Annotated in this window: 57 protein-coding genes and 3 pseudogenes (2 of these 60 only partly in view); 31 read left to right on the top strand and 29 right to left on the bottom strand. The window is 38.2% G+C overall.

Annotated elements, in window-relative coordinates; translation table 11 throughout:
• The 3 genes in view from ACN0TV_RS04260 to ACN0TV_RS04250 are tightly spaced (each overlapping or abutting the next) and all read right to left on the bottom strand, a layout consistent with a single transcriptional unit that may run on beyond the window.
• A protein-coding gene (locus ACN0TV_RS04260; RefSeq protein ID WP_417360453.1) for a hypothetical protein crosses the window boundary here: on the bottom strand, positions 1–152 show its 5' end (the start). It extends 922 nt beyond the left edge of the window; the window shows 152 of its 1,074 coding nt (coding positions 1–152); its start codon is at positions 150–152; its stop codon lies off the left edge, out of view.
• On the bottom strand, positions 133–717 hold the full coding sequence (locus ACN0TV_RS04255) for a hypothetical protein (RefSeq protein WP_417360451.1): 585 nt from the start codon (positions 715–717) through the stop codon (positions 133–135). Before ACN0TV_RS04255 ends, ACN0TV_RS04260 begins: the two co-directional genes overlap by 20 nt.
• Complete coding sequence (locus ACN0TV_RS04250; RefSeq protein WP_417360449.1) at positions 701–1,270, bottom strand: RNA polymerase sigma factor; 570 nt, start codon at positions 1,268–1,270, stop codon at positions 701–703. The genes ACN0TV_RS04255 and ACN0TV_RS04250 overlap by 17 nt, the downstream gene beginning before the upstream one ends.
• A 247-nt stretch (positions 1,271–1,517) precedes the next feature.
• Here ACN0TV_RS04250 and ACN0TV_RS04245 point away from each other — a divergent pair, with 247 nt between their 5' ends.
• The gene (locus ACN0TV_RS04245) at positions 1,518–1,736 is read left to right on the top strand and encodes a hypothetical protein (protein WP_417360447.1); all 219 of its coding nucleotides are present in this window, start codon (positions 1,518–1,520) and stop codon (positions 1,734–1,736) included.
• 39 nt (positions 1,737–1,775) lie between these two features.
• Here ACN0TV_RS04245 and ACN0TV_RS04240 read toward each other — a convergent pair whose 3' ends face one another.
• The 3 genes from ACN0TV_RS04240 to ACN0TV_RS04230 are packed head-to-tail and all read right to left on the bottom strand — an operon-like array spanning position 1,776 to position 4,622.
• Positions 1,776–3,365: an FAD/NAD(P)-binding protein gene (locus ACN0TV_RS04240; protein WP_417360445.1), complete on the bottom strand. Its 1,590-nt coding sequence runs from the start codon at positions 3,363–3,365 to the stop codon at positions 1,776–1,778.
• Positions 3,346–4,017, bottom strand: coding sequence for a NeuD/PglB/VioB family sugar acetyltransferase (locus tag ACN0TV_RS04235; RefSeq protein ID WP_417360442.1), 672 nt, complete (start codon positions 4,015–4,017; stop codon positions 3,346–3,348). Before ACN0TV_RS04235 ends, ACN0TV_RS04240 begins: the two co-directional genes overlap by 20 nt.
• Positions 4,014–4,622: a sugar transferase gene (locus tag ACN0TV_RS04230; RefSeq protein WP_417360440.1), complete on the bottom strand. Its 609-nt coding sequence runs from the start codon at positions 4,620–4,622 to the stop codon at positions 4,014–4,016. The genes ACN0TV_RS04235 and ACN0TV_RS04230 overlap by 4 nt, the downstream gene beginning before the upstream one ends.
• A gap of 368 nt (positions 4,623–4,990) precedes the next feature.
• Here ACN0TV_RS04230 and ACN0TV_RS04225 point away from each other — a divergent pair, with 368 nt between their 5' ends.
• The 3 genes from ACN0TV_RS04225 to ACN0TV_RS04215 are packed head-to-tail and all read left to right on the top strand — an operon-like array spanning position 4,991 to position 8,819.
• Entirely contained in the window at positions 4,991–7,090 is a 2,100-nt protein-coding gene (locus ACN0TV_RS04225; RefSeq protein ID WP_417360439.1) for a fibronectin type III domain-containing protein, read from the top strand.
• A 6-nt stretch (positions 7,091–7,096) separates the two neighbouring features.
• Positions 7,097–8,482: a tyrosinase family protein gene (locus ACN0TV_RS04220; protein ID WP_417360437.1), complete on the top strand. Its 1,386-nt coding sequence runs from the start codon at positions 7,097–7,099 to the stop codon at positions 8,480–8,482.
• A 7-nt stretch (positions 8,483–8,489) separates the two neighbouring features.
• A complete protein-coding gene (locus ACN0TV_RS04215) occupies positions 8,490–8,819 on the top strand; it encodes a hypothetical protein (RefSeq protein ID WP_417360435.1) in 330 nt (109 codons plus the stop codon).
• Between the two features lie 102 nt (positions 8,820–8,921).
• Here ACN0TV_RS04215 and ACN0TV_RS04210 read toward each other — a convergent pair whose 3' ends face one another.
• The 7 genes from ACN0TV_RS04210 to ACN0TV_RS04180 form a co-directional block, all read right to left on the bottom strand.
• Entirely contained in the window at positions 8,922–9,503 is a 582-nt protein-coding gene (locus ACN0TV_RS04210) for a YdeI/OmpD-associated family protein (protein WP_417360433.1), read from the bottom strand.
• Between the two features lie 199 nt (positions 9,504–9,702).
• Complete coding sequence (locus ACN0TV_RS04205; protein WP_417360431.1) at positions 9,703–10,773, bottom strand: outer membrane beta-barrel protein; 1,071 nt, start codon at positions 10,771–10,773, stop codon at positions 9,703–9,705.
• A gap of 128 nt (positions 10,774–10,901) precedes the next feature.
• Positions 10,902–12,131, bottom strand: coding sequence for an ammonium transporter (locus ACN0TV_RS04200; RefSeq protein WP_417360429.1), 1,230 nt, complete (start codon positions 12,129–12,131; stop codon positions 10,902–10,904).
• 26 nt (positions 12,132–12,157) lie between these two features.
• On the bottom strand, positions 12,158–12,496 hold the full coding sequence (locus tag ACN0TV_RS04195) for a P-II family nitrogen regulator (protein ID WP_417360427.1): 339 nt from the start codon (positions 12,494–12,496) through the stop codon (positions 12,158–12,160).
• Between the two features lie 168 nt (positions 12,497–12,664).
• Positions 12,665–12,949 (bottom strand): zinc ribbon domain-containing protein, encoded by a 285-nt coding sequence (locus ACN0TV_RS04190; RefSeq protein ID WP_417360425.1) that lies wholly within the window; start codon positions 12,947–12,949, stop codon positions 12,665–12,667.
• Between the two features lie 339 nt (positions 12,950–13,288).
• A complete protein-coding gene (gene crcB, locus ACN0TV_RS04185) occupies positions 13,289–13,660 on the bottom strand; it encodes a fluoride efflux transporter CrcB (protein ID WP_417360423.1) in 372 nt (123 codons plus the stop codon).
• Between the two features lies 1 nt (position 13,661).
• Positions 13,662–14,726 (bottom strand): GyrI-like domain-containing protein, encoded by a 1,065-nt coding sequence (locus ACN0TV_RS04180; RefSeq protein ID WP_417360421.1) that lies wholly within the window; start codon positions 14,724–14,726, stop codon positions 13,662–13,664.
• A 674-nt stretch (positions 14,727–15,400) separates the two neighbouring features.
• On the opposite strand from ACN0TV_RS04180, the gene ACN0TV_RS04175 reads away from it, so the two are divergent.
• Complete coding sequence (locus ACN0TV_RS04175) at positions 15,401–15,784, top strand: hypothetical protein (protein WP_417360419.1); 384 nt, start codon at positions 15,401–15,403, stop codon at positions 15,782–15,784.
• 126 nt (positions 15,785–15,910) lie between these two features.
• Here ACN0TV_RS04175 and ACN0TV_RS04170 read toward each other — a convergent pair whose 3' ends face one another.
• Positions 15,911–16,981, bottom strand: a complete 1,071-nt coding sequence (locus ACN0TV_RS04170; RefSeq protein ID WP_417360417.1) for a branched-chain amino acid aminotransferase — start codon at positions 16,979–16,981, stop codon at positions 15,911–15,913.
• Positions 16,982–17,096: 115 nt separating this feature from the next.
• Here ACN0TV_RS04170 and ACN0TV_RS04165 point away from each other — a divergent pair, with 115 nt between their 5' ends.
• The 3 genes from ACN0TV_RS04165 to ACN0TV_RS04155 all read left to right on the top strand — a co-directional run bounded on the left by ACN0TV_RS04165 (position 17,097) and on the right by ACN0TV_RS04155 (position 19,338).
• Complete coding sequence (locus ACN0TV_RS04165; protein WP_417360415.1) at positions 17,097–17,588, top strand: DUF4920 domain-containing protein; 492 nt, start codon at positions 17,097–17,099, stop codon at positions 17,586–17,588.
• 14 nt (positions 17,589–17,602) lie between these two features.
• A complete protein-coding gene (mnmD, locus tag ACN0TV_RS04160; protein ID WP_417360413.1) occupies positions 17,603–18,277 on the top strand; it encodes a tRNA (5-methylaminomethyl-2-thiouridine)(34)-methyltransferase MnmD in 675 nt (224 codons plus the stop codon).
• Positions 18,278–18,399: 122 nt separating this feature from the next.
• Positions 18,400–19,338, top strand: coding sequence for a TIGR01777 family oxidoreductase (locus ACN0TV_RS04155; protein WP_417360411.1), 939 nt, complete (start codon positions 18,400–18,402; stop codon positions 19,336–19,338).
• 29 nt (positions 19,339–19,367) lie between these two features.
• On the opposite strand, the gene ACN0TV_RS04150 is transcribed toward ACN0TV_RS04155, so the two are convergent.
• Positions 19,368–20,039 (bottom strand): YceI family protein, encoded by a 672-nt coding sequence (locus ACN0TV_RS04150; RefSeq protein ID WP_417360409.1) that lies wholly within the window; start codon positions 20,037–20,039, stop codon positions 19,368–19,370.
• A 161-nt stretch (positions 20,040–20,200) separates the two neighbouring features.
• On the opposite strand from ACN0TV_RS04150, the gene ACN0TV_RS04145 reads away from it, so the two are divergent.
• The 5 genes from ACN0TV_RS04145 to ACN0TV_RS04125 all read left to right on the top strand — a co-directional run bounded on the left by ACN0TV_RS04145 (position 20,201) and on the right by ACN0TV_RS04125 (position 25,639).
• Entirely contained in the window at positions 20,201–20,758 is a 558-nt protein-coding gene (locus ACN0TV_RS04145; protein WP_417360407.1) for a nucleotide exchange factor GrpE, read from the top strand.
• Between the two features lie 68 nt (positions 20,759–20,826).
• Positions 20,827–21,957, top strand: coding sequence for a molecular chaperone DnaJ (dnaJ, locus tag ACN0TV_RS04140; RefSeq protein ID WP_417360405.1), 1,131 nt, complete (start codon positions 20,827–20,829; stop codon positions 21,955–21,957).
• Between the two features lie 162 nt (positions 21,958–22,119).
• On the top strand, positions 22,120–23,055 hold the full coding sequence (locus ACN0TV_RS04135; protein ID WP_417360403.1) for an ABC transporter ATP-binding protein: 936 nt from the start codon (positions 22,120–22,122) through the stop codon (positions 23,053–23,055).
• A complete protein-coding gene (locus ACN0TV_RS04130) occupies positions 23,048–24,382 on the top strand; it encodes an ABC transporter permease (protein ID WP_417360401.1) in 1,335 nt (444 codons plus the stop codon). The genes ACN0TV_RS04135 and ACN0TV_RS04130 overlap by 8 nt, the downstream gene beginning before the upstream one ends.
• Before the next feature lie 93 nt (positions 24,383–24,475).
• Positions 24,476–25,639, top strand: coding sequence for a sigma-54-dependent transcriptional regulator (locus ACN0TV_RS04125; RefSeq protein ID WP_417360400.1), 1,164 nt, complete (start codon positions 24,476–24,478; stop codon positions 25,637–25,639).
• A gap of 211 nt (positions 25,640–25,850) precedes the next feature.
• On the opposite strand, the gene ACN0TV_RS04120 is transcribed toward ACN0TV_RS04125, so the two are convergent.
• Complete coding sequence (locus ACN0TV_RS04120; RefSeq protein WP_417360398.1) at positions 25,851–26,669, bottom strand: hypothetical protein; 819 nt, start codon at positions 26,667–26,669, stop codon at positions 25,851–25,853.
• A 181-nt stretch (positions 26,670–26,850) separates the two neighbouring features.
• Between ACN0TV_RS04120 and ACN0TV_RS04115 the strand changes: the two genes are divergently transcribed.
• Positions 26,851–27,729: a PPK2 family polyphosphate kinase gene (locus ACN0TV_RS04115; protein ID WP_417360396.1), complete on the top strand. Its 879-nt coding sequence runs from the start codon at positions 26,851–26,853 to the stop codon at positions 27,727–27,729.
• Between the two features lie 165 nt (positions 27,730–27,894).
• Here ACN0TV_RS04115 and tnpA read toward each other — a convergent pair.
• Positions 27,895–28,230: pseudogene (gene tnpA, locus ACN0TV_RS04110) on the bottom strand (IS200/IS605 family transposase).
• Between the two features lie 19 nt (positions 28,231–28,249).
• Between tnpA and ACN0TV_RS04105 the strand changes: the two are divergent.
• From ACN0TV_RS04105 to ACN0TV_RS04045, 13 genes and pseudogenes are all read left to right on the top strand, one after another.
• On the top strand, positions 28,250–28,447 hold the full coding sequence (locus ACN0TV_RS04105) for a helix-turn-helix domain-containing protein (RefSeq protein WP_417360394.1): 198 nt from the start codon (positions 28,250–28,252) through the stop codon (positions 28,445–28,447).
• Between the two features lie 9 nt (positions 28,448–28,456).
• Positions 28,457–29,449, top strand: a pseudogene (locus ACN0TV_RS04100) (RNA-guided endonuclease TnpB family protein).
• 6 nt (positions 29,450–29,455) lie between these two features.
• Positions 29,456–29,866, top strand: a pseudogene (locus ACN0TV_RS04095) (M28 family peptidase); the annotation flags it as partial.
• A gap of 172 nt (positions 29,867–30,038) precedes the next feature.
• Entirely contained in the window at positions 30,039–31,688 is a 1,650-nt protein-coding gene (locus ACN0TV_RS04090) for a solute:sodium symporter family transporter (protein WP_417360392.1), read from the top strand.
• A gap of 141 nt (positions 31,689–31,829) precedes the next feature.
• Positions 31,830–32,558 carry a 5-oxoprolinase subunit PxpA gene (pxpA, locus tag ACN0TV_RS04085; protein ID WP_417360390.1) on the top strand — a complete coding sequence of 243 codons (729 nt, stop codon included), beginning with the start codon at positions 31,830–31,832 and terminating at the stop codon, positions 32,556–32,558.
• Positions 32,551–33,285, top strand: coding sequence for a 5-oxoprolinase subunit PxpB (pxpB, locus tag ACN0TV_RS04080; protein ID WP_417360388.1), 735 nt, complete (start codon positions 32,551–32,553; stop codon positions 33,283–33,285). Before pxpA ends, pxpB begins: the two co-directional genes overlap by 8 nt.
• Positions 33,269–34,111: a biotin-dependent carboxyltransferase family protein gene (locus ACN0TV_RS04075; RefSeq protein ID WP_417360386.1), complete on the top strand. Its 843-nt coding sequence runs from the start codon at positions 33,269–33,271 to the stop codon at positions 34,109–34,111. The genes pxpB and ACN0TV_RS04075 overlap by 17 nt, the downstream gene beginning before the upstream one ends.
• A gap of 224 nt (positions 34,112–34,335) precedes the next feature.
• On the top strand, positions 34,336–35,154 hold the full coding sequence (locus tag ACN0TV_RS04070) for an enoyl-ACP reductase FabI (protein WP_417360384.1): 819 nt from the start codon (positions 34,336–34,338) through the stop codon (positions 35,152–35,154).
• 89 nt (positions 35,155–35,243) lie between these two features.
• Positions 35,244–36,245 carry a glycosyltransferase gene (locus ACN0TV_RS04065; protein ID WP_417360382.1) on the top strand — a complete coding sequence of 334 codons (1,002 nt, stop codon included), beginning with the start codon at positions 35,244–35,246 and terminating at the stop codon, positions 36,243–36,245.
• Positions 36,245–37,213 (top strand): CdaR family protein, encoded by a 969-nt coding sequence (locus ACN0TV_RS04060; RefSeq protein ID WP_417360380.1) that lies wholly within the window; start codon positions 36,245–36,247, stop codon positions 37,211–37,213. The genes ACN0TV_RS04065 and ACN0TV_RS04060 overlap by 1 nt, the downstream gene beginning before the upstream one ends.
• Positions 37,210–37,794 (top strand): dephospho-CoA kinase, encoded by a 585-nt coding sequence (gene coaE, locus ACN0TV_RS04055; RefSeq protein WP_417360378.1) that lies wholly within the window; start codon positions 37,210–37,212, stop codon positions 37,792–37,794. Before ACN0TV_RS04060 ends, coaE begins: the two co-directional genes overlap by 4 nt.
• Before the next feature lie 78 nt (positions 37,795–37,872).
• Complete coding sequence (locus ACN0TV_RS04050; RefSeq protein WP_417360376.1) at positions 37,873–39,444, top strand: sensor histidine kinase; 1,572 nt, start codon at positions 37,873–37,875, stop codon at positions 39,442–39,444.
• Positions 39,445–39,448: 4 nt separating this feature from the next.
• Entirely contained in the window at positions 39,449–40,165 is a 717-nt protein-coding gene (locus tag ACN0TV_RS04045; protein WP_417360375.1) for a response regulator transcription factor, read from the top strand.
• A 99-nt stretch (positions 40,166–40,264) separates the two neighbouring features.
• Here ACN0TV_RS04045 and ACN0TV_RS04040 read toward each other — a convergent pair whose 3' ends face one another.
• The 6 genes from ACN0TV_RS04040 to ACN0TV_RS04015 form a co-directional block, all read right to left on the bottom strand.
• Positions 40,265–41,299, bottom strand: a complete 1,035-nt coding sequence (locus tag ACN0TV_RS04040; protein ID WP_417360373.1) for an aminotransferase class I/II-fold pyridoxal phosphate-dependent enzyme — start codon at positions 41,297–41,299, stop codon at positions 40,265–40,267.
• A 5-nt stretch (positions 41,300–41,304) separates the two neighbouring features.
• Positions 41,305–42,318, bottom strand: a complete 1,014-nt coding sequence (locus tag ACN0TV_RS04035; RefSeq protein ID WP_417360371.1) for a dipeptide epimerase — start codon at positions 42,316–42,318, stop codon at positions 41,305–41,307.
• Between the two features lie 91 nt (positions 42,319–42,409).
• Positions 42,410–43,096, bottom strand: coding sequence for a head GIN domain-containing protein (locus ACN0TV_RS04030; RefSeq protein ID WP_417360369.1), 687 nt, complete (start codon positions 43,094–43,096; stop codon positions 42,410–42,412).
• 33 nt (positions 43,097–43,129) lie between these two features.
• On the bottom strand, positions 43,130–44,794 hold the full coding sequence (locus ACN0TV_RS04025; protein ID WP_417360367.1) for a PspC domain-containing protein: 1,665 nt from the start codon (positions 44,792–44,794) through the stop codon (positions 43,130–43,132).
• A 10-nt stretch (positions 44,795–44,804) separates the two neighbouring features.
• Positions 44,805–45,128: a PadR family transcriptional regulator gene (locus ACN0TV_RS04020; protein WP_417360365.1), complete on the bottom strand. Its 324-nt coding sequence runs from the start codon at positions 45,126–45,128 to the stop codon at positions 44,805–44,807.
• Between the two features lie 77 nt (positions 45,129–45,205).
• Entirely contained in the window at positions 45,206–45,775 is a 570-nt protein-coding gene (locus ACN0TV_RS04015) for a DUF4870 domain-containing protein (RefSeq protein WP_417360363.1), read from the bottom strand.
• Between the two features lie 90 nt (positions 45,776–45,865).
• On the opposite strand from ACN0TV_RS04015, the gene ACN0TV_RS04010 reads away from it, so the two are divergent.
• Together ACN0TV_RS04010 and ACN0TV_RS04005 are read left to right on the top strand one after the other, a co-directional pair.
• On the top strand, positions 45,866–46,318 hold the full coding sequence (locus ACN0TV_RS04010; protein ID WP_417360361.1) for a DUF4442 domain-containing protein: 453 nt from the start codon (positions 45,866–45,868) through the stop codon (positions 46,316–46,318).
• Between the two features lie 107 nt (positions 46,319–46,425).
• On the top strand, positions 46,426–47,226 hold the full coding sequence (locus tag ACN0TV_RS04005; RefSeq protein WP_417360360.1) for a TIGR00266 family protein: 801 nt from the start codon (positions 46,426–46,428) through the stop codon (positions 47,224–47,226).
• Here the strand turns inward: ACN0TV_RS04005 and hutI are convergent.
• A complete protein-coding gene (gene hutI / locus ACN0TV_RS04000) occupies positions 47,223–48,461 on the bottom strand; it encodes an imidazolonepropionase (protein ID WP_417360358.1) in 1,239 nt (412 codons plus the stop codon). The genes ACN0TV_RS04005 and hutI overlap by 4 nt on opposite strands.
• Positions 48,462–48,831: 370 nt before the next feature.
• Here hutI and pta point away from each other — a divergent pair, with 370 nt between their 5' ends.
• Together pta and ACN0TV_RS03990 are read left to right on the top strand one after the other, a co-directional pair.
• On the top strand, positions 48,832–50,922 hold the full coding sequence (pta, locus tag ACN0TV_RS03995; RefSeq protein WP_417360356.1) for a phosphate acetyltransferase: 2,091 nt from the start codon (positions 48,832–48,834) through the stop codon (positions 50,920–50,922).
• 50 nt (positions 50,923–50,972) lie between these two features.
• Positions 50,973–52,160, top strand: a complete 1,188-nt coding sequence (locus ACN0TV_RS03990) for an acetate/propionate family kinase (protein ID WP_417360354.1) — start codon at positions 50,973–50,975, stop codon at positions 52,158–52,160.
• Here ACN0TV_RS03990 and ACN0TV_RS03985 read toward each other — a convergent pair.
• The 5 genes from ACN0TV_RS03985 to ACN0TV_RS03965 form a co-directional block, all read right to left on the bottom strand.
• Positions 52,157–52,579 (bottom strand): thiol-disulfide oxidoreductase DCC family protein, encoded by a 423-nt coding sequence (locus ACN0TV_RS03985; RefSeq protein ID WP_417360352.1) that lies wholly within the window; start codon positions 52,577–52,579, stop codon positions 52,157–52,159. The two genes, ACN0TV_RS03990 and ACN0TV_RS03985, sit on opposite strands and share 4 nt — an antisense overlap.
• Positions 52,580–52,597: 18 nt before the next feature.
• Positions 52,598–53,290, bottom strand: a complete 693-nt coding sequence (locus ACN0TV_RS03980; RefSeq protein WP_417360350.1) for an RluA family pseudouridine synthase — start codon at positions 53,288–53,290, stop codon at positions 52,598–52,600.
• A gap of 15 nt (positions 53,291–53,305) precedes the next feature.
• On the bottom strand, positions 53,306–54,124 hold the full coding sequence (gene panB, locus ACN0TV_RS03975; RefSeq protein ID WP_417360348.1) for a 3-methyl-2-oxobutanoate hydroxymethyltransferase: 819 nt from the start codon (positions 54,122–54,124) through the stop codon (positions 53,306–53,308).
• A gap of 94 nt (positions 54,125–54,218) precedes the next feature.
• Positions 54,219–56,402 (bottom strand): endonuclease MutS2, encoded by a 2,184-nt coding sequence (locus ACN0TV_RS03970; protein WP_417360347.1) that lies wholly within the window; start codon positions 56,400–56,402, stop codon positions 54,219–54,221.
• Between the two features lie 84 nt (positions 56,403–56,486).
• Positions 56,487–57,671, bottom strand: the 3' portion of a protein-coding gene (locus ACN0TV_RS03965) for a D-alanyl-D-alanine carboxypeptidase/D-alanyl-D-alanine-endopeptidase (protein ID WP_417360345.1). 81 nt of this gene lie beyond the right edge of the window; 1,185 of the gene's 1,266 nt are visible here — the last part of the coding sequence; its start codon lies beyond the right edge, outside the window; it ends in the stop codon at positions 56,487–56,489.

Genomic DNA, 57,671 nt, shown 5'->3' with positions numbered 1-57,671 from the left:
AATTTTAAAAGGGCGTCTGAATTCACCTTGAACTCCTTTTTTATTGTTTTTTCTTTAGTGTACTTTCCAGTTAAAGTTGGATCGGTCTTCGCGATGGCGCATAATGGTATGCACCACAGGCATAATGCGATTTTAAATAGTGTGCTCTTCATGTTTTGTGTTTTTTAACTGTTCAATTTCTTCGATTTTTTGTAGCACGTCCTGAGCCAAGTTTATGCGGGTCTGAAAATTGATCATCATCGCATTTAGAATTAACTTGACGTCTCCTTTGCTGTTTAAGTCTGTTTCTAAATTTTTGTAATCATTTTCTAATTTCGTCAATTGTGCTTTGAGATCATCTACCAATTTTTTGGTTTTTGGACTTGAAATGTTATTTATTTTTTCAATTTCTTGATCTACTAATGCACTAAAATAAAACTCCGTACGTCTAACTGATATTGGCATGGCGGCAACTTCCTTGTTGGTGATTTGGGTTTGTTGTTGCTGTAGCTCGTTTTGCTGTTGAAAAAACTGAACACCGATGGTTACAAGCAACGCCAGGGATGCAGCAATTGAAATCAGCTTCCAAACGTTCCTATTTGATTTCTCGCCCCTTGATGAGTTGTCCATCTCGAGTTTGTTCAAAAACCGTTGTTGGTGCCCACTACCTGGCTCTTCATTATCCCATTGATGCCCAAGGCTCCCAAATAATTTTTCTATGTCATCTTTTGGTTTCATAAGCAATCTGGTTTAATTTTTTTCTCAAGGATTCTTTTGCTCTTGAGAGAAGTGTTCTACAACTGGCATCGTTGATTCTCATTATTTGACAAATTTCCTGATTGTCATAACCTTCAATCAATTTAAGGGTCAAAGCAATTCTGTAATTGTCCTTCAATAACTTCATTGTTTGCAATACTTCTTGAGCCTTCAAGTTTGTAAAAGTTACCTCTGGAACAATTTCTTCAGTGTCTTCAACCCTATACATGACATCATCTAAAGCAATGTGTTCTACTTTTGTTAATTTTCTGTAATGTTGAATACTATTGTTAATGACTATCCGCTTCAACCAGGCGCCAAAGGCGACTTCTTCACGGTAGCTGTTTAATTTTGAAAATGCGTTTAAAAACGATTCCTGCATAATATCCTCCGCTTCAAAGGAGTCCTTAACAATGCGCAAGGCTGTATTATACATTGCCTTGTAATATCGGTTGTAAACCTCCAGTTGAGCGGTTTGCTTTCCTTCTAAACAGTCTTTTAACAGTTGATCAATATGTAACTCTTGTTGGCTCAAAAAGTTTATTCTTTACTTTAAAGATAGCACTAGTTGGAAATTGTTACAGTTGTAGATGAATAAAATCGCATAAAATCTCCTTTTGGGGTTATACCTAGTTTATTATCAAGGAAATACTAATGATATTATTTGTATATTTATTTTTTGATATTTGAATTTTGAATCCCTAAATCCTTGTAGTTCTCAAGGTAAACCCACCAATAGCTTTGATTCACCCTAAATTTGAATACAGATATTAAAGGTAAAAATGAGGAATAATTTGATAATGACCATAATTGTTTTAATCACCTATGTTGTAGTAATTGGGATATTATCCCTGTATTACTACAAGAAGAACAATGGTGAGAAACTGTGGATCCGAATGGGGTTCAATGTTGGGTTTTGGCAAGGCGTAGTCTTGGCTAGCATGGGGTTTACCACGCTGACCCTCATAGTGTTTAAATGGACCAATTTCATTAGTTTTTAGGAGATGACCTAAAGTATAAGACTGCTTTTACAACGTTGCTTAACCCACCGACGCAGGGGTGTTAGCGTGATGGTGAATGGTCTTTGCTAGAATCTCGGAAAGCCAAATGATTCTTCCACAATGCTCCACATGCCAAACGGCCTTAGAATCAATGATATTTCCAGCCAATAAAGGACCGATAATATGAAGGTTTTCAGAACATTCTAATTTTGTATTAACTTCCAATCCTATTTGAGACCTATTCGGGTGTGCTAAACCTTGATCAATTAAGTTCTTTAATAGGGGTGGTAGTTGTTTTTGATCACTGTCAAACCTAGTACTGCCAATACAATTAATCACCACATGGAATGGCTTTTCAGAAATTTTAACTGTCTTTGTTTTAGGATCCTCAAACTGCAAGTGATAAAGTCCTCGTTTTTGCTCGATTAGATCTTTGAAACGGCCTTGAATATGCGTAAACCTTCCTTTGGACTTTAGATCTGCTATAACATCCAAATAATGCTGTCCTGCACAGCGTTGGCGTCTTCCTATTTCGTTACCGTATACACAAGCAAATTTCTTTAATTCTTTTGAGTCCAATTTTGATAATAAAGCACCGAATACTTTGGAAATTATCCCAACTGTCGAAGCAGCTCCCAAATGAATATCCTGTGCAGCGTCAAGATCCTTTTTAACAGCTTCTGAAATTTGAAAAGCCGTTAGTGTTTCTTGTGATTGCAGCTCATTTAAATGGCTCGTAATAAAATCTGATTGCTTGATGTGGTCAATTTCACAGTCGGGCAGTAATCCATGAGTGGAAAGGAAAGAAAAGCTTGTGTTAGACTCTGCCTTTTTATGACCATCATTTAGTTTGTATAACAGTTCTAATGCACTTGCATTAGCACCTATAACTAAGATGTTACAGTGCTTTCCAGAGTGAAGTTGTTTAGCTGTAAAGTTTGATATTCGATCTAAATTTTCATCCAAACTCGGTCTGTAAATTTGATTGATTACCAATAACTGCTCTGACTGCTGTATGTTTTTATTGGTGTAGATAGAGCGGGTGGGAAGGGATCCAACGGCAAGGATTATTTTTTTGCTTTGAATATTTAGACCATCTCCACTAATGGTATAGCCTTCCCCGGTTTTCTTAATTTTGGTAACTTCAGTATGAATATATTGAACTTTTAGTTTGCCGTTAAGGGATTGCTTTTCAATCAAACTGTTTAATCTATCTTTAAGATACACTCCAAAGAAACTCCGTGGAATAAAAAGATCTCCCCATTGTTGACGCGCGATACTTTCTTTGTGCTTTTCTAGCCATTGGGCAGTTAATGTACCTCCTGAAGTTCTCATTTGGGCTAGTAAAGTTGAATGATTTTCATTGAGCCAGTTTATAAATATGGAGTATTCGGGCTGAGGAAGGAAATTTTTAAGGGAAGTAATGAGCAATACGGAATTTCCCGATCGATTGCCATAGGGAATCCCGGTATGAAATTCATGATATTTCTCGACTATAGCTACGTGAAGAGGTGTTTGTACATCATCCGCTATTCTGTTTTCTAAAAGATGAATCAAAGTGAATGCTGAAGATATTCCAGACCCAATAAAGCATAGGTCTGTGTGGTTATTAGGGTTTACATTGTACATTGTTGTCGTTTTTTTGGTATTTTAAAATTCTACCTGGATTTCCTACCATTACAGCATTTTCAGGAACATCTTTTATGATGACGGAACCTGCACCAAGGAGGCAATTTCGACCTAGGCTTTGTACCCCAGTCATAACCGTTACCCCCATTCCGATGTAGGCCTTCTCCTGAACATGGATACAGGCACCTATATTTACTCCTGAGGACATAAATGCTCCATCCTCAATTTTGACGTGATGTGCAATGGTACTCGCCTGATTGATCATGATATAATTTCCAAGGGTCGTATGTGGCATTACAATGTTTCCTACCAACATATAGATAGCCTGACCTAGGATTACATCAGGCCCTATAGACACGGAAGGATGTATGAAACTCGGTATATTGTATCCCTCTTGTTGCATTGCCGAGAGGTATTCCACCCGTATATGATTGTCTCCAATCGGACAATATACTGATTGAATATCTTCCTTAAATGAATTGGTGTATAAGTCTAAATAGCAACCTATTACAGGTAGTCCATTGACCTTTTCTCCGATAAGCTGAGGATTGTCATCTATAAAGCCAATGATATGGATACCAGCCTCTATGAGATAAGATGCATATACCTGTCCCTGTGTTCCTGCTCCTATGATAACTGATCTATCTTTCATGATTCACTTCCTTTAAATGCAACCATATTGAGGTTTGGACCGGAGTTTACGCCATCTTTTAATAGTACCTTTCTAACGGTTTTGAAAAGAATACTTATATCTGTTTTGAAACTCAAGTGCTCTACGTACCAAACATCATAGCTGAATTTTTCATCCCATGAGATAGCATTTCTACCATGGATCTGTGCCCATCCGGTGATGCCTGGTTTAACACGGTGACGTTGTTTTTGAAAGTCATTGTACAGTGGCAGATATTTTATAAGTAGCGGACGCGGCCCAATAAGGCTCATATCTCCCCTGAGAACATTGATAAGCTGTGGGATCTCATCTAAAGAATATTTCCGTATAAAACTTCCGATTTTGGTAACCCGATTTTCATAGGGTAATAATTGCCCATTTTTATCTCTTTGATCAGTCATGGATTTGAATTTTATAAGTTTAAATATCTTTTCATCCTTACCGGGTCTTAGTTGGTAGAAGAAAGGATGACCAGAATTGACAACAAATAAACATGTCCACAATAAGATTAAAACCGGAGAAAGTAAAATCAAGACAGTTACGGACAAAAGGATATCCAAAAAGCGTTTGACGAATTTTGTATACATGGGTTGTGAGTTTTGGTTTGGATAATTAAGGTAAAATTATTTTAATACCCTCTTAGAATAAAAAATGTTCTACCAAAGGCAATTAAAATCGCTTAACTAATTCTCAATGCAATTCATCCTAAATATTTGGTATTTAGACTAATATTATCCTAGAATAGAATGAAATTACTTGGTGATTTGAACTGTAATTCAACGATATATGTCGCATTTAAACGTGCTTTAGGTTATTTGTAGATTATTATGGGATTTAGTAGAGCTTTGAGAGTTGAATTGGCTAATGTCATTAATTTTAAACCTGAATTAAAAGTCCCGTCTTATTGAATCCATGGTTTGATCTTCCGATGTGTTACCAACCAAATGCACATAAAATGAGAACAACCTTTACATTATTAATTACATTTTTATTCAGCAGTGTTGTGTGGACTCAAGAAATCCATACACAATCAAACGCTGCTTCTATAGCTAATGAGGCAGATGCAACCACAGGATGGACTGGGGGAGCAGTGATCACATCTGAACCCACAGATGTTCAGCAAGGATCTTTTGCCATGTTAATCTCCTCTTCCGGTGAAACCTCTGGAAGGGATGCCTCCTATACCTTTAACGTCGTTAATGGACAAGTATATTCTATTACAATTTGGGCAAAAAGGGCGCCTCAGAGTTATTTACCTGCCTTTGCCAATTGGTCGGGTTTTTCAAACTTTTCGCAACAATCTATTACAACTGACGCTTGGACCTCTTATAACTTTGAGCTAACCGCCAATTCTAGTGTAGCGGTAATTCGGGTGTATACATCGCCATCCTATAGGGGGTCAGTTGCAGGAGATGCTGTATTGCTTGACGCAATTAGCATTATGCCACTAGTTGAAGACACACAAAGTCCTTCGGCAATTACCGACTTAACTGCAGGTTCGACAACAACAAACAGTACCGCACTTTCCTGGAGTGCCTCAACGGATGATGTAGGAGTAGTCGATTACGAGGTCTTCCAAGATGGAAGTAGTATAGGCTTAACCGGAGGGGCTACAAGTTTTAATGTCACCAATTTAACAGCAGCTACGAGCTATGCGTTTACGGCCATAGCGATTGATGGGGTAGGCAATACATCTGCGGTGAGTAATACTGTTAATGTAACAACCACAACTGCAACTGACACCGAACCGCCGAGCGCGATCACAGACTTAGCTGCCGGTTCTACAACTACTAATAGTACAACACTCACTTGGAGTGCTTCCACAGATAATGTGAGTGTGGCCGATTATGAGGTTTTCCAAGATGGAATTAGTATCGGTCTAAGCGGTGGCGCCACAAGTTTTAATGTCACCAATTTAGCAGCCGCTACCAGTTATGCATTTACGGCCATAGCGATTGACGGGGTAGGCAATACATCTGCTGTGAGCAATACCGCAAATGTGACAACTACAAGTGCAACTGACATCGAGCCTCCAAGTGCGATTACAGATTTAACAGCGAACGCTACAACCTCTAGTAGTACAACACTCTCCTGGAGTGCTTCCACAGATAATGTGGGGGTGGTCGATTATGAGGTGTTCCAGGATGGGACTAGTATCGGTTTCAGTGGCGGTGCTTTTAGTTATAACATCACCAATTTAACTGCAGCTACCAGCTACGCCTTTACAGCTGTTGCTATTGATGGTGCTGGCAATACATCTGCAGTGAGCAATACTGCAAATGTGACAACAACAAGTACAGCCGATACCGAATCGCCCAGTGCGATTACAGATTTAGCAGCCAACGCTACTACTTCTAGTAGTACAACACTCTCCTGGAGTGCTTCCACAGACAATGTAGGAGTGGTGGATTATGAGCTTTTTCAAAACGGTAGTAGTATAGGTTTAAGTAGTGGTAATACAAGCTTCAATGTGAATAACTTATCCGAAGAAACTAGTTACGCTTTTACCGCGGTAGCCATTGATGGTGCTGGAAACACATCTGCAATTAGTAATACGGTGAACGTAACGACTTTAGAATCGCCAAGTGGAGGTGTTACGGACTATACTAGTGAAAATGCAAATTTAGCTACCGTAGATTGGCAATCGAACAATTTTATATCCAATGGAAATGTCGGTATTGGGACTTCAGTTAATCCTGCCTATCGATTGGCGGTAGCAGGAAATGTAGTAGCTGAAGAGGTTCGTGTGGCCTTACAGGCGAATTGGCCAGATTACGTTTTTGAAAATGATTACCACTTGCCAAGTTTAGCGGTGGTCGAGCAGCATATCAAATCAAACAAGCACCTTATGAATATGCCGAGTGCTAGTGAAATAGAGCGTCATGGAATCGCATTGGGAGATATGGATGCCAGATTACTTCGAAAAATAGAAGAACTCACCTTGTATACTATTGCGCAAGAAAAGCAAATAGAACAGTTGAAAAGGCAGCATAAGAAATTAAAAGAATTGATTCTAAGGATAGAAGCCTTAGAGCTCAGACTAAACGATAACTAAGAAGTGATGAGTTTTAGAGTACTTAAGTGTCAAATTTTGTGTCTATTTCTATTGAGTTTCCTGCAGGTCGATGCTCAAAGTATCCGTAAGGATTACCGAGAGATGACAGCTTATGAAAAAACAGAATTGGTAAATGCGTTTTACGCCATACGTTCCGCAAGCCCAGACAGAATCATCGATATGGCTAATTTCCATATGGATTTTTTTAACTACGACAATATTGATCCTAGTGTATTGGATATTCATTTTAATCTACCTGATGAACCGGAAAAAGAAATATTCTTAGCTTTCCACCGTCAATTTGTATTTGAGATGGAGCAGGTGATGCAGGAAATTAATCCGATAATTAGCATGCCTTATTGGGATTCCTCAGAAGATCAATCCACAACCTCAGCCTTATGGGATGAAGATTTTATGGGAAGTTTTAACACCAATTGGGGATTAGGGCGTCGTTTGGGACAATACAACAACCTTCCATCTCCAAGTGAAATTACCAGTATGTTGTTAATGACAGATTTTTTTCAATTTTCTGATTTCTTTGAACGACAACCACCACATTCAGGGGCGCATCGATGGGTCAATGGACCCATGATCACTTCGGCTTCTCCTAGAGACCCTGTATTTTACCTCCATCACGCTTATATCGATAAATTGTGGCATGACTGGGAGGAGATACATCATACATCATTTTATTTGAGAAATGACATGATACGTTATGATGGAACTTATGTTTTTGGAGGGGAGACACTGCCGGTTGTAGATCCAAATGATATTCTTGACTCCCGTGCTTTAGGGGTCTTCTATGGGGAAGATGGTTTGGCTGAATTAGACAATTATATCGTTAGTAACATCTATAATGATCAGGAATATTTTTATTATCAATTTACTATTGAAGCAGGATCCAATTTTATTGCCCCACCAGGTAGTAGAGCGGTATTGGAATCTGTAAATGAAGTTATTTTACAGCCTGGATTTTTGGCTGAGAGTGGAGCTGATTTTTTGGTTGCCATAGATTCACAGACACCCTCAGAGCTATTGTCGAGATCTTCAATTGCTTCAGTGAAGCGGGAAAAGAACTATTTTGAAGAACTAGATCTCGAACAGGTTTGGCTTTGGAGTGAGGGTGATGTCGATCCACATGATGCTGTTGTGGTAATCAAGACCTTCCCTAATCCGTTTGATAATCATATTACGATCAAGCTAGATAAAAAGCGTGATTGTGTTATCGAAATATACAATATGGTGGGAGCACTTATAAAACAAGAAGCTTTTGAGTTTACCGATACCTTAGAAGTTAATAACCTGTACGGGCTGGCTCCTGGTACATACGTAGTGAAGGTTGTTGATTCTATAGGGAAAACCCTAGTAGTGAAAAAAGTAATTAAAATGTAATTCCACTATGTATCGAATTTGTTATTTGTTTATCCTCGGAATAGTCACCATGGTCTATGCTAACAACTGCCAAAAAAGTTATCGAATCGAAAATAACACTCCATTTACGATTACCAATATTCGACTCTTTGAGCATAATTTAAATCAAGACATTCCACCCTATAGTTATATCAAAGGATATACGGATTTTGAAAGTGATCAGGAATCGGTATTAATGTTTTTTGTTGATAGTCTAAATTATGGGGTATACATTAAAAATTCAGGAGTAGACCGTCCTTTTCTGATTCGAATAGATAGCATTAATAGCGAAGCCCGAACGGTGCTCATAAGCCAATAATTTTTGGATGTCCCACTTTAAAAAGAAGGTAATAGTATTCTTTTGTGTTAATGTAATATGTTATTATATAGCAAATTAACTCATTTTACTTGAATTTAAAATTTAAATATCATTTAACCCTTTTCCTTCAAGAATTTTCGCACTACACTTTTCAATTCTCGAGAGTTTTGTCTTGGATTGTTTAGCTGAAGAGAAGTGTAACAGGTAAGCGCGTTGTCTTCCGGGAGTTAGTTTTTGGAAGGCTTTTCTTAGTGTTGGATCTTTGTCGAGGGCAGATTTAAATTCTTCGATCATTTCAAAATCCTCTGTTTTTTTAAAGCTTACTTTTAGTCCAGCTTTTTCTACTTCGATGGCCTCAAATAAATATTCCTTGATCTTAGATTCTAATTGACGAATCTCATCAACAGTTGTAAACCTCAAATGTCTTGCAGCCTGAGTGTTCTTGGTCTGTTGGATCAGTATGTTATAGGAATCCTTTAATAGAGCACCTTTGGTCAACAGCAGAGCGCAATAATCTTTAAACCCATGTATGAGGACGATATTGGTGTTTTGGTAGGTGTAACATGGCACACCCCATTTTAATTCTTCCTGTAACGTACAATCTAATATAATCCGTCGAAGAAGTCTGTAATGTTCTTGCCATTTGCTCTGTTTTTCAAAAAAGAATTCAACTTTAGGATTCATCGCTTTAGTTTTAATGAGATCTAAATTTCGGTATTTATTTTTATATAATGAACAAAAAAACCTGGTGGCATGCCACCAGGAAAAGTAAAGCGTGATTACTCACTATATCCAATGGCTGATAGGATATCATTTTCGCATTAAAAATGCTTTTTGTCATCCCTAAATTCTGATAGGGATATATATTGTATCAAGTCGGGGTTTAAAAGGCATAGACGGCTGCGATTAAAAAAGACCCCAGACTTGAATTAGGTGCCTGATCCATATCGTAAAAAACATTCTTGGATGCCGTATCGAATCGAAATTCAGGCTTAAAAGTTAGATCTTCAATTTTATAATTTCCAGTTAAGGTAAATGCAAACACATCGGCATCTTGATCTGTTTCTAAAGCAAAAACCCCTACACCTCCTTCAAACTCTTTAAAATATTCACCCCTGAGCCCCATTGAAAAACGCTCTGATGTTGTGAGTTGGGGATATAGTGCAACACCGTAGAAGCCTCCACCATCAGTGGTGTTGTAGGTGGTATTTAATCCCAGATATACCGATGAGCTTAGATCAAATCCGCCAGTGTAATCTATTTGAAATGTTGCCCCATCCAGACCTGTCTGCTGCCCATAAATCAGATTTAAAAATTGTCCCTTGTAGCCCAGTTGAGCTCCAGCTGTATAACTGCCGTCTAAATTAATTTCTGTATAGTCTGTACTGTTCATCACGGCAAACATTAAGCTAAGATCTTCAGAGAGTGTTAGATCCATTTTAATTCCCGTATGGGAGAATGGACCATACGAAAACATATAGGAAGTGGAGTAATTGAAATTCCCGACTGGGGAAATAACCTCGTAGCCAAGAAAGGTGTTGAAATTCCCCATGGTTAATCTCAATTTCTGCGATACATTCCAATAGACGTATAATTGGTTTATAATATTAGAAGACCCTGTAGATAAAAAAACAGCGTCCTCCCCACGTGGACCAAATGCTAAATCAGCTACAAAACCGACTTTTTCTCCTTGATAACTTGCAATGATATTTGCCATTCCTAAGGAAAAACCGCTTCTATTGGCAAAGGCGGTGGCAGGGCTGTTGAAATATGAGTCTTCCTGTTCATCTTGAAAAGCCTCATTAGTACCAGTTAAATTTGTTTTCCAATACACGTCTGCTGATCCATTTAGATTGAATTTTTCGCTGATTTGAGCAGTAGCAAAAAAACATGAGAGCAGCAGGGTGAAAAAGAGTGATTTTCTTACGCAATTTATTACGATGCTTGTTTTCATAATTAAGAGGGTTAATGTGGTTTAGAATTAATAGAGTGTGTTTTGATGTATTTTAACATTGGGTTGAGCAGCGGAGCATACTGTTAATTAATTCTCCGTTCTCTTATCCCACAAAGGATTAAAATGAATTAACGATCTATGGTGAAATCTGGATAAGCGTCCCCATGGTGTTCATGAATATCCAATCCGTCTATTTCCTCCTCCTTGGTCACTCGTAGTCCAATGGTTTTTTTGATGATTAATAGTACAAGGAATGAACTTCCCATAACCCATGCGCTAACACTCAAAACTCCTATGGCTTGTACACCAAGCTGATGGAAGCCGCCTCCGTATAGCAATCCTCCCTCTGTGGCAAAAACCCCAACTAGTAATGTGCCTAGGGCTCCACAAACGCCGTGTACAGCTACCGCTCCGACTGGATCATCGACTTTTAGTTTCTTATCTAAAAATTCGATAGAGAATATGACGGCAATACCACAAATTATTCCGATTATCGCAGCACCGCCTGGACTGACTATTGCGCAACCTGCTGTAACACCTACTAAACCAGCTAAGGCTCCGTTTAAACTCATTGAAATTTCTGGTTTGCCATATCGTACACGTGTTAAAATGATCGCTGTGAGTAGACCTGCTGCTGCGGAGATGTTTGTGTTTACAATTATGGCAGGGACATTAAAGACACTCTCTCCACTGATGGCTAATTCTGAACCCCCGTTAAATCCAAACCATCCCATCCATAGTATGAATATCCCTAGTGCGCCAAACATCATGTTGTGACCTGGGATAGCATTGGACTTTCCTTCAGTATATTTCCCAATTCTGGGACCGACCATAGCGGCCATAACCAATGCAGCACAGCCACCAACTGCATGTACTGCAGTAGAGCCGGCAAAGTCGATAAAGCCAAGGTTAGTCAACCAGCCCTCACCTTGCCATATCCAATGTCCCGATACTGGATAAATTAAAGTGGTTATTATGAACGAAAATAGGATGTATGAAGAAAACTTCGTGCGCTCTGCTATGGCTCCTGACACTATTGTTGCCGTAGTTGTGCAGAACACGGTTTGGAAAAATAAGTTGTGCATATCCTCTCGGACATTATAAAATAACGATGGGGAGCCTATGAAGCCTCCTATGGAGTCACCATACATTAGCGTGTATCCAAAAATCCAGAATGCAAGGGAGCCTATGGCTAGATCCGCTAAATTTTTCATCACGATATTGATGACATTTTTGCTCCTTGTAAATCCAGACTCGACAAGCGTAAAACCTGCCTGCATAAAGAAAACGAGTATTCCAGCGACCATAATCCAAAGAATGTCCATTACAGCGCTTACTTCTATAACATTTGATTCCATAATTTAATTTTTTAAGTTGTTGTTGATTAGTTCAGCGATTCTTGTCCTTTCTCTCGAGTTCTGATTCGATAGGCTTCTAAAACTTCGGATACTACTATTTTGCCATCTCCTACATTGCCGGTATAAGCGGATTTTAGGATGGCTTCAATAGTGCGATCAAGGAATGCGTCTGAAACAACAATGGAGATATAGCGTCTTTGGATGTCTGCGGTACTGTAACTAACCCCGCGATAAACATGGCCTTTCTTTTCGTTACCGACACCTGTGACGTCCCAGTAGCTAAAGAAATTTACTTCTACTTGATGAAGTGCATCTCGCACTTGATCAAATTTTGATTTGCGAATAATTGCTTCTATTTTTTTCATAATTAAAGGTTTTATTTGTTTAAAACTATATTAATTATGGATTGCATGGTAAAAAATAGGGGGTATATTGATAATTTTTATTGTATTAATATTTTTACCCCTATAAAAATAAGGGGTGTATATAAAATAATATTAAATTTTATCAACTTAAATTATAAAAATGAGGAGTTATAATGAAAATGGAGAAGTTTTGGAAAGGTAATTTGATAAAATAGTGAGGGTCGCCCAAGTAAAGAAATATAAACTACCAACCATGCATAGCGATGGATTGGGTTTTAAACCTGAAGCTAGATGAGCAATATCGCAACACATAGCATTCGATTTTTCAACACGGTTTACGGCGCGTCCAAGGGTAGCGATATTGATCGATGCGTTTACATCCGCGTCCATATGGCTTCCACAGTTGTTGCACTTAAAGTGCTTGGCAGTTCGTTTACCAATATGTTTACACACATCGTTAGTTTGCCCTCTAAAGAATAATAACAGATAAATAAATTATGAAGTATACCTTTGGTAAGAAGCTCTATCTGCTGCCCTAACTTAGTTACACACTTAGATAAAATCTACCTGAGATATCAAGGACAGCAGATTTATTGAGTCAAAGCCAGAGAGTATTTAGGGAAAAACCCATTATCACGATGTCAGCCACTCAATACGGAGTATAAAAACAAATATTATGCAAGTATACGGAATTGACCTGTCAATGGAAAAGTTCGATGTAAACTACATCGATGAAAGAGGAAAAGAAATGACCAAAAAAGTGAAGAATAACCTGAGAGCCGGGGTGCTGGTTTAAAGAAATTTAACCAACCATAATCCCGCGACAACGAAAAGGATGCCTAGTACCATGGAGGCAGTGGTGTATGCGAAAAATGATAGGAGATCACCTGCTTTTAAAAACATGGTGTTTTCATAGGTAAAGGTTGAAAATGTGGTAAATCCACCACAGAATCCAATAGCAAGGAATGCTATTTGATTTGAAGATAGGCCATTAGTCTTTATGGAGTAGCCTAATACCACACCGATTAATAAGCTTCCAATACAATTTACAGCTAGAGTGCCAAAAGGAATAGTGCTGCTTTGGTTATTCAGCAGTCGGCTGATTCCGTAACGAAGTAAGCTTCCAGCGCCACCACCGAGGAATATGAGTAAGAGCTGCTTCATGCTAAAGAATTGAAGTTGTTGTATGCTCTTTGCTAGTGTTTAGTATGGGAATGTAAATATCAGTTTCCAAATCTGCCGGATTTGGGTAGTTCTCTGGACATTTGATGTAAATCTCCAACTCATCCCTGTCAGGGTCAATGGTGTATCCTTGTTTTTCTAAACCTTCCATTGCTTTAGCCCAGGCTTCTTTTGAATTAGAATGCGCCCCATAAAGTTTTGTTTTGAAATACCTGCCTGGTGGAATATAACCACAAAGTACAGAGCTTCCTTTAGGTGTAACTATTCTGTCGTTAACTGGAATGGCAGCTGAGACAATTGCAGTTCGTTCATTCGTGTCCCACTCTATAAATCTTATAAAAGGATTTTTAGATGCTGCTATGTTGTTGTGCTCCATAAAAGCACTAACCTCGGTGAATATATGATCAGTAGTCGTGGTGAGTTCATTGAATTTTGAGCTGACAGTCTGATATAAATAAAAACCTCCTCCGTATTCTGTTGGTCCCAAAATATCAATAGTATAACGCTTCATGTTTTGGTCAATTACACTATCTAAATTATGGAGTTCCTTTGAATAATCTCGTTCGTAGTTTTGTTCTCTACTTCGTTTTATTATAGCCAGAAATTTATCTGTAAAGCTAAAACTTCCTTCTACTCCAGCGGTGACAATGATGCCCTCTCCATTGGCAGTAGGGTTAAAAGCCCAAAATCTTCGAGCGGTCTCCTTCTGTGGAGAGTCGTAGTGAATCTCTTGGCTGATGGAGTCTTTTGAATAGTAAGTGGTGAGGACGCTTCCGCTTCCATATATTTTGCTATTCCAACGGCAACTTGCGCTGTCCCCTTTAAAACGGTCGCCATAGGTAATTTGCATTGAAGGATCGTTGAGGTTCCAAACACCCCATTGTGCCCATTTGGTGTAGTCGTCTATATGAGATCGAATTAAAGGTAATGGTGCCTTAATCACGCGAGTCTTAATGATTTTGTAGTCGTCGGGTTGTACAGCAACGTAAATTGCAAGTCCGATGGCTAATATAAGGAGAAGAAAGATTAGATATTTTAAAACTCTCATAAAGGACAATAAAAGAAATTGTTAACAGCTAAAGCACAAAGATAGTACCTTCTCCGTTAAGAATTTAAAATTGCTTTTTTAATTTTCGTGGTACTATATGGCTTTCTTAAAAGCTACATCGTAATCGTTGTCCTTACCCGCCTTGTCTAAAACTTTTGTGCTAGGCTTGTTATAAACAGCCTGTTGCTTTTTAGCTTTGGGTAATTTGTTGACGCTAAATACTAGTAATACCATATTAATTACCAACAAACCAAATAAAATTGAAAAGAAAATCATCATTGCTTAAGTTGATTGCTTTGTGCAAAGGTATGTATTTTAAGTCATAAATTCTCCGTTAGGCGTAAAAAAATTACATTTTGTCAAACTTAAAGGCGATGCCTTTGGAAGAAATTTAGCCTCTTGTTAAGTTTTTCACTAGCAGTAAAAAGGCGATGAAGGCAAGGAATCCGATCAATATCCAAAGGGAACCTTTGTATTGCTTTTTGTGAATTTTTTTATCGCGGGTATAGCTAACAATCATTACGATAATAAATACCACTGCAAATATTCCTGCGAATATCATCTGTCCCTGTGTAAACATACGGCCTTAATTTTTGGCAAATTTAATCAAATTGCATTTAGGAATTCTTAAATTGCTCGTTCTTTTAGTAATATTAAATATATACTGAGTTAGCATGAAGAATAAATTAGCAAGTGTGGAAAAATTTCACAGGGCTTTTGGATTAGGAGTCGCCGATACCCCGCAAGCAACTTTAGAAGGATCCAAAATTGCCCTAAGGCACAATCTTATGGCGGAAGAGAATAATGAGTATTTAGAGGCAGCAACCAATGGTGATCTTGTAGAAGTTGCTGACGCCTTGGGGGATATGTTATATATATTGTGTGGTACGATATTAGAGCACGGTATGCAAGATGTGATAGAAGATGTTTTTACAGAAATTCAATCCAGTAACATGAGTAAATTAGGTGCTGATGGCAAACCTATCTACAGAGAAGATGGTAAGGTCCTAAAGGGGCCAAGCTACTTTAAACCGAATATTAAAAAACACCTGGGCTAGTTATGTAAAATCATCAATAAGATGGACATGTAATGGAATAGGGCGCTATATAAAATAGAAATAGCGGTAAATTCCCTGAGAATCTTACCGCTATTTTTCTAATTATTCTAGTTAGTTCCGATTGGATTAATCCACTTTAACTCTCCAACCGTATTTATCTTCTATAGTATTGTATTGAATCCCAAGTATAGTATCTTTAATTGCCGTAGCATAAGAGTCATTCATACTTGGTAGCTCCCACTTGTCTCCTTGATAACCAAATCCTAAAATTGGATTGATTACGGCAGCTGTGCCACTTCCGAAAATTTCTTTAAGCTCATTGTTGTTAGCAGCTTCGATAAGTTCTGATACTTTTATAGGACGAATATCTACTTTAATTCCCATGTCTTCAGCTACCTGAATTACACTTTTACGTGTAACACCATCTAGTATTCTGTCACTAGTTGGACAGGTGATTAATTTATCACCAATTCTAAAGAACACATTCATTGTTCCAGCTTCCTCTAGGTATTCATGTGTATTTGAATCAGTCCAAATTACTTGTTGAAATCCTTCCTTGTTTGCAAGGCTGGTAGGGTAGAACTGTCCTGCATAGTTTCCTGCTGCTTTAGCAAAACCAAAACCTCCACTTGCTGAACGGCTGTAGTGATCCGCTATTTTTACGCGGACCTCACCGGCATAATACGACTGTGCAGGTGAACAAATAATAATAAATTTATACTCAGCGGAAGGTGAAGCTGAAACTCCAGACTCAGTTGCAATTACAAAAGGTCTAATGTAGAGGCTGTTACCAAATCCTTTTTGGATCCACTGCTTGTCTAATTTTAATAGTTGATGTAAACCTTCAAAGAAATAATCCTCCGGGAATTCTGGCATAGCCAACCTGGCTGAAGATTTATTTATACGATGAAAATTTTCATCTGGTCTAAATAGCCAGACATCGTCTTGGTCATCTTTATAGGCTTTCATTCCTTCAAATACGGCTTGACCGTAATGAAATACCTTAGCCGAAGGGTCCATGGATAGTTTTTGGTAAGGCACAATAGTTGGTGTCTGCCAACTTCCATTTTTAAATTCACAAATAAACATGTGATCAGTAAAAACACTTCCAAAACTCAAGTTGCTGAAATCAACTTCATTAATCTTTGAAGTCTCAGCCTTTTCTATTTTTATATTCACAACTGTATCCTTTTCCATAATGGATCATTATTTTGAGCAAAATTAGCAAAATAACAGATGTAATTACTGATTTGTGATTGTAAAAAATGCCTTAAATTGCGTTTCAATGCTAATTATTAAAATTCCATTACAAATGAGAACGTTATTTTCTATTATTTCGGTTGTTTTATTTCTTACTTCCTGTCAACCCAATAAGCAGCAACAAAAACTTGAAATGGCTGAAAACTTTATCATTTACGGAGATACAATCATAGTTTCTAACAAGACAGATATGACCGATGTAAATGGATTATATGATGAATTAGCAATCGGAGATACTCTGTCTACAAGGATAATCGCCACTGTAACTGAAGTATGTAAAAAGAAGGGGTGTTGGATGAAATTAGATTTAAACCAAAACCAAGAGGTTATGGTCCGATTTAAGGATTACGGATTTTTCGTTCCTGAAGGAATCGTTGGTAAAGAGGTGATTTTAGAAGGGAATGCCTTTGTGGATCAGGTTTCGGTTGAGGATCAACAACACTATGCCAAGGACGGAGGAAAGAGTGAAGCGGAAATAGCGGCAATCACCCAGCCTAAAAATACGTATAGTTTTGTGGCCAATGGAGTGTTGACTAAAAAATAACACGAACTCAACTGATGAAAAGAGAAGTTATTAAGACCAGCGACGGTTCTACGACCATTTATCTCGAACAATGGGAGGAACACTATCATTCTAAACACGGTGCTATACAAGAGGCTTACCATGTTTTTATTAAAAGTGGACTTGCACAATGGCTCAATCAAAACGACTCCAATAGCATACGTATTTTAGAAATAGGATTTGGTACTGGGCTTAATGCCTTTATTAGCTTTTTAGAATGTCAAAAAATGGGACTGCATATCAACTATCACGGGGTCGAAGCCTACCCTGTAAACCCTCAGGAGGTTGCACTTTTGAATTATGTTGAGCAGCTCGATGCCGGGAACTACAAGGAGACATTTATTAGGATGCATCAAGGAGATTGGGATACTGATCTTGATATTGATCCTTTGTTTACACTTCGAAAGAGGAAGCAGTTTTTTGGTAGCATAGATGATCAGCGGGCTTTTGATCTGATTTACTTTGACGCCTTTGGAGCTCGAGTACAACCTGAGCTTTGGGATGTTTCTATGTTTGAACGAATGTACAAGGCTTTGGATAAAAATGGAATTCTGGTTACCTACGCGGCTAAAGGTAGTGTCCGTAGGGCGATGCAAGAGGTAGGATTTCTAATAGAAAAACTTCCTGGCCCCCCAGGGAAACGTGAAATGTTAAGAGCTGTTAAAAAGTAGGACACTTCCGCGCTTACAGTGTTAAATATCTATAATTTATTTGTTAAAGCTTGACTAATCATTGATTTGATCCTCCTTATATTGTCTAATTTTGATCCTAGAATAACAATTCAGACTTAATAATGAAAATTTTAATTGCAGGAGCAAGTGGAATGATCGGGCAACAGATCACTAAGTTGTGTCATCAAAGAGGGGATGTGGTTCACTTTTTGACAACCGACAAGTCTAAACTTTGTAATGATCCTAATTACAAAGGTTTTTATTGGAATCCTGCAAAGAATGAAATTGACCCGAATTGTTTTTCACAAGTAGATGCTATAATCAACCTCGCTGGCGAGAACATTGCAGCCCCATGGACATTGTTTCGAAAAAAGAAAATCCTTAATAGTCGTAAAAGATCGATTGGACTTTTAAACAGAAGTATTCCAAAAAAGCATAAAATTAAGGCTTTTGCGACGGCATCTGCAATAAGTATATACCCACACTCCTTTACCAACTATTATGAAGAAGATGTGACGGAGTACAGCGATGATTTCTTAGGCAGAGTGGTACAAAGTTGGGAGAAAAAGGCATTCCATTTGAAAGAAGATCACAAGTTTCCAGTGGCTATTATACGGACAGGTTTGGTGTTGTCTGAAACCGGTGGAGCCTTGGGGAAAATGAAAGGATTGACCTCTAAGTACCTCGGCGCTGTTATTGGCTCTGGAGAACAGTGGGTGAGTTGGATTCACATACAAGACATCGCAGCCATTTATCTGTTTTGTATAGATAAGCAGTTGGATGGGGTCTTCAATGGTGTCGCTCCTAATCCGGTGTGTAATTCAAAACTAACTCGAGAACTTGCCTGTTTACTTGGTAAACCTTTAATTCTGCCCGCAGTTCCAGTTAAAGTTTTGAAGCTTTTTATAGGAGAACGTGCTTCACTTTTATGCGGTAGCCATAGGGTTAGCGCTAAGAAGATAGAAGAAGAGGGGTATCATTTTCGTTATACCAACTTAAAACCCGCACTATTGGATGTTGTACTGCATGAAAAAAGCCAACTCATAGAAGAATTGGCTTAGTTTAAAAAAAAATAGGTCTATTCTATTTCTTATGCTTTGCTACCTTTTACAGTAATCACAAGTTCAATCTCATCATTGACAAATTTGTCACCAAGGTTATCGAAAACACTTTTAGAACCGTAGTTAACATTCCATTGTGTTCTGTCGATTGTAAATGACTCAGAAGTTAAAGTGATGTTTGATCCTTGCTCAGTATGGCTAACCGGGAAGGATACATTTTTCTTAATGCCTTTAATTGTAAGGTTTCCGCTTAAGGTTGTTATACCGTTTTTCACTTCATTGCCAGTGATTTCAAAGTAAGCAGTAGGGTGCTCAGCAACATTGAAGAAATGATCTTCTTTACCCTCAACTGTACCTTTTAAGTGCGCTTCTAAATCTTCTTTTCCTTCACCTGATTTTAAATCAGTTACAGTGATGGAATTCATGTCGATAAGGAAGTTACCACTTTCAATGACACCACCTTTAGTAGTGATCACTCCAGATTCTATAGCGATAGTGCCAGTGTGGGTTCCTGTTGGTTTAGAACCTTTCCAGTCGATAGTGCTTTGATCTGCGTTAATTTTGTACTTAACAGCCTCAGCTGTTATTTCTGTAGCTGTCGCTGCTTCTTTAGCGGTAGTGTCATTTTTTTTCTCGCTTTTACAAGCAGTAAAAAACACCATACATGCCACTAGGGGTAAGGTAAAGATTGCTTTTTTCATGATTATTCTTATTCTTAGGATTTAGGAGGCAAAAATAGAAATATAAAAGTATTGTTTAGAATTATATTTAGAGTTTATTTTTTGATGACATTTTGACATTTTAATAGAATTGGCAATACTTTTGCAAATTAAAATGAAGATAAATAATATTCAATAGAACAATGTCGAAGAAAGAAGATATAAATAAAGAGTCCATTTCAGACAATGGAGTTGAAAAAGAGCAATTAAATTCTGAAACAGAGGTTGTCGCAGAAGAGGAGGTGCAGAGTGAGTCTGAAAAATTACAAGAAGAATTGGCCTTGGAGAAGGATAAGTTTTTAAGACTTTTTGCAGAATTTGAAAACTACAAGAAGCGAACTGCTAAAGAACGTAACGAGCTGTTTAAGACTGCAGGTCAGGATATCATGTCCTCAATGTTGCCTGTTCTTGATGATTTTGAAAGAGCCTTGTCTGAGATTTCGAAAACAAAGGAAAAGGAGTTGTTTAAAGGTGTTGAGTTGATTCGTCAAAAGATGAAAAATGTTCTGGGTGGTCATGGACTATCAGAAATAGAAACTAAAGCTGGAGACAATTTTGATGCTGAAATTCACGATGCAATTACTCAAATCCCTGCGCCTAGTGCAGATTTAAAAGGGAAAATTGTTGATGTTATTGAAAAGGGGTATACGTTGAGTGATAAGATTATTCGTCATCCAAAGGTTGTCGTAGGGCAACAATAGACGTTTTGTCAGTTTAAACTCTGACACTTTTAATTAACGGAAGGTTAAACTTTCTACACTAGAATTACATGAAGCAAGACTATTACGAAATATTAGGAGTTGACAAAGGCGCAACTGCAGCTGATATTAAAAAGGCATATCGCAAAAAAGCCATTCAATATCACCCGGATAAAAATCCTGGAAATAAGGAGGCTGAAGATATGTTTAAAAAAGCAGCAGAGGCCTATGAGGTTTTAAGTGACCCTGCTAAAAAGCAACGTTACGACCAGTACGGTCATGCAGCCTTTGAAGGCGGCGGCGGTGGATATAGCGGTGGCGGAATGAACATGGATGACATCTTCAGTCAATTTGGTGATATTTTCGGAAGTGCCTTTGGAGGCGGCGGAGGCTTTGGTGGTTTTTCTGGCTTCGGTGGTGGAGCAAGAGGTCACGTTAAGGGAAGTAATCTTCGTATTCGAGTAAAACTTAGCCTTGAAGAGGTCGCCAATGGCGTTGAGAAAAAGGTGAAGGTTCGACGTAAGATACAGGCATCTGGAGTAACTTTTAAAACCTGTCCAACATGTCATGGAACTGGTCAAGTTACCCGTGTTACCAATACCATTTTAGGAAGAATGCAAACTGCAAGCAGCTGTACAAGCTGTGGTGGTCTCGGTCAAATTATCGATAAAAAACCAGCGGATGCTGATGCCCAAGGAATGGTGATCCAAGAAGAGACCGTTTCGATCAAAATACCTGCAGGAGTCGTAGATGGTATGCAACTTAAAGTTACTGGAAAAGGTAATGGAGCTCCAGGAAACAACGGCATAGCGGGGGATCTTCTAGTACTCATAGAGGAACTCGATCACGATACCCTAAAGCGAGAAGGTGATAATTTACATTTCGATTTGTATATAAGTGTAGCTGAGGCTATTCTAGGAACATCTAAAGAAATAGACACAGTCTCTGGTAAAGTACGTATCAAATTAGAAGAAGGGATTCAGTCTGGAAAAATTTTAAGATTGAAAGGCAAAGGGATTCCAAGTATTAATGGTTATGGAAGTGGTGACCTACTAGTGCATATTAATGTGTGGACACCTAAAACCCTAAATAAAGAACAACGCGAATTTTTCGAGAGTATGTTAGGAGATGATAATTTTACACCTCATCCGGAAAAGAGCGATAAATCGTTTTTTGAAAAAGTAAAAGACATGTTTTCTTAATTTAACTTTTGTGTTTTATAAAAAAACATATCTTTGCAATCACACTGGTTCTAACCTAGTGTTAATTTTTTCTTTTTCATAGCAATTTTTTCCCATCCTTGATATTTTTTAAGGGTGGGTTTTTATTTTTGTGAAAGTATATTCAACTTAAACCCGCTATACATGCCGAACTTATTGGTTGCCGAAAACGTTTCTAAGTCTTATGGTAACTTTACTGCGCTTAATAATGTCTCATTAGAAATCCCTAAAGGCTCCATTTTTGGTCTCTTAGGACCTAACGGTGCTGGTAAAACAACCTTGATACGGATTATAAATCAAATTACTTATCCAGATAGTGGTAGGGTTCTTTTTGACAATATGCCTTTGAGCCAAAAGCATATTCAGTCCATTGGCTATTTACCGGAAGAACGAGGCTTGTACAAAAGTATGAAGGTAGGGGAACAGGCTCTTTACCTAGCACAACTCAAAGGAATGTCCAAATCACAAGCTAAAGAGAAGTTACATTATTGGTTTGACAGATTGGAAATAGGGCACTGGTGGGATAAGAAAATACAAGAGTTATCCAAAGGGATGGCACAGAAAATACAATTTGTGGTCACGGTACTTCACGAGCCGCAATTGTTAATCTTTGATGAGCCATTTAGTGGCTTTGATCCGATTAACGCTAACTTGATTAAGGATGAAATTTTAAGGCTGAATAAACAAGGGACTACCATAATTTTCTCTACCCACCGTATGGAATCGGTAGAAGAACTTTGCGATCAAATAGCACTCATTGATCGTTCAAACAAAATCTTAGATGGTAAACTAGTCGATATTAAACGAAGTTTTAAAAACGGTACGTTTGAAATCGGAATTCACTGTAAAAATCAACTTCAGTTAGAAGGACAACTCGCGCAGCGGTATAGTATAAGCCCTGGTGAATTTAAGTCTTTTGACGGTGCTTCGAGCTTGCGTGTAAAGCTCAATGAGAAGGATTCTCCCAATGATTTGCTACATTATTTAACCAGCCTAGGTACGGTAAGTCATTTTGTAGAGGTTGTGCCTACTGTTAATGAAATATTTATTGAATTTGTAAAGGACAACTTAAATGGATAAGCTCTTATTGATTATTAAACGAGAATATTTGGCTAAAGTTAGAAACAAGTCATTTATTGTGCTCACTGTTCTTAGCCCTGTTATAATTGTAGGGATGATCGCACTTATCGTTTACTTGGCTAAAGTAAATAGTGACGAAAAACGAGTGATTGCCGTCCTGGATGAAAGCCCTTTTTTCGATTATCAGTTTGAGAATAGTATACAGGTGAATTATGTTCACTTTGAGGGTATACAGCTTCAAGCTGCACTGGACTCCGTCTCTCAGCTGGGGCTATATGGGTTGCTCTATATTCCTCAAGGGAATAGGATAGAAAATGTTGCAGATCAAATTACTTTTTATACCAAAGTGTCTCCAGGATTGGAGTTACTGTCGGTAATGGAACAAAAGATTCAGCATCGGGTACGCGATGAAAAACTAAAAGAACTCAAAATTTCAACGCAGGGTATAGAAGACCTCAATCAGAGGTTTGAAATGAATATCGTGAATTTTAGTGGTGAAAAAAATGTAAAAGGAATCTCTGAATTAAAGGCTGTGATCGGTGGAGGGTTTGGGTATTTAATAATGATGTTTATCATCATCTATGGCGCCTTTGTCATGCGTAGTGTGATAGAAGAAAAAACCTCAAGAATTATTGAAGTGATTATTTCGTCTGTGAAGCCATTTCAATTGATGTTAGGTAAAATCATAGGGACTTCGCTTGCCGGGATCACTCAATTTGTGATCTGGATTATATCAGCGGGATTACTGTCTTATCTGGTCTTATCATTTATGGGGATTGAGTTTGATGTTATTAATCACCAAGCTAATATTTCTACAGGTGCTTTAGAAACTTTTGAAGCCTCCGCATCTAAAGATACCTTGCAATTGTATATTAATGAATTGGTACAAATTCCTTGGCTCACTCTAATACTTTGTTTTATGTTGTACTTTTCATTGGGCTATCTAATTTACAGCTCAATATATGCAGCTATTGGAGCTGCGGTTGACAATGAAACTGACACCCAGCAATTTGTGTTTCCAGTGATTACCCCTCTAATGCTAGCCATATACGTAGGATTTATTTCTGTTTTTGACAATCCTAATGGACCTATCGCAGTTGGATTTTCGCTGTTCCCTTTGACCTCTCCTATAGTGATGATGATGCGCTTGCCTAATGGAATCGGAGATGGTGGTGTGCCTTTGTGGCAACTCATTACTTCCATTGTAATTTTAATGGTTACGTTCTTGCTTATTGTATGGTTGGCAGCTAAAATATATAGAGTGGGTATCCTTATGTACGGTAAAAAACCATCTTATAAGGAGTTATACAAATGGCTTAGATATTAGAAGTTGTTGGTTAAATTGGACTTCGACTGATTTGTTGTGATGAATTTGAAAAAAATGCTAACTTCGTAAGAATTGAAATATTAAATTATACGCATGTCAAAGATATTAGTGGTAGAAGATGAAGCTGCGATTCGTAGAGTACTTATAAAAATATTATCTGAGGAGAATGATTCCTATCAGCTCAATGAAGCCGAAGATGGCCTTGGGGCTATGGATCTGATAAAAAAGGAGGATTTTGATTTGGTAATTTGTGATATCAAAATGCCAAAAATGGATGGTGTAGAGGTGCTTCAAGCTTCAAAGAAAATCAAGCCGGAGCTTCCCTTTGTAATGATTTCTGGACACGGGGACTTAGAAACCGCTGTCAATACCATGCGCTATGGGGCCTATGATTATATTTCTAAACCACCAGATCTGAATCGCTTATTGAACACTGTTCGAAACGCCTTGGATAGAAACGCCTTGGTGAGTGAGAACAAAAGACTGAAAAAGAAGGTCAGTAAAAATTATGAGATGATCGGTGATAGCAGTGAGATTTCTTTTATTATCGACATGATAGAAAAGGTAGCACCCACTGAAGCCAGAGTAATGATTACAGGTCCTAATGGTACCGGTAAAGAACTCGTAGCACACTGGATTCACGAAAAGAGTGAACGCTCTAATAAACCTATGATCGAGGTGAATTGCGCGGCTATTCCGTCTGAACTTATAGAAAGTGAACTATTTGGTCACATCAAAGGGGCTTTTACCTCTGCCGTTAAGGATAGGGCAGGAAAATTCGAGGCTGCTAATGGAGGTACTTTATTCTTAGACGAAATTGGTGATATGAGCTTATCAGCACAAGCCAAGGTTCTAAGAGCGTTACAGGAAAACAAAATATCCCGAGTTGGAAGCGACAAGGATATCAGTGTTAATGTGCGGGTTATTGCAGCGACCAACAAGGATTTAAAGAAAGAAATTGCCGCAGGTACATTTAGGGAGGATCTCTACCACAGATTAGCCGTTATCTTAATTGATGTTCCTTCTTTAAATGATAGAAGGGATGACATTCCTTTACTAATAGAACACTTCGCTAAAAAAATTGCTGAAGAGCAGGGGAGTATTCCCAAAGTTTTCAATGATAAAGCCGTCAGTTTGCTTCAAGAGTATGATTGGACCGGAAATATCCGAGAACTTAGAAATGTAGTTGAAAGACTTATTATCCTAGGAGGTGCAGAAATTAACGAGCAGGAAGTAAAACTATTTGCTAAAAAATAATAATATGCAGATTACCCATTTTGTGTAGGTTGTACACAATGATCTTAAGTGGGAAATATGTAGGTATAATTATGATTATGCTGTCAATGGATAGCACCGTTCAAGTTCTGAGGCAATGGCGCTCCTCCAACCTCTAGCATGAAAAGTCAAAAACAGGCCATAGAGTTTCTAGCCTAAAACACTTTAGGTTGGAAACTCAGCCAGCTCTTAACTATAGTTCAGTTTGGGAACATTGCTTTAATGCTTCCAGTAGTTTTTCTTGAGTTCGAATGGTGAGCTGAAGGTAGTGACTTCTGGTCTGTGCTAGGTTTTCTGAATTTAGCACAGCATCCTCACGAGAATAGCCGCCATTTAATACATCATCAAGATTCAAGCAGCCAAAGCTTTTAAAAAGTAGTTTATAATTTTTTTCTAGGTCGAATAGTTTTTGCTCGGCCAAATGCTTAAGTTTTATTTGTTGCTCGAGTTCCAACTGTCTATTAACTCTTGCTTGTTCTGCTAATTGTCGTTGTTTCGCGATTTTTTCTTCCAGTAATTGTTGCTGTTCGAGCAGGCGTTGTTTCTCAAGCTCTAACTGTTTTTGTTGTTCCAAGTAATTGGTTGATTCACCAGAGTCGTTGGTTGTAGATATTGCCACCTCAGGCGAATAATCAACGGAAGTTGCTGCACCACCGCTGGTACATATGTCCAATTTAGTCATTAAGGTTTGCAAATACTCATAGGCATGTTGAGCATAGAACCTTCCGGCTTCCCAGTCTGCTGGATCCTTAGACTGCGCGAGGTTGTCTAATCCATCTAGGATGGGAGGGATGGCATCTGAACACCCACAACTTTCTACCAAGGATTTTGCTTTTTCTAAAGCTTCTAGCGCTCTGTCAGCATAATATTTTTGGTGATCAAAGTTGTTTGAGCTTAATGATTTTTTAGTGTGAGCAAGGGCGTACGTTGCTTGCGAATATGCCGAACTGCATTGGGCGTTAGAGTACTGTGCTATAAAAATCAGGAGGAAAAACAGCGCTGTTTTCTTCATAGTATGATGTAATTAAGTTCAATTATTTTGGGTGAAACAATAATACAACTTAAATTGTAATTCGAAAAACCTTTGTGGTGAACGTCTCTCATTTAGTGGCTAAAGTTAGCTTTCAAAGGGTAAAGTCGTTTTTGTTGCAAAAGGTGAATTAAACGCGCAATCTTTTTAAATTTGATAGGATATGGATAAAATTAAAACTTCGGATTATAGAGTAGATAAGGCTGTTAAGCTTAAAGATACTGCTACCTTAACCATGTTAAGCAGTACAGAAGATAAATTGAAAGAGCGTTTGCGAGACACTCGAGACAAGCTTAGCAAGTTACAGGACGTCTTCTATGCGCATAACAAGTACAGCGTGTTAATTTGCTTGCAAGGAATGGATACTGCTGGGAAGGATAGCTTAATTCGAGAGGTATTCCAAGACTTTAATTCAAGGGGGGTTGTGGTTCACAGTTTTAAAACACCCACCTTTAAAGAAAAGCAACACGATTATCTTTGGCGCCATTATTTGGCACTTCCTGACCGTGGAAAATTTGGTGTTTTTAACCGCACCCATTATGAGAATGTACTGGTTACAAGGGTACACCCGGAATATATCGTAGGTGAAAATATACCAGGAATAAACAGTATTGAAGATATTGATGATAAATTTTGGGAATCCCGATTTGAACACATAAATAATTTTGAAAAACACCTCGTGGCCAATGGGACGATCATTTTTAAATTCTTCCTTCACCTTTCAAAAGATGAACAAAAAAATCGATTGTTAAGGCGCTTGACTCGCCAGGATAAGAATTGGAAATTTTCCCCTGGCGATTTAGATGAAAGAGAGTTGTGGGATCAATATCAAAATTGCTATGAGCAGGCCATTAATAAAACCTCCAACAAAGATGCACCATGGTATATTATTCCATCGGATAATAAAAAAGCCGCGCGGGCTATTGTCGCTGACATTCTTTATGATGAATTAAAAACGATAAAGGAGGTGCAATACCCGACACTTGATCCGAGTATTAAATCACAGATAGAACACTACAAAAAAATATTAAATGAAGAGTAGTTTTATTAAACTTAGTAGTATCAAAATTGCTCTTTATTTGTGTTTTATGGGAAGTGTTCTTTTTGGATATGCTCAAAAAACAGATACCTCCGCTTTTTGATTTTATAAAACGGAGCGTAAAACCCATCCATCGTTTTTAAGTGGATGGGATGTAAGCGACTGACCCTAATTGAGAATATACGTACCAATAGTATCATAAGAAGCCTCACCGATTGAGCAAACAAAATAACCATCTGACCAAAATAGATGCTGATACCACTATTGCTTACCAAGTGTAGCAGGATGTAATAACCAAATTTGACGAGTAGATTCTTGTTTTAACCTACGGACAATTTGAGCAATAGACAAACGAGCAATGTAACGGATCAGAAAATGAATGTGGTCAATATCGCTCTCAAATACTTCAATTTCAAAATCAGAGCCATCAGTAATAGATTGAAAGATGCGTTTAATATCAGTATTTAACGGACCGACAAGTAACTTTTTGCGATATTTACAAATAATTACTATTTTTCCATAAGTGAAAACAATACATAAGACATATCGCTTTGCACTAATTCCAAATCAGGAACAACAAATCCTATTAAGCAAACATTTTGGATGTGTTAGATGGGCTTATAATCACTTTCTAAATGAGAGAAAGGAACAGTATGAGTTGCGTAAGAAATCAGACAATTACTATGCACAGGCAAAGACATTGACTGAAATTAAAAAGTAAGAAGAAACGATATGGCTGAAAGAAGTAAACAGTCAAACACTGCAATTTGCTTTAAGATGCTTAGATACTGCATACCTAAACTTTTTCCGTGGCAATGCTAAGTTTCCACGCTTTAAAAGCAGGAGAGCTAAAAATACATTCACTGTTCCACAATCTGTAACAGTTGAAAAAGACTTATTGTATATTCCAAAATTCAAAGATGGAATTAAGGTCAATCTTCACAGAGAAATAAAAGGAGAAGTAAAAGGTTGCACCATTAGCAAAACACCAACAGGTAAATATTTTGTTTCAATACTTTGTAAAACCCAATATGCACCGAAACAAAAAACAGGTAAAGCAGTTGGAATAGATTTAGGCTTGAAAGATTTTGTAATTACTTCGGATGGAATTAAATTTAAAAATAATCGTTACACAAAACACCATGAACGTGCTTTAGCAAAGGCACAAAAACACCTTTCTCGTAAAACAAAAGGCAGTAATCGGTATGAAAACCAAAGACTGAAAGTTGCCTTGTTACATGAGAAAACAGCCAATTCAAGATGAGATAATTTACACAAAGTAAGTTCTCAAATCATTTCTGATAATGATGTAATTTGTTTAGAAGATTTACACATAAAAGGAATGATTAAAAATCATAAACTTGCAAAACATATCGCAGATGCAAGCTGGGGAAACTTTGTAAGATTGTTGGAATACAAAGCAGAATGGAATGCTAAGCAACTAGTAAAAATAAACCGCTTCTTTCCCTCTTCTAAAACCTGTAATTCTTGTGGTTGGATAAATCAAAACTTAAACCTTTCTGAAAGAGAATGGACTTGCAAATGTGGAGTAATCCATGATAGGGATTATAACGCTGCAATAAATATCTTGAAAGAAGGAAAGAAAATAATCGGGGCGGGACTCTCCGATAACACTCTTCGAGGCTCAAATCAGACTTCTGCAAAGAGGCGCAAGCCGTTGAAAAGAGAAGCCCATCCCATCAGCTTTGCTGTGGTTGGGTAGTCCACGAATGAAGAAAACGGATTAAGAGGTGGTACCGAATATGCGGAGCAGGCAAACAAGGCAGGTGAACACCACATTTTCGCCCTTGAAAGTGACGCTGGAGGTTTTACGCCTAGAGGATTTTCCATCGACAGCGATCAGGCTAATTTTTAGCAAATTAGTTCATGGAGATCACTGTTTAAACCCTATCTAATTCACTATTTTGAACAAGGTGGAAGTGGTGCAGATATAGGGCCATTAAAAGAGTTAGGTACTGTACTTGCGGGTTTGCGTCCAGATTCGCAACGGTATTTCGATCATCACCATTCTGACAATGATACTTTCGAACATATCAACAAAAGAGAGTTAGAACTTGGGGCAGCTACCATGGCTTCACTTGTCTATCTCATCGATACATACGGTATCGTTGAACACTAATATATAAATGCAGCGAATGGATAATTGCTGTGAATTGTTTTGCTTTATAGCTACTGTAGGTGTTAAATTCGCAACATTTTTGCTCGGTCTTGAGAAAATTCATGATTTCTTGAGTATGCAAATTGCAAATAAGTTTATCTTCGCAACCTAACTTAAACTTAAATTTATTGGCATGGCAATTATTACTTTTGTTGGTTTTACGCTGTTAGTAGCAGTAATAGCTTATTTTGCTACACGAAAAACAAATGAAAAATCCTCTGATGGTTACTTTCTTGGAGGACGAAGCTTAACTGCAGGTGTCGTTGCTGGTTCACTATTGTTAACTAACCTTTCTACTGAACAAATTGTCGGACTTAATGGACAGGCATTCTCCGAAGGTCTTTCCGTAATGGCATGGGAAACATTAGCCGCGATTTCTATTGTAATTGCCGCGATTTTCTTGTTACCTAGGTATTTAAAAGGAGGGCTGACCACAGTTCCTCAATTTTTAGAAATCAGGTATGACAAAACGACCAAGTCCATTGCCTCAGGCTTGTTTTTATTAGGGTATGTGGTAATTCTTTTGCCAATCGTATTATACTCTGGATCTATTGCGATTTCTGATATGTTTGATATCCCAATGTTATTGGGTGTTTCACATGAGGTATCTATCTGGATTTGTGTATGGGGTATTGGTATTATAGGATCTATTTATGCTATATTCGGCGGTCTAAAGGCGGTTGCTATTTCAGATACAGTTAACGCCATAGGATTACTTATAGGTGGATTAATGATCCCTGTATTTGGATTAATGGCCATAGGTGATGGATCGGTAACCGAAGGGATCACAACATTGATGAGAGAGGCTCCGGAGAAATTTCATTCCATGGGTAAACCTACCAACTCAGTACCCTTTAGTACAATATTTACCGGTATGATGTTGGTACAGCTTTTTTACTGGGGAACGAACCAGGCTATTATTCAACGTGCCTTGGCGGCAAAGAATCTAAAAGAAGGTCAAAAAGGACTTTTACTGGCCGCATTTTTTAAGATTTTAGGTCCGCTAATTGTGGTACTTCCCGGGATTATCGCGTATTATCTTTTAGGTAATGAGATTGACACTCCGGATAGAGCATATGCTTTGTTGGTTAATGCTGTATTGCCTAAAGTATTTTTAGGATTCTTTGCTGCAGTTTTATTTGGTGCAATTTTAAGTTCCTTTAACAGTGCTCTTAATAGTTCGGTCACTTTATTTTCGATAGATTTTTATTCCGAATATATTAAAAAGGATGCCTCCGAACTTGATATCATTCGAAAAGGAAAATACTTTGGGATTGTACTTGCCATACTTTCAATGTTGATTGCACCTTTAATTGCCAGAGCTCCTCAGGGTTTATTTGGATATCTTCAAGAGGTCAACGGTTGTTATAGTATTCCGATTTTAACTATTATCGCAGTCGGGTATTTAACCAAAAGAGTTCCTGCATTAGCTGCGAAAGTGGGTATTCTTTCAGGAAGTTTACTCTATATCATTAGCCAATTCATCATTAAACCCATTATGACTAATAATGCTGTTGAGGCTGCAATGGCTTCGGGTGTTACTGACACTACGGAATTAGCACTAGTAGAATCTCAAGCTTATCCACATTATTTACACGTGATGGCAATTCTATTTGTTGCAAACATTATAATTATGCTTGTTATTGGAAAACTTTATCCTAGAAAAACAGAATTTGTTCTAGAGTATACAGAGAAAGTAAGTATTGAACCTTATAAGTATTTAATTCCTGTCGGATTGACTATCTGTGCAATAGTAATTGGAATTTACTGGTACTTTGCCTAACAAAATGAAATTATCACAAATTACAAAATTAGCCCTTCCGGGCTTTTTTTGTTTGCGCTAATCACAGATTTTGAAGGGAGATTACGCCGCTAGGAAGAATTTTAGTATTTTTAGTCAAAATGCTAGAAATAAGAATTATTTATGTCGAAACCAGCACTGAATTGTGACTTAGGTGAGGGAACTAATAACGAAGCTCAAATCATGCCTTTGATAAATTCCTGCAGTATCGCGTGTGGTGGACATGCAGGTGATCCTCAAAGTATGATGCGAGCGATAGTTCTCGCTAAGGAAAACAATGTTTTTATAGGAGCCCATCCATCGTATCCCGATCGTGATAATTTTGGTAGGGTTCCTATGGAAATGGAAGATAAACAGTTTATTTTAAGTATTCAGCAGCAACTTAACACCTTTGATCTTTTGCTTCAAAAGCACCATATGGAGTTACATCATATAAAGGCTCACGGAGCGCTTTATAATGAGGTGGTAAACGATTCTAACGCAGCGTTAAGGTATTTAAAAGCTATTGAACTATACAAAACCCGGTGTTGCCTTTATGTGCCTTTTGGATCTATAATTGCAACGCTAGCCAAAGAACATGGCTTTAGGATAAAATATGAGGCCTTTGGTGACCGTTCTTATAGAGATGACCTTAGTCTTATGTCCAGAGCAGAGCCTGGAGCAGTAATAGAAGATGAGCAGCAGGTTTATCAGCAGATTTACGCCATTGTAACAGGCGGATGCGTGCTAAGTTGGAAAGGGAACAAAGTGAATATTAAGGCCGATACATTTTGTATTCACTCAGACACGGCGAATGCCGTTAGTATTCTTAAATTTTTGCAGGAACAATTTCAAAAAAATGATTTTGGATAAATTCAAACTTTCATATAAACCCTATGGGCGGAAGGCGCTATTGATGGAATGGCCACGTATGATAAATGAGTCTGTTTTACAGGATATATTGAGATTTAAACAACTCATTACTGAAGCCTATCCCGACCTAGAACAAATCCCAGCGTACAATTCCCTTTGTTTGGTCGCTTTAACGCCATTAAATTTTGATTCGCTTATTTCGAGCCTCAAGACCATCTACGCTGAGAAATTTACCGTACAAATCCCAATTAAGAAGGTATGGCACATTCCAGTTTGCTATGATTTGGATTTTGGGATTGACATGGATGCCTTTTCATTAGAAAAGAAAATGTCTATTGCACATATTATTGAATTGCATACTGCTCCCGAGTATATGGTGTATTGCATAGGTTTTTTACCCGGCTTCATGTATCTAGGGGGATTAAACAGTGCCTTGGTCCAACCTAGGCGTTCGGAGCCGAGGCTCAGCATTCCAAAAGGTTCAGTAGGGATAGGTGGGCAACAAACTGGAATATATCCCCAGAAATCACCTGGAGGCTGGAATATTATCGGGAATTCTCCTGTTCCCTTATTTGACCCAAATAGGGAGGATCCCTGTGTGATCTCTGTAGGAGATGGGGTTAAGTTTTATCCCATTGACAAGGCAGAGCACCAACTTATGAGTATCCAAGTTGAGGCAAAAATTTATCAATTTAAATCCTATCAGACGGATGATTCAAGTACTTAAGCCAGGTTTTTTAACTAGTATCCAGGATAAGGGACGTTTTGGATACAGGCATAGCGGAGTTCCCATTAGTGGTGCAATGGATGAAGTGTCTTCCGACATGGCGAATGCTTTGTTGGGAAACAGTAAGGATGCTGCTGTAATGGAAATTACCCTAAGTGGCCCTGAATTGCTTTTCGAATCTGATACCGCCATTGCAATAAGTGGTGCCATGATGTCACCAACGATCAACGACAATGAGCTGTTTAATGATGAGGTGTATCGTATAAAAGCGGGTTCAATTTTAAAATTCGGCAAACTTGTCCGAGGTATACGGTGCTATTTGGCAGTATCGGGAGGGTTTAATACAAAAAAGGTTTTAGGGAGTCGTTCCTGGTATTTTTCGGTGACGGGAGTGGAGGTTTTATCTACGGGTAAGCGCTTACCAATTGCTGAAAATAGATCGCTAAACAAGAATCCTGATCTGACAGCAGCTATGGTACACAATTACAATTCAAGTGTTATAGAGGTTGAGCAGGGACCTGAATTTGACCTTTTATCGGAAGCCCAAAAAGCACAGCTGTTTAATGGTATTTTTAATATTGCCAAAGAGAACAACCGTATGGCATATCAATTAAAACAGCAGATTTATAAACATACTTATTCAATACTAACTTCATCTACCTTACCCGGAACGGTGCAACTGACACCATCTGGAAAATTAATAATTTTGATGAAGGATGCACAAACCACAGGTGGATACCCTAGAGTTTTACAGCTGACAGAGGCTTCCATTGCGCTATTGTCGCAAAAAAGCACCTCAGATGAAGTTGATTTTACCTTAAAATAACAATCCGAAAGAGACTTTGTTTAAATTTGCGAAAGGAATTCCTCCAAAATCGATACGGTCTTTTTAAAGACTTGGGGGTCTGTAGTTGTTTGTGCTTGATTTTAAGTGCTTTTTCTTAAATCATTTACCAAATGCTTAACTTCTGTATTAAAAAGATACTGCTTTACAAATAAAATGAATATTTTTGAACTGTTTTTAAAACGAAAGAATTAATCTTGAAGTATATGTCACATAATTTATTAAAAGGAAAAAGAGGAATCATTTTTGGAGCATTGGATCCAAATTCCATTGCATGGAAAACTGCGGTTAAGGCTCATGAAGAAGGTGCTGTATTTGTATTGTCAAACGCGCCAATTGCCATGAGAATGGGGCAGATTAATGAACTTGCCCAGCAAACTGGTTCAGAGATTATTCCAGCGGACGCTACTAGTGTAGAAGATCTTGAAAATTTAGTCGATCAGGCCGTTGAAATTCTTGGGGGTAAGCTAGACTTTGTATTGCACTCCATCGGAATGTCAGTAAACGTTAGAAAAGGAAGGCACTATACGGATCAAAATTATGATTTCACTGATAAAGGATGGGATGTTTCTGCCTTATCTTTCCATAAAGTGTGTCAAACCTTATACAAAAAAGATGCAATGAACCAGTGGGGAAGTATTGTAGCACTTACTTATATGGCTGCGCAACGTGTTTTCCCTGACTACAATGATATGGCGGATAACAAAGCTTACTTGGAATCTATTGCAAGAAGTTTTGGATATTATTTCGGAAAGGAAAAACAAGTAAGAGTTAATACTATTTCACAATCACCAACACCAACTACAGCTGGTAAAGGAGTTAAAGGGTTTGACGGATTTATTGCTTATGCAGAGATGATGTCTCCACTAGGGAATGCTACAGCTGACGATTGCGCAAACTATGCAGTTAGCTTATTCTCCGACTTTACTAAAAAAGTAACCATGCAGAACTTATTCCACGATGGTGGATTTACAAGCACGGGTGTAAGTAATGATGTTATGGAGCGATTCATGAAGGAAGATTAAATCATAGAAAACAATACGATTTCAGCTGTTTAAAGGTTATATCATTTGATTATTACTTTAAACAGCTTTTTTAATTATAATTATCTGCTATGGAACTTCAGTTTTCATTTATAATTCCAGTGTATAACAGGCCAGAGGAAATAAAGGAACTCCTCAGTAGCATGCTGCTTCTAAAAGGAGCACATGACTTTGAGGTAGTAGTGGTTGAGGATGGCTCATCAATACCCTGTAAAGGTGTTGTGGATGCGTATAATGATCGTTTGAATATTGCTTATTATTTTAAACCAAATTCTGGGCCCGGAGATTCTCGAAATTACGCAATGCAGAAGGCCAGAGGCAATTACTTTATTATATTGGATTCTGATTGCATTTTGCCTGATAATTATCTCATAAGTGTAAAGGAAAGCCTAGCACAACAGTATACAGATTGTTTTGGAGGTCCTGATGCGGCTCATGAGTCGTTTAGTTCCATTCAAAAAGCTATTAACTACAGTATGACTTCTTGGCTTACAACAGGAGGTATTCGAGGTAAAAAAGGAGGCGTTGATAAGTTTCAACCGAGAAGCTTTAACATGGGACTTTCTAAAAAAGCTTTTCTCGCCACTGGTGGTTTCGGTAAAATTCATCCTGGTGAGGATCCAGATTTAACCCTTCGTTTGTGGAGTGCCGGATTTGAAACGAAACTCATCGCGGAGGCATTCGTTTATCATAAAAGAAGGATTTCTTGGGAGAAATTTTATATGCAGGTCAATAAGTTTGGGATGACGCGCCCAATTCTAAACCTATGGCATCCTGAATCTCGAAAAATCACTTATTGGTTCCCAAGTCTATTTGTTTTTGGATTTTTTATCGCCATATTATTTTGGTGTGCCGGTTATAATTGGATTTTGGGATGTTATGGGTTATACGCACTGTTGGTCTTCATTGATGCCCTAAGGAATACAAGAAGTATTCATCTTGCTTTTCTTTCTGTGTACGCTAGTGCGATTCAGTTTTTAGGCTATGGTTTGGGCTTTGCCAAATCCACATTTTTAACTACCTTTTCAAAGAAAAAACCTGAAGTACTTTTTCCAAATCTCTTTTTTAAATAATGGTAAGAAAAGTCAGTAATCAAATCAAAAGCCTGCTCAGTAGGCCAAAGGCATCGATGTTCTTTATGTTTTTGGTTATTTCCTTTTTTATATGGTTTTTGATTACCTTATCAGATACCTATGTTTCGCGCCTGAATTTCAGCGTCTCGTATTCAGGTATACCTGAAGAAAAATTAGTACTAGGATCACCAACTTCCTCCTTTGAAGCTACAGTTCAAGCGACAGGTTTTAAAATATTAACTTACAGGCTATTTAGACAAAATGTAGAGTTGCCTTATGCGGATTTTAGAAAGCAAAATGATAGCATTTATATGTTGTCGGCAGATGTGGAATCAGCCATTAATAGACAACATAAATCACTTATGGTTAGACGATTGGATCTGGATTCTTTAAAGCTAACTCTGGGTGAAAATATAAAAAAATACGTTCCCGTAGTCCCTAGATTGTTTTTCTCCTTTGAGGAAGATTTTGATATCAGTGATTCGATTCAAGTCATTCCAGACAGCATATGGGTCCGCGGCCCTGAAGATATTGTTGCCAAGGTGGATCGAGTGCATACAATTGTGAAAAACTACAAAAATGTTCACAATTCAATCGATGGTGCCATTGCCCTTCAAATACCGGACTCTCTACACAATCTAGAGTATGAGACTGAACAAGTGACTATTAAAGCTCAGGTAGAGCGGTTTTCAGAAAAGATCATAGCACTTGAAGTGCAGGTGAAGAACCTGCCTGAGAACACCAGTATTAAACTTTATCCACCAAAAGTTGAGATCCTTTGTAAGGCACCTATTTCTCAACTTAAGAACATTAGAGCTTCTGATTTTGTGGTCGTCTGTGACTTTAAAGATGCCAATGACGAGGTTTCTTATCTGATTCCACAAATTATAGAAAAACCATCTTTTGTCAGTGGGGTTAAGCTTATAGATCAAAAGATTGAATTTTTAACCAAAATAAAGCAACAATGATTGTAGGGTTGACTGGGGGCATTGGTAGTGGTAAATCTACAATTGCTTCTTTTTTTAAGGAATTGGGTGTTCCGGTCTATATTGCCGATGACCGAGCGAAGATTCTCATGGAAAGTGATGAAACTATTCGCAATAGCATTATAGAAGAATTTGGTCACGGGGCCTATCAAGGAGCTAAGCCAAATCGTAAATTCTTAAGCAATATTGTATTCAACCAACCTGATAAACTCGCTATTTTAAACGGGATCATACATCCAGTGGTAAGAGCAGATTTTGACTCTTGGTATGCCACACAGAATGCGCCATATGTGATTAAAGAAGTAGCCGTACTCTTTGAATCTGGAGGGGATAAGTTGTGTGATGCTATCATTTCAGTAACTGCACCGGAGGAAATTCGGATTCAGCGGGTTGTAGAAAGAGACAATACCAGCATATCAGCCGTAGAGGATCGCATGAGAAATCAGTGGACTGATCAGCAACGTGTGGATAAATCAACATATGTTATCGAAAACATTGATCTAGACACTACAAGAGAAAATGTTTGTAAAATTCACGATCATATACTTAAAAAAACGATTTGAAACAAAAAATTTAACATTTTTGTTAAGGTTAGGTTAAAAGCTTAACCTACCTTATTACAAAGGCTTAATTTTGCTTAGATGAGTAGACGCTTATTAGTACTGCTGATTATCCTGATGAGTTTGTCCTTAATTGGAATAATTTTTGTTCAGGGATATTGGATAAAAACAGCAGTAGAAGATAAAGAAGAGCAATTTTCGAATACCATATTTTTGGTGTTGCATACTGTTATCAATAAAATCGAGAAGAGAGAAATGAAGGATTACTTCAACAAATCTTTACGATTAAAGGACAGTATTGGAGAATTAAAAGAATCGAATTTAAAAGAAATATTTTATGTTGAACGCGATGGAAATAACAATGAAACTTTCATCTATTCACATGGAATCCTAGAAGAAGATTACGGTATATCTTCAGCGTTCTTTGATAATAATGCAGCTGATTCTTCCACCATAAAGAATTATACGAGTAGAAGAACTACACAAATTTTTAAGGAAGAGTTTGGCATTGATGGAAGGATATACTCCCCTGTGGAACGCATTGAAAAAATCGGTGGATTTTCTGCTATAGAGAAAGCTGCTTTTGAAGATGTATTCAAGGAAGCAGCAAATAGAGTGCCTATTCACAAAAGAGTAAGTCCTCAAGAAATTGAGCTTTTAATGCAAAAAGAGCTCAGAGATAGAGGCATTGATTTGAATTTTGATTACGGTATTTATAGTAAGGGGTTGGCCACAAGGGTGCGCTCGAGCAATTCCATGGATCAGATAGAATCACGCTATAGAGCTCAGATTTTTTCAGATAGTGATGGGAAGAGTAATTACAATTTGGTAGTGAGTTTTCCGGACAAGAAGAAGTTTTTGATCTCTTCGGTTATCGAGATGGCAATCTTGTCTATGGTGTTCACTTTTGTGATTTTAATTGCTTACGCCAGTGCCCTGTATCAATTGATTAAGCAGAAGCAGATTTCGGAGATTAAAACCGATTTCATCAATAATATGACGCATGAATTTAAAACTCCAATTGCCACCATTAATTTGGCCTTGGATGCTTTAAAGAATCCTAAAGCTTCGCAGAACACTGAAATGGTTCAGCGGTATATGCAAATGATTCGAGATGAGAATAAGCGGATGCATGCTCAGGTTGAAAATGTGTTGCGAATATCCAAATTGGAAAAGAATCAAATGGATATCAAGAAAGACCGAGTGGATGTTCATGAGGTATTGGAAGAGGCCCTTGCTCATGTGGAGTTAATGGTTGAAAATAGAGGCGGGTATATCAAGACTCATTTGGATGCCAAAAGATCTGAAATATTGGGGAACGAGTTTCATTTGACCAATATTTTTGTAAACATTTTGGACAATGCGAATAAGTATTCTCCAGATGAGCCAAAGATTGAGGTGTTTACCGAAATAGTAAAAAACAGTATTGTTGTTAAAATAACGGACAAGGGAGCCGGAATGAGTAAAGCGGTATTGAAGCGAATATTTGAGAAATTTTATCGTGAAACCACCGGAAACATACATAATATAAAAGGACATGGCCTTGGTTTAGCATACGTTAAAAGTATTGTAGAAGACCACCAGGGTGAAGTATATGTCGAGAGTGAAAAAGACAAAGGAAGTACCTTTTTTGTAAAGTTACCTTTAATATAAAAGCATGGAAACAGTAAATAAAAAAATTCTATTGGTAGAAGATGATCCAAATTTTGGAATTGTTCTTAAAGATTATTTGTCAATGAATGACTTTGATGTGACATTAGCCAAAAATGGGATGGAAGGTTTTGAAAAGTTCAGAAAAGATAATTTTGATTTATGTATTCTGGATGTAATGATGCCTTATAAAGACGGGTTTACATTAGCTAAGGAAATAAGAGAAAAGGATGATAATGTTCCTATTATATTCCTTACTGCAAAAACAATGAAAGAAGATGTACTCAAAGGTTATAAAGTGGGTGCAGATGATTATTTAAATAAACCGTTTGATTCTGAGGTGCTATTGTTTAAAATCAAAGCCATAATTCAGCGTAAATCAACCGAGTCATTGGCGGATAGTAAACAATTTGAATTTGAAATTGGAGGCTTCCATTTGAATTCAAAACTTCGCTTCTTAACCTTTAAGGATGAAGATCCTATCAAACTATCACCTAAAGAAAATGAACTGCTCCGGTTATTGGCCCTGCATGAAAATGACTTAATGCCTAGAGAGCTTGCACTGACCAAGATTTGGAGAGATGATAACTATTTTACGTCCAGAAGTATGGATGTGTATATCGCCAAGCTTCGTAAGTACCTTAAAAAGGACGAAGATGTAGAAATTCTCAACATCCATGGTGAAGGCTTTAGACTGGTGGTTAAAAGCCAAGCAGATAAGTAGTAGATACTTTTACAGTGGGAAAGAAGTACGATTGTTAGATACAACTGCCCATTGAAATCCTAATATAAACCTCCTCAACTTTTTGCTTTGGAGGTTTTTTTAATATTCGTTTATGACTTCTGCCAAGGTTTCAATATCCCTTGGTGTATGGAATGCACTGATTACAATTCTACTCATTAGTTGGGATTCCTTGGTCGGGTAGGGGAAACTGGTAACAATGATTCTATTGTCGTATAAATGGGTGGTTAATTGCTCGTCCATAAAGGTGAAAGTCGGGTGATCACCTAGGTGTATAAATAATTCTGGCTTTTTTACCAGGGAGCAAAATTGTTTGAGATTGCTTCTGAGTTTCTCTCGTTGCCGCTCCAAAATGTATTGACTTTCCATTAGCGTAGCCAATGTTGCTGGAGACGCTGGTGAACTCCCTCCAAAAATCGGAGTTTGCCGCAATTCTTCTATTCGCTTTTTAGTACCAAATACCCCTCCAAGTTGAAGTCCAAATCCCTTTCCTAAAGATCCACAAACGATAAGTTCCCCAAGCGGAAGTTGAAGTAGCCGGTTGAATACACCCGCGCCTTTTGGACCTACAACTCCTAGCCCATGAGAATCATCTACTACAACGATGCAGTCTTGAAGGTTGAGTGATTGGAGTCCTTTAAAATCTGGATAGTTTAATCCCATAAAATCAATGGAATCTAGGAGTATAACAGCTTTTTGTTCTTGTCGCTTACGCTTAAGTGCATCTTTTAATTCTTCATAGTCCTTCACTTTCAATTGTCCTGCTGCAGCGAGGGAATCATGACTGTATGGAGTTCTATAGACAATATGTTCTGTAACTGAAAAATATTGACTTACCAGTTGAGAAGCCATATAGCCAGAGGATAAAGAGAGACAGGATTCACTGCCAATATAACGCGCAAGATACTGTTCGGCCTTATCATATATGGAAAAGCGAACGTTGGAGGCTCTAGAGGCTCCATAATGCGTACCGTAATGTATTATGTTTGTTGTGTAGTGCTCGATAAAATCTTTGCGAGTCTGTAAGCCTAAATATGCAGTCCCTCCGAAATATCGATATTCGCCCTTGTCGGTTTGTACAACGCGACTTGGGAATTTGTCCATATAATGTTCCATATCGCTTAACTTAACAAACGCACGCCTGATCCTCCAATGGTTGGAAATTTCAGTTTTCCACCTTCTTGTATTTCGATTCCTGTGGCAATATCTTTTTTCAAAAGCATCGCACCGTCCATGTCTACGAAATCTAATTGGGGTGTCAACTGAGCGATTGCAGAGATACCTACTGTGGATTCTGTCATACAACCTACCATGACTTTCATGTTTAGTACTTTGGCCTGTTTAATCATGCGAAGCGCAGGAGTGAGACCGCCACATTTGGTCAGTTTGATATTGATTCCATCAAAAAGGCCTGCACATTTAATCACGTCTTCTTCAACAATGCAACTTTCATCAGCTATAATAGGTAGGGCGCATTTTCCTTTTAGGGCCTTGTAACCTTCAGTATTATCCGCATCAAGAGGCTGTTCAAGGAACTCAACGTTCAGTGCTTTAAGTAATGGTGCTAATTCTAAGGTTTGCTCCACCGACCATGCATTATTTGCATCAATTCTAAAAATTGCGTCTGTATGTTTTCTAAGAGATTTTATGATCTCGAGATCATAATCTGTCCCTAGTTTGATTTTATATAGTGGCCAAGGTTTTTCAAGCATCTTATCTATCATCTTATCAACGGTATCTATACCGATGGTGTAGTTTGTAATAGGGTAGTGCTTATTGGAGGTCCCCCAGAGTTCGTATAGTGGTTTTTCTTTTAGTTTTCCATGGAGATCATGTGCTGCGAGGTCCAAGGCACATGTTGCAAAATAACTCAGTCCTTTATCCGTTAAAAAACTATGGAAACTTTCTGGATCTATTGTTGTTAAGGCTTGAATTTCAGATTCGATTTCCAAAATCTCGGCCATCATAGATTCAACCGTTACATTGTAGTAGGGGTTGGAGGTTGCCTCTCCATATCCAGTTTTACCGTTTAAACTCAGGCACACCACTAGGGAATCCTGGTCATCACGTGATTCTCTAGATATTTTAAAGGTGTGGCTAAGTTGTAAAACGTATTTTTTTAATTCGAGTTCCATGCGATTTTACTAGTTTGGGACGAATTTACATATTACCATGGTAATATGTTCCACATTGCATGAAAAAGTAATTAGCCGGCATGCGGTTGATTTATCGTCCTGCCCCAATTGTATTTTGTTCGATACTCACATGGCCTCCAGAGCTTTCATCTGTAGTGATTTTATCTGCTTTAAACACTTTGACATCGCCGCCAGAGGAAGCTTCCGCCAGTGTGATTTGCGACTGGAGCTTTCCGGAATCTACATGGGCGCCAGAGGATGATTTAGCAGTTAAATTAACGGTTTTTCCTTCTGCCTTCAGGTCCGCCCCGCTGCTGGCACTAAGTTGTAGGGATTGTACATTCACAGTAATTGACATCTCACTGCCGCTACTGGCATCAACTTCTAAAGCATCTGCAACTAAAGTATCTGCACTCCAAAGCTGAGCTCCACTGCTCGTTTTCAGGCGAGACAAGCTTTCTATACCTACACGTACTTTTTTAGATTTGTTATTCCCGATGTTTTGCTCAGCGGTGATGTGGAGCGTGTTGTTTTTGACCTCTGTGGTGATGATGTCTATCAAATTTTCATCGGCAACAACCAATACTTTGGGATTCTGATCCATGCTCAGTTCCACATCGATTCCGCGAGAAACTTCAATGGCATTGAAAGGTTGGTCGATGACTCTCTCATCATTGACAACATTGCCATTTCCATTGACCACTGCAAAATTAAAATCACAGGAACAAAGAAATAATGAAATGACAATGGTTACGATTACTTTGATTAAGGCGTTCATTGCTGGTTGTTTTTGATTGGTTTACGTTTGTGTTTATTTAATTGTGTCTTTTATAATCTCGATTGTGCTACTATCTACAACCGTAGTGTCAACTTGGCTGGACTTAATTGGTTCTGGAATTTCTTTGATAGGACAATCCAAGCAAATTAATGTTCCATTGGAGTCCATCCTCCAGAGCTGCTGAGATACTTTATTAAACCCATAGCCCATGTTATTATCCACATTGAAATAATTTCTAGTGGAGTGATCTAATTTTAGAGCGACTGACGAAGGAATATATATCGTCACATCAAGTTCTTGATCTCTAAATCCATTATCTAAGGAAGTTTTCAAATAGTCGTCTAGGGATAATACTCCTGATTCCAGACTATAGTTGTAGCTAATCGCTTCGGCTCTTTTATAAGCGTCACGTTGGCTAGCGCCATGAGACTCTTTCCTAATCTCAATCTTAAGCTTCTCATTTCCTGAGGGTTTAATACGCAAATCAACATCTTCACTATAAATGGACTTATTCTCGCTGTCCACCCCTATATCAGTGATCACTAAACCATCTGTATCAAATACAGTCTGCTCCATCATATCTGTTGAAGCGACTTTCAACTCAAGGGTGTCAATAGCATTCAATACTGGGTAATCTACTTGCGTCGCAGTGGCATGAAAGGCATAACTATGTGCGGTTTTGATTCCCAGTATGGTAATGCCAATTAAGGACATTATCCAGAGTCCTAAAAGCGTAAATTTAGCAAAATTACCAATTGATTTTGAATTGTTTAGTAGAATCTTTAAACCCAAGTAAAACAGAAAAAACAAAGGAATCCCAACGGCTAGAAAACTTAATAGTGATATGACCCAAATTGGGGCATCTATCGTTGCGTTGATATAATCATTCCAAGGTGCTCCCCAAATCTCCATAGTGCCGGCAGTAAATAAACCAAAGAATACTGCTATTAAGGCTACGGCAGCAGCTACTAATATGATAATTCCGATGAATTTTGCACAAATCCTCACCAAGGTCATGATGACTGCGATGAGAGAATCAAAGAAATTTTTTGAATTTTTTTTTACCGAAGCGCCCATCTTATCATAGTCGACACTTTTCACCTTTTCAGTGACGTCATCAAAACCCTCCCTGATTTTCTTTTCAATATTACTGATATTGACAGGGTCACCTGCCATAGCAATTTTTTGAGCAGTTGTTCGGGCTTCGGGCACTAAAACCCAAAGTGCAAGATAAATAAGGATGCCGGTTCCAAAGCTAATTATGGTAATTAGTATAAACAATAAACGAACCCATAATACTTCTAATCCTAAGTAGTGGCTAAGCCCCGCACACACTCCGGCAAAGTATTTTCGATCGATGTCGCGAAACAATTGTTTGTGTGATTTTGCTGTAGCATTTGATCTACCTTGTGGTTCATCCTCAAAGAGCTCCTCATCTACCAAGTAATCCTCTGGTTGTCCCATAATACTGATGATCTCATCCACCTCCTTGGTAGTAATCACCTGTCTATCGTGCTGTAATCTTTCCGAAAAAAGTTCAGCAATTCGAGCTTCGATATCAGCTATGATCTCATCCTTCCCTTGAGATTTTGTAAAGGAACGTTTTACCGCATCTAAGTAGCGCTGTAATTTTAAATAGGCTTCCTCGTCAATGTGGAAAAAGGTGTTTGCCAAATTTATATTTATCGTCTTGTTCATTGTTAGTGTTTTATTTTGTTACCAGGTTAACTGCATTTCTTAGTTCCTCCCAGGTACTGTTTAGTTCCTCTAGAAACAGCTTTCCTTTTTCTGTAAGCGAATAATATTTTCGAGGTGGGCCAGAGGTGGACTCTTCCCATCGATAATTTAATAAGCCTGCATTTTTCAATCTTGTGAGTAAAGGGTAAATCGTCCCTTCCACTACTAGCATTTTTGCGTCTTTTAAGGTTTCCAGAATCTCTGAAGTATACTTGTCCTGGTCCTGAATGATGGACAAAATACAGAATTCTAGAACCCCTTTTCGCATTTGTGCTTTTGTGTTTTCTATCTTCATGGTTACATAATGCTTTTGTTTAACTGATCGTTTTTTGATTGATGCTTTTTGATGAATGTTGCACTGTATTCAACTGATTAGGTTAAAAACGGAATACAGAGCGGGTATTTATATAATTTTCCTTCATTAGCTCTTAGAGTTGCTATTATGGTACATAAGATATCAATCAGTAGCAATACAATCCCGAGCATACCTAAAATCATCAGTATGATGACATTTGTTCCAAGGCCTGGTAGATGACTAAAGTTTAAATCCAGTTCGTGTCTGTTGTATTGCCAGAAGTTGGTGAATTCTACAAATTCCCAACCAGCCATCAATAAAATGGGAATTGAAATAAGCCCTAGGACTAAGCTATATAAAAGGAGGCTTATTTGAAAATTAAGTGCTTGCTTCCCATTGGAATCTACAAAGGGAAGTTTATCCTTATTTAACACCCAAAGTAATAATGGGAATATAAAATTTCCAAAGGGGAAAAAGTATTTTGTAAATGTAGACAGATGTATAAAACCTGCCATATTACGTTCATGTTTGTTGGTTGCGTCGTCCATTTGATTTGATTGATGTTGTTGTTGTTGTTGTTGGTGTATCCTATGCATACTAATATCCAATGCAAATATATGTCCTTTGGAAGGTAGTGTGCAAAACATAGTACTATAATTAACAAAAATTTAACACAGTTAGGTCACAATAGAATTGTGGAATAATCAATACCTTACGATTTATAATTTACAATTCACATGAAATTAACGGCATCAAAGCTCAATACCTTCGCTATGTTCAAGCTGCCTTCAGCTTGGCTTGCCGGCGTGAGGGTTAAGGAGATTAATGATTTTTATTGCACAACCACAGTTCGTCATCGTTGGATGAACCAGAATCCATTTAATTCGATGTTCTGGGCAGTTCAGGGTATGGCGGCGGAGTTGTCAACTGGAGCAATGGTCATTGGGAAAATTAAGGATAGCAATCAAAGAATTTCTATGTTAGTGGCTCAAAATAAGGCTGTCTTTACCAAAAAGGCGAGAGGTAGAATTACCTTCGAATGTCATCAGGGCGATCTGATAGACCATGCGATTTTAAAAACCATATCCACAGGAGAAGGACAAACCTTTTGGATGCAATCTACGGGTAAGGATAAACAAGGTGATGTGGTAAGTATCTTTGATTTTGAGTGGACTATAAAATTAAAGTGATTTTGAAATCATATTTTAAGGTATATAAGAATTCAAATCTTCACTGTGTAACAAACCAAAGGCATATAATACTAATACTTTTAGAAGACAACAAAAAACAATAAATTATGACAGCGCACGAAATTGATTACCAAATTTACGGAGAAGAAATGCAATATGTGGAAATAGAACTTGATCCACAGGAGGCTGTAGTCGCAGAGGCGGGGAGTTTTATGATGATGGAGGATGGTCTGAATATGGAAACCATATTCGGAGATGGTTCTAACCAAAGCAGTGGAGTTTTGGGAAAATTATTTTCTGCTGGTAAGCGTTTGCTAACCGGTGAAAGTCTCTTTATGACTGCATATCTTAATACAACTGTTCAAAAGCGTAAGGTGAGTTTCGCAGCACCTTATCCGGGTAAAATTGTTCCTATAGACCTCACTAAATATGATGGGAAGTTCATCTGTCAGAAAGATGCCTTTCTTTGTGCGGCCAAAGGTGTCTCTGTCGGTATTGAGTTTTCTAAGCGTTTGGGAAGAGGTTTTTTTGGCGGTGAAGGTTTTATTATGCAGAAACTTCAAGGTGACGGTATGGCTTTTGTTCACGCTGGTGGTACCCTAGCCAGAAAAGAATTAGCAGCTGGAGAAGTCTTAAAAATAGATACGGGCTGTATTGTAGGCTTTACAAAGGATGTGGATTACGATATTCAATTTGTGGGAGGAATTAAAAACACGGTCTTCGGGGGCGAAGGTTTGTTTTATGCTAGACTTAGAGGTCCGGGTGTTGTGTATATACAGTCGTTGCCTTTTAGTCGTTTAGCAAGTCGCGTATTCGCAGCTGCACCACAAGCAGGTGGAAAAAGTAAAGGGGAAGGAAGTGTCCTTGGGGGATTGGGTAATCTCTTGGACGGTGATAATCGCTTTTAGCTTAACGCTTGGCCGTTGATGTAGACGGTATCTATATTTATATTTCCAAAATCATAGGCTAAATAACCGTAGGAGGGCACTGATTTGGTGACGATGAAATTTGCCATCTTACCAGGGGTGATACTTCCGTGGGTAGCGGAAACACCCATGGCATGAGCTGCGTTTATTGTGGCCGCATTTATGGCCTCTTCTGGGCTTAATTTCATTTTGATACAGGCTGTGGATACTACCTGGTTCATGTTTCCGCTAGGAGATGATCCCGGGTTGTAATCGCTGGCCAGTACTAAAGGTAGTCCTGCATTGATAAGTTCCCTTGCAGGGGTGTATGGAATTCCAAGGAAAAACGAACACAGTGGTAATGCAACGGCAAGGGTATCTGAGTTTTGCAAAGCAATAATATCTTCCTTTTCGATGACCTCTAAATGATCAACTGTCAAGGCATTGTATTTTACCGCTGACGCAATACCTCCAATAGCGTTAAACTGATTGACATGTACCTTTGGAGTGAGTCCTTTAGCAGTAGCAGCCTCAAGGATCCTTTCCATGTCATTTACTGAAAAGTAGCCCTTTTCGCAGAACACATCAATATATTCTGCAAGTTGTTGCGAAACTACCTCGGGTAATATATGTTGAATGATGTAGTCAATGTATGCAGTTTGATTGTCTTTGTATTGTAGCGGCACCGCATGTGCTCCCAAAAAAGTACTTTTGATTGTTACATTACTGTGTTTCTTTAGCCGCTGAATCACGCGAAGCATTTTGAGTTCACCTTCTAATGATAGCCCGTAGCCGCTTTTGATTTCAATAGCAGCAGTACCTTGATGTGAGACCGCTTCTAAACGTTTTAATGATTGTTCAAATAGAGCATCCTCGGAGGTGTTTTCCAGCGTTTTAGCTGAATTTAGAATTCCACCACCCTTTTGAGCGATTTCTTCGTAGCTCAAGCCGTTGATTCTATCTATGAATTCCTGTTCGCGATTACCTGCATAGACCAAATGCGTATGGCTATCACACCAAGTAGGAAGTACCATCTTACCACTGAGTTCTACTTTTTTATCTACCTCCAGTTCTGGTAATGAATCCATGCTACCAAATTGGGAAATCTTTTGATCTTCGATCAATAGGTAGGCATTTTTAATACTAGGTAAGGTCTTCATCGCCTGGCCTTTGAGAATCGGAGTCGGATTGTCTCTGGTTTGTAAAAGCTCTTTTATGTGGGTAAACAGTATTTTCATGGTCCTCTAATTTAATAATCTTCCATTGGATTAATGGCGTTTTATGGCAGGTTAAGTTGGAATGAACTATAGGCCACTTTAAGTAATTGCTACACTTATGTAAATAAACAATCGCAAAATAAGACATTATTATAAAAAAAAAGATATTCATCTTTAAATTGCATAATATTATAAGATTCATGGAGTATAAAACGCGATTTTAAGGATGTAGTCATATGAAAAAATAATGGCGATAACAAGGTAGGAATCCACTCAAAAATAATCCGTGATAAAGACCCCAAACCGTTAGGAAAGCAGGGTAATATCTAGTATTTTTGATAGCAATTTAGGGTATGTAGGTACTGACCCTAGAAATTTGACTTAAATTAAAATGAATAAAGGAATTTATATTGCTACACTAGAATCAGATAGTGGAAAATCATTAATTACTTTAGGTTTAATGCGGACCTTTTTAGGGAAAACAGCTAAGGTGGGTTATTTTCGACCCATTATTAATGATACTAAAAGGGAGAAAGATAACCATATTGAAACCGTACTTTCCTACTTTGGTGTCGAAATGACTTATGAGGATGCTTATGCTTTCACCTCTAATCAGGTAATTGAAATGCAAAATAATAATGAGGTCGGACAGGTCTTCGATTTAATTATTCGCAAATACAAAGCCTTAGAGAAGCGTTTTGACTTTGTACTAGTGGAAGGATCTGATTTTGCTGGTGAGAGTAGGGTATTTGAGTTTGACCTCAATGTGACTATTGCAAAGAATCTCGGGCTTCCTACGATTCTAGTCTCCAGCGGCGTGGGGAAAACCAAGGAGGATTTAGCCTTGAGTCTGCGCATGGCCTATAATTCCTATCTCCACAGGGATGTCAAAGTGATGGCGATCATTGCCAATAAGATCAACGCGCAAAACTTATCAATTGCGGAGAATGTCTTAAGAGATTTTCTTCCGGATGAGGTCGATGTGTTTGCGATTCCCAGGATTGAATCCTTGGCCAATCCAACCATTAAAGAAATTGTTGCCTATCTGGATGGTAAAGTATTGTTAGGTGAGGATTTCTTGGACAATCAAACTGCAAGTTTTGGAGTCGGCGCAATGCAACTTAGAAATTACATCACCAAGCTTAAAGAAAACAGTTTGGTAATCACCCCGGGAGACCGAGGAGATATTATATTAGGGGCTCTAGTAGCCAATAGCTCCACCAACTATCCGAAAATTTCCGGAATTATCCTCACAGGGGGGTTAATACCCGAGGCTTCTATTTTAAAGCTCATTGAAGGACTTAGTCAAGTTGTTCCAATAATCTCTGTGCAGGAAGGAACATTCAGTGTAGCCAATAAAGTAGGAAGCATTAAAGCCAACATACATGCTGAGAGTATTAATAAGATTGAGACTTCGATAAGTACGTTTCAGAATCATGTGAAGTTTGATTCCTTGGCAGAACGTCTAATTAGTTTCAAACCCAAAGGGATTACTCCTAGAATGTTCCAATACGATTTGATCAGTCGTGCAAAATTGCATAAAAAACGGATCGTGTTGCCTGAGGGCACAGATGAAAGAGTGCTTCAGGCTACGGCTCATCTTAGAGCTATCGACATTGTGGACATCACCCTACTAGGCAATCGCACTCAAATTATTGAAAAGATCAATAGCTTAGGCCTACATATCGACCTGGAACGCATAGAGATTATCGATCCAACCATTTCAGATAAATTTATGGATTATGTTCAAACATTTTATGAACTCCGCAAACATAAAAACATAAACACGGACATCGCCAAGGATTGGATGAGTGATGTTTCTTATTATGGTACAATGATGATTTATAAAGGCGATGCAGATGGAATGGTTTCCGGAGCGGCACATACCACTCAACATACCATACGTCCAGCCTTACAATTTATAAAAACCAAGCCTGGAGTTTCTGTTGTTTCTTCAGTATTCTTTATGTGTTTGGAAGATCGGGTCGCTGTTTTTGGAGATTGTGCAATTAATCCAAACCCAAATGCAGAGGAACTAGCAGAGATTGCGATATCATCTGCAGATAGTAGTCAGGCCTTTGGTATAGAACCTAAGATTGCAATGCTGTCTTATTCTTCTGGTAGTTCAGGCAAAGGAGAGGATGTTGATGTAGTACGCCAGGCGACAGCCATAGTAAAAGAGAAACGGCCTGACTTAAAAATTGAGGGGCCAATTCAGTACGATGCAGCGGTGGATTTAAGAGTAGGGCAGAGTAAACTCCCAAACTCAGAAGTTGCCGGTCAAGCTAGCGTGCTGATATTCCCAGATTTAAATACAGGAAACAACACCTATAAAGCCGTGCAGAGAGAAACAGGAGCCTTGGCCATAGGGCCAATGTTGCAAGGGCTTAACAAGCCTGTAAATGATCTTAGTAGAGGTTGTACTGTTGATGATATTTTTAACACCGTGATCATCACCGCGATTCAGGCACAAGGATTATAAAACGGATTGAAGAGTTAATAAAGTAGAAGTAATAAGTTTTTAAGATAGTTATGAAAAAAATATTAGTCATCAATGCAGGAAGTTCTTCTATAAAATTTCAACTAATGCGTATGCCGGGAGAAATTGTAATAGCTTCTGGGCTAGTTGAGAGTATTGGTCTTTCTAACGCTGCCATACACTACAAGTCGAAGAAAATGAATATTTCTGAAACTGTTGAAATTGAAAACCATCAAGTTGGATTGGAGCGTATTGCTGCACTGCTCATGGATTCTGAAAGGGGAGCTATTAAAAGTGTGGATGAGATCGATGTTGTTGGTCACAGAGTGGTTCATGGTGGTAAAGATTTTTCGAATACTGTATTTATTGACGATAAGGTCAAGGCTACCATAAAGCGATTGTTCAGCCTTGCCCCACTTCACAATCCACATAATTTTACTGGAATAGAGGTGGCAGAAAAGGTTTTTCCGAACGCTAAGAAAGTTGCCGTTTTTGATACAGCTTTTCATCAAACTATTCCAGAGCGCGCCTATAAATATGCTATTCCTGATTCGTTTCTAGAGGAGAATTATATTCGACTATACGGTTTTCATGGAACTAGTCATAAATATGTGACTACAAAGGCAAAAGATTTTATCAGTAAGAAAAAGTCCAAACTCATTTCAGTTCACCTCGGAAACGGTTGTAGTATTACTGCAGTTCAAAACGGTAAAAGTGTTGACCACTCCATGGGATTCGGACCTGTCAATGGACTTATAATGGGTACCCGAAGTGGTGATATTGACCAATCGGTGATCTTCTATATGGTGAATACTTTAGGATATTCGTTGGATGAGGTATCTGAAATTCTTCATAAAAAGAGTGGAATGATTGGTATGACTGGATTTAGTGATTTAAGGATCATTGAAGAAAAAGCCCAACAAGGAGATCGAAAATGTCAGTTGGCCTTAGAAATGAATGCGTACCGTATTAAAAAATATATTGGTTCTTATGCCGCTGCTATGAACGGTGTTGACGTTATTGTGTTTACCGCTGGAATAGGTGAAAATAGCAGTGTACTAAGACGTATGATCTGTGATGAGATGAGTTATTTAGGAATTGAACTCGAAGATTACAAAAACAACGTAAGATCTACAGAAAATAGAATAATTAGCAAAGAGACTTCCAAAGTATTGGTTCTTGTTATTCCGACAAATGAGGAATTGGAAATAGCAAAAGATTGCTATGAGATGATTAACTAGTTCCCATCAAGAAATTTAGATTCAAGGGCAGGTGTTGGAATCATACAACTGTCCTTTTTACCAAACCATTTGTATCGGTTTTTTGCGATTAACTCGTATATAGAATCCCTAATACCCTCGGGTAAGATATAAGAGAATACCTGTATCGTCGGCCACAATCCTCCAAGCTCTTTTGCAATTTCAATGGCAGCACTAGACTTAACATAGTAAGCAACTTGTGGTTCTATGACAATAATAGAGTTATTGGACTCCGGGTCGATGTTACGCTCCTCCATGAGTTGTTTCCCGATTTCGCTTTGTAAAGAAGCAAAACGAAATAAATCTTTGCGGTCGCGTTTGATGATAAATTGCACAGTACCTGTACATAAGTTGCAAATGCCGTCAAAGAGCACTATTTTTTTGTCATTTAAATCTTCCATATTCAAATATTTTCTGTCTTAACGACAAGCATTCCATAAGGGTTCATCGGGTAGTGGGGCTGTAAATGTAAGTTGCTCTTTCTTCACAGGATGCATTAAGCTTAACGTATGGGCATGTAGATGTATGCTACCGTCTTTATTGCTACGATCGAATCCGTATTTTAAATCTCCTTTAATAGGGCAACCTATAACAGAGAGTTGAGAGCGAATTTGATGGTGTCTACCTGTTTCCAAATCTATTTCTATAAGATGATAATTATTCAAAGCCTTTAAGACCTCATAATGTAAAATCGCCTTTTTGCTATCGGGAACTTCCTTGGAATTTGCATAGGATTTGTTCTGTTTGGGATTTCTTTTCATCCAATGTTCCAAGGTTCCTTTCTCTTGTGGAGGTTTTACTTTGGTGATCGCCAAATAGGTTTTTCGAGCCTCTTTCTCTTTAAAAAGTTTATTTAGTCGAGGTAGAGCTTTGGAGGTTTTAGCAAATAACACAATGCCGGTGGTTGGTCTGTCGAGTCTATGAACAACCCCTAAATAGACATTTCCCGGCTTTTGGTATTTCTCCTTAATATAACCCTTAACAATATCCGCCAAAGGCGTATCTCTAGTCTTGTCTCCTTGTACAAGATCTCCAGCACGCTTATTGATGACAATAATGTGATTATCTTCGTAAATAACCTGGAGATTATCCTTGGTTGTTAAGCGCTTCATTTTAAATTGTATAGATTAATATTGCTCCTGATCGCTGGGGAAGTCCCTAGATTTAACGTCAGAAACATAGTTTGATATCGCATCTGTCATATCTTGGTATAAGTTCATATAACGACGTAAAAAACGAGGATTGAACTCATGAGTCATACCCAAAAGGTCATGAAGGACTAATACCTGACCGTCGACACCATTTCCGGCACCGATCCCAATAACAGGTATAGATACAGTCTCTGCTACCTCTTTGGCAAGTTTTGCTGGAATTTTTTCCAATACAATGGCAAAGCAACCTGATTTTTCTAGGAATTTTGCATCTTCTTTTAGCTTATTAGCCTCTGCTTCCTCTTTTGCTCTAACGGTATAGGTTCCAAATTTATAAATGGATTGCGGTGTAAGACCTAAGTGCCCCATTACAGGAATACCTGCGTTTAGGATTCTTTTAATCGACTCTTTAATTTCTTTTCCACCCTCCAATTTAATAGCGTGAGCCCCACTTTCTTTCATGATTCTGATTGCAGACCGCAATGCTTCTCTTGGGTCTGATTGGTAGCTTCCAAAAGGAAGGTCAACCACAACAAGAGCTCGTTGTACTCCTCGAATCACTGAACTCGCGTGATAAATCATTTGATCTAGTGTAATTGGGAGGGTTGTTTCATGCCCAGCCATCACATTACTTGCAGAATCACCAACTAAAATACAATCCACTTCGGCTCCATCTACGATTTTTGCCATGGAATAATCGTATGCAGTTAGCATGGAGATTTTTTCTCCTAGCTGCTTCATTTCAATTAATGATTTAACCGTTACTCGCTTATATTCCTTTTTTGCTACTGACATTTGCACTAAATTTTGATGTAAAATTACAGTTTAAAATAGAGATTCTCTCTAGTTATGCTAAGAATTTGTTTTGGTGGTTAGGGGTGGCAGTGTATTATTTTTTCTTTTTGGCTTCCACGAGTTCCAATTGATCTAAACTGACCTTGGTGGTGAAAATACCATAGTTTACGGTGGCCTTGTTTTTCTCTATGATATCGATGGTGCCTACAGATTTACTTTCCAAAAGACGTACCCTGTCTCCAACCTTTAAGGTTGGTCTTGGTTTTGGTGCGATTTTGGCTTGTTCTATTTTTTCTGCTTTTTCTTTCTGCTTACGTTCTCTAATCTTCTGAACTTGCTTTTGTACCTCAGTTTCAACTACTTTCTTTTTGGCGCGTTCTTTCTTTTTCACCGCTGCTGATTCTTGTTTTCGTTTGGAGTTTTCGGTTTCCACAATACGCAAGAACTCTGAAATTAAGGGTCTCTTTTTCTTGCTCATGAAATAATCTTCAGCTAAGGTATTGACCTTGTTCCCAAGGGAAATCATTCGCTGGTTGTGATCGTATAGTTGTTGGTATTTCTCTAGTTTATCTTTTATGCGAACATTGAGTTCTTCTAGTCGTTTAGCTTCCTCTCTCGCCTTGGATTGCTGGTCAATGAGATCGGTGGAGGTTTTTTCCATCTTGCTTCGCTGTTTCTGCAATTTTGCAATGGTGGCGTCAAAGCGAACTTTTCCGCGCTCAATTTTCTTTTTAGCCCTATTGATCAAGCTATAAGGGATACCATTTTTTTGGGCCACCTCAAAGGTAAACGAACTTCCAGCCTCACCTAAGACTAATTTGAATACAGGTTCCAAGGTTTTATTGTCAAAACGCATATTGGCGTTAGTGGCGAAGGGTAGTTCATTGGCTAATATTTTTAAATTTGAATAGTGGGTGGTTATAATCCCAAAAGCTTCTTTTTCATAGAAAACTTCTAAGAAGGTCTCAGCGAGTGCACCTCCGAGTTCCGGGTCACTACCTGTTCCAAATTCATCAATTAAAAATAAGGTTTTATCATTGCATTTGCGCAGGAAAAAATTCATGTTTTTCAATCTGTAACTATAAGTGCTCAGGTGATTTTCTATGGATTGATTATCACCGATATCTGTCAATATTCTATCGAAAAGACACATTGTAGATCTTTGGTGTACTGGCACTAATAGACCACTTTGAAGCATTAGTTGCAGTAGACCAACAGTTTTAAGGGTAATACTTTTCCCCCCGGCATTCGGACCGGAAATCACAATAATGCGATTCTCCTGGTGAAGCTCAATGGTTTGGGGATAGGTTTTTTTAAGACTCGCTTTATTAGAGTGATAGAGTAGTGGGTGATAAGCATCGATGAGTTCAAAGCGACGCTCGGTTGTGATCTGGGGAAGTACAGCGTTCAGCTGACGGGCGTATTTTGCTTTTGCTGCCACCGTATCGATTCGGATTAAAAATTCCTCATAGTCTATGAGCAAGCTCCTAAAAGGGCGCAGAAAGTTCGTTAATTCTCTTAATATTTTCTGTATTTCTTCCTGCTCGTCATATTCTAGGTTTGTAAGGGTGTGGCTATATTGACGAGTAGCTTCAGGTTCTATATAAACAATGCTCCCTGTTTTAGAGTTGCCTAATATAGCACCTTTGACCCGTTTGCGGTACATTGCGGTTACGGCTAATACACGCCTGTTATCAATTATGGTTTCTCGAATATCATCCAAATACCCAGCACTAGTATAGGTGCTTAAGGCTCCGCCGAAACTTTGATTTATTTTGGTGCGTACTTGAGCGATATCCCTCCTTATTTTTTGTAAATTAGAAGAGGCTGTGTCCTTGATTTCTCCAAAGCGATCGATAACCTGATGAATTTCATTTTGAAGAACTTTGGTGTATTCAATATGAGATATACTAGCGTATAGGTTAGGATAGTAGACCGTAAATTTTTTATAGCACTGTATGTGGTTGTTGACCGTTTCAGACACCAATGCGATTCTCCTAAACCCCTCAATTTCTATCAAGCTGTTTTCAACTTTCAGCAGTTTAATCTCAGGTGTGATAGCATCAAAATAATGATTTGGGATGGTGTTGTCATTCTCAAAAGAAGCGAGATATTCATTGGTTTGATTCAACGCGCTTTCAAGAGCTTCTCTATCCGTAAGCGGACTGATTTCGAGAGCTGCTTCCTTTCCTAAAACAGTAATGCAAAGGGAGGAGACCTGCTCCAGTACTGATGAAAACTCAAGGTCTTGTAAAGTTTTTGAATATATTTTGTGCATAAATGTTTGTGCCGATAGCTAATTAAGCAAGCAAATTTACTAATATTCCCCTGTTTTAACGGTAGCCTACTCCCATATTTTAATTTAATAGTGATCCCGTATGGATTCTAGGATCTGAGCCATTTTCGCCTTAAGCTCACTAGAGCTTTGACGATAGTGATTGTTCATAAAACTAAAAATCAAGGTTTTGCCTGAATTAGTCACCAAATAACCACTCAGGCAATAATTATTGCTTAAACTTCCTGTTTTGGCGTGTATATATGGTCGAGGATTTCCTTTGAAATAATGTTCTAATGTACCGCTTTCGCCGCCTGTCGGGAAAATATCGTATAGGGTTTGAGTTGGTATCTTTTGATATAACTCATTTAAAGTATACACCATGGAGGATGGGGTAAATAGGTTGTAACGGGACAAACCAGAACCATCCACCCATCTGGGTTTGTATTGAATACCTTCTAAATTGTTCTCTAAAATATACGCACGAGTTTTAGCACTACTCAGGGTGTCTCCCAGGCTAGAAGAGGACATGATAAGTAGTTGTTCTGCAATAAAGTTATCACTGACTTGCATGAGTTGTTTGTACACCGAGTCAGCTGCGATTCCATAAACGGTCTTCTTTTTTCCTGCTGGAAAATGATCTACTATTTTAATGGTTTGACCTGTTTGATTTTCCAAAATCTGTCTGATAAGGGTGCTGTCGACAATAAATGGAACTTCAATGGTGTCCTTTTGCGCGGGTGATAAGAAAAATTCATTTTTAGAAACAGCTCTACTATAAGGCGCATCTTTTAATTCGACATGTGCCCGAAGTGACTCCACAGAAACAAACAAGGAATCATTTTTATACAACCGTACAATGTTCCCGTACACGGGTAATGGACTTCGCTGGGGTGAATAATAGGCATCAAAATCATCCCACGCCCATCCAGGACCCAACGGAGTATCTTCTAGGTTGTCAGAATAAAGGTTGATGTGCTGTTGCTTTTTAAGAAAATTAATCAGAGAGCTATCCTTTAATACGGGATGTAAAGTGGCCGGGTTTCCGACACCTTTAATGTACATCTCACCATTTGCAGTGGTGTATTGCATACTAGGTAAAAACTCCGGAAGTAAACTTATGGCCGAATATAGCGTAAAAATCTTAGTGTTGCTCGCCGGGGTAAAATACTTATCGCCATTGTAATTAATTAAGGTATCACCTGAAACAGGGTCATAAACAAATAACCCGCTAAATTGATTTTCAAAAAAAGAGGTGTTCAATTCGTACCT

This window comes from Galbibacter sp. (assembly GCF_048266365.1).
Taxonomy (GTDB): Bacteria; Bacteroidota; Bacteroidia; order Flavobacteriales; family Flavobacteriaceae; genus Galbibacter.
Note: the sequence above shows the minus strand (reverse complement) of the source record. Positions and strands in the feature narration are given on the sequence as shown.

Excerpts from the sequence above, each read along its gene's own strand:
- ACN0TV_RS04180 (WP_417360421.1), bottom strand. The coding sequence starts at position 14,726 with ATGAGAGTTTTAAAATATCTAATCTTTCTTCTCCTTATATTAGCCATC.
- ACN0TV_RS04145 (WP_417360407.1), top strand. The coding sequence starts at position 20,201 with ATGTCGAAGAAAGAAGATATAAATAAAGAGTCCATTTCAGACAATGGA.
- crcB (WP_417360423.1), bottom strand. The coding sequence starts at position 13,660 with ATGAAGCAGCTCTTACTCATATTCCTCGGTGGTGGCGCTGGAAGCTTA.
- ACN0TV_RS04230 (WP_417360440.1), bottom strand. The coding sequence starts at position 4,622 with ATGTATACAAAATTCGTCAAACGCTTTTTGGATATCCTTTTGTCCGTA.
- ACN0TV_RS04025 (WP_417360367.1), bottom strand. The coding sequence starts at position 44,794 with ATGAACAAGACGATAAATATAAATTTGGCAAACACCTTTTTCCACATT.
- ACN0TV_RS04005 (WP_417360360.1), top strand. The coding sequence starts at position 46,426 with ATGACAGCGCACGAAATTGATTACCAAATTTACGGAGAAGAAATGCAA.
- ACN0TV_RS04240 (WP_417360445.1), bottom strand. The coding sequence starts at position 3,365 with ATGTACAATGTAAACCCTAATAACCACACAGACCTATGCTTTATTGGG.
- ACN0TV_RS04215 (WP_417360435.1), top strand. The coding sequence starts at position 8,490 with ATGTATCGAATTTGTTATTTGTTTATCCTCGGAATAGTCACCATGGTC.
- ACN0TV_RS03970 (WP_417360347.1), bottom strand. The coding sequence starts at position 56,402 with ATGCACAAAATATATTCAAAAACTTTACAAGACCTTGAGTTTTCATCA.
- ACN0TV_RS04115 (WP_417360396.1), top strand. The coding sequence starts at position 26,851 with ATGGATAAAATTAAAACTTCGGATTATAGAGTAGATAAGGCTGTTAAG.
- ACN0TV_RS04205 (WP_417360431.1), bottom strand. The coding sequence starts at position 10,773 with ATGAAAACAAGCATCGTAATAAATTGCGTAAGAAAATCACTCTTTTTC.
- ACN0TV_RS03980 (WP_417360350.1), bottom strand. The coding sequence starts at position 53,290 with ATGAAGCGCTTAACAACCAAGGATAATCTCCAGGTTATTTACGAAGAT.
- ACN0TV_RS04120 (WP_417360398.1), bottom strand. The coding sequence starts at position 26,669 with ATGAAGAAAACAGCGCTGTTTTTCCTCCTGATTTTTATAGCACAGTAC.
- ACN0TV_RS04235 (WP_417360442.1), bottom strand. The coding sequence starts at position 4,017 with ATGAAAGATAGATCAGTTATCATAGGAGCAGGAACACAGGGACAGGTA.
- ACN0TV_RS04070 (WP_417360384.1), top strand. The coding sequence starts at position 34,336 with ATGTCACATAATTTATTAAAAGGAAAAAGAGGAATCATTTTTGGAGCA.
- ACN0TV_RS03985 (WP_417360352.1), bottom strand. The coding sequence starts at position 52,579 with ATGGAAGATTTAAATGACAAAAAAATAGTGCTCTTTGACGGCATTTGC.
- hutI (WP_417360358.1), bottom strand. The coding sequence starts at position 48,461 with ATGAAAATACTGTTTACCCACATAAAAGAGCTTTTACAAACCAGAGAC.
- ACN0TV_RS04135 (WP_417360403.1), top strand. The coding sequence starts at position 22,120 with ATGCCGAACTTATTGGTTGCCGAAAACGTTTCTAAGTCTTATGGTAAC.
- coaE (WP_417360378.1), top strand. The coding sequence starts at position 37,210 with ATGATTGTAGGGTTGACTGGGGGCATTGGTAGTGGTAAATCTACAATT.
- ACN0TV_RS04015 (WP_417360363.1), bottom strand. The coding sequence starts at position 45,775 with ATGTTTTGCACACTACCTTCCAAAGGACATATATTTGCATTGGATATT.
- ACN0TV_RS04255 (WP_417360451.1), bottom strand. The coding sequence starts at position 717 with ATGAAACCAAAAGATGACATAGAAAAATTATTTGGGAGCCTTGGGCAT.
- ACN0TV_RS04165 (WP_417360415.1), top strand. The coding sequence starts at position 17,097 with ATGAGAACGTTATTTTCTATTATTTCGGTTGTTTTATTTCTTACTTCC.
- ACN0TV_RS04075 (WP_417360386.1), top strand. The coding sequence starts at position 33,269 with ATGATTCAAGTACTTAAGCCAGGTTTTTTAACTAGTATCCAGGATAAG.
- ACN0TV_RS04050 (WP_417360376.1), top strand. The coding sequence starts at position 37,873 with ATGAGTAGACGCTTATTAGTACTGCTGATTATCCTGATGAGTTTGTCC.
- pxpA (WP_417360390.1), top strand. The coding sequence starts at position 31,830 with ATGTCGAAACCAGCACTGAATTGTGACTTAGGTGAGGGAACTAATAAC.
- ACN0TV_RS04060 (WP_417360380.1), top strand. The coding sequence starts at position 36,245 with ATGGTAAGAAAAGTCAGTAATCAAATCAAAAGCCTGCTCAGTAGGCCA.
- ACN0TV_RS03990 (WP_417360354.1), top strand. The coding sequence starts at position 50,973 with ATGAAAAAAATATTAGTCATCAATGCAGGAAGTTCTTCTATAAAATTT.
- dnaJ (WP_417360405.1), top strand. The coding sequence starts at position 20,827 with ATGAAGCAAGACTATTACGAAATATTAGGAGTTGACAAAGGCGCAACT.
- ACN0TV_RS04035 (WP_417360371.1), bottom strand. The coding sequence starts at position 42,318 with ATGGAACTCGAATTAAAAAAATACGTTTTACAACTTAGCCACACCTTT.
- panB (WP_417360348.1), bottom strand. The coding sequence starts at position 54,124 with ATGTCAGTAGCAAAAAAGGAATATAAGCGAGTAACGGTTAAATCATTA.
- ACN0TV_RS04150 (WP_417360409.1), bottom strand. The coding sequence starts at position 20,039 with ATGAAAAAAGCAATCTTTACCTTACCCCTAGTGGCATGTATGGTGTTT.
- ACN0TV_RS04195 (WP_417360427.1), bottom strand. The coding sequence starts at position 12,496 with ATGAAAAAAATAGAAGCAATTATTCGCAAATCAAAATTTGATCAAGTG.
- ACN0TV_RS04200 (WP_417360429.1), bottom strand. The coding sequence starts at position 12,131 with ATGGAATCAAATGTTATAGAAGTAAGCGCTGTAATGGACATTCTTTGG.
- ACN0TV_RS04130 (WP_417360401.1), top strand. The coding sequence starts at position 23,048 with ATGGATAAGCTCTTATTGATTATTAAACGAGAATATTTGGCTAAAGTT.
- ACN0TV_RS04065 (WP_417360382.1), top strand. The coding sequence starts at position 35,244 with ATGGAACTTCAGTTTTCATTTATAATTCCAGTGTATAACAGGCCAGAG.
- ACN0TV_RS04170 (WP_417360417.1), bottom strand. The coding sequence starts at position 16,981 with ATGGAAAAGGATACAGTTGTGAATATAAAAATAGAAAAGGCTGAGACT.
- ACN0TV_RS04020 (WP_417360365.1), bottom strand. The coding sequence starts at position 45,128 with ATGAAGATAGAAAACACAAAAGCACAAATGCGAAAAGGGGTTCTAGAA.
- ACN0TV_RS04040 (WP_417360373.1), bottom strand. The coding sequence starts at position 41,299 with ATGGAACATTATATGGACAAATTCCCAAGTCGCGTTGTACAAACCGAC.
- ACN0TV_RS04220 (WP_417360437.1), top strand. The coding sequence starts at position 7,097 with ATGAGTTTTAGAGTACTTAAGTGTCAAATTTTGTGTCTATTTCTATTG.
- ACN0TV_RS04010 (WP_417360361.1), top strand. The coding sequence starts at position 45,866 with ATGAAATTAACGGCATCAAAGCTCAATACCTTCGCTATGTTCAAGCTG.
- ACN0TV_RS04210 (WP_417360433.1), bottom strand. The coding sequence starts at position 9,503 with ATGAATCCTAAAGTTGAATTCTTTTTTGAAAAACAGAGCAAATGGCAA.
- ACN0TV_RS04225 (WP_417360439.1), top strand. The coding sequence starts at position 4,991 with ATGAGAACAACCTTTACATTATTAATTACATTTTTATTCAGCAGTGTT.
- ACN0TV_RS04155 (WP_417360411.1), top strand. The coding sequence starts at position 18,400 with ATGAAAATTTTAATTGCAGGAGCAAGTGGAATGATCGGGCAACAGATC.
- ACN0TV_RS04045 (WP_417360375.1), top strand. The coding sequence starts at position 39,449 with ATGGAAACAGTAAATAAAAAAATTCTATTGGTAGAAGATGATCCAAAT.
- ACN0TV_RS04030 (WP_417360369.1), bottom strand. The coding sequence starts at position 43,096 with ATGAACGCCTTAATCAAAGTAATCGTAACCATTGTCATTTCATTATTT.
- ACN0TV_RS04125 (WP_417360400.1), top strand. The coding sequence starts at position 24,476 with ATGTCAAAGATATTAGTGGTAGAAGATGAAGCTGCGATTCGTAGAGTA.
- ACN0TV_RS04245 (WP_417360447.1), top strand. The coding sequence starts at position 1,518 with ATGAGGAATAATTTGATAATGACCATAATTGTTTTAATCACCTATGTT.
- mnmD (WP_417360413.1), top strand. The coding sequence starts at position 17,603 with ATGAAAAGAGAAGTTATTAAGACCAGCGACGGTTCTACGACCATTTAT.
- pta (WP_417360356.1), top strand. The coding sequence starts at position 48,832 with ATGAATAAAGGAATTTATATTGCTACACTAGAATCAGATAGTGGAAAA.
- ACN0TV_RS04175 (WP_417360419.1), top strand. The coding sequence starts at position 15,401 with ATGAAGAATAAATTAGCAAGTGTGGAAAAATTTCACAGGGCTTTTGGA.
- ACN0TV_RS04090 (WP_417360392.1), top strand. The coding sequence starts at position 30,039 with ATGGCAATTATTACTTTTGTTGGTTTTACGCTGTTAGTAGCAGTAATA.